Consider the following 56,878-nt stretch of genomic DNA (forward strand, 5'->3'; position numbering starts at 1 on the left):
TTCAATTGTCAAAAAACAGACGGATCAAAACCCGTCAAAAATCCCTGCCACCCAACCCTAAAGTCGGGCAATAAATCAGCAATCCAGCCAATTTCGAAGGTTTTCTCTAGAGCGAAGGGCTTCGTCGCTAGCAGCGCCGCCGCCCTCGTCAGTGAGCGGATGTATAGATTCGCTTCTCCGAGCAGTCAACAGCCTTCTTCGATAAAATTCCAGAAAATCGACATGGCATTGAAAAACAACAGTTTTCCTGCGCGCTTCATTTTGGCCGCGCCTATTGGTCTGGATTTCAGCCCAACTTGGCCCGTGAAAGGGTGCTTGCATCAGCCCTCGGGCGTGCTCGCAGTCCTCCTTCACGTGTGTGTACGCGCGCGTGCCGCGCTAATTCCATATTTGCCTGCGCATAAGAGGGCCATGGCCCGCCGATTTGACGGCTCGGGCCAAAACATGAGACACAAAAGACGTGATCCAGTCGACCAACAGGCAGGCGCCCTGCGCCTCGGCCACAGACAGCAAGCCGGCATGACAACAGACCGCGACCTGATCCGTTCGCTCGGTGGCGAGCCTCCGATCCTGGCGGATGGCCTTCGCGCGCCCGATCGCCGCGAAATCTCGCTGCGCTGGCTGTCCGGCACCTTCCTGACTGGCATCACCTCCTGCATCCTCATGGGTGTCGCCCTGTTTGCAGCGCTGGATGGGCGCCAGCAATTGGCAATCCCGGCCGAAGCCTTTGCCGTCACCCCGCCGGATGCTGCGCAGACTGCAGCAGAAGAGACCATCCGCGGTTCCCGCATCTTCGGCCCGAAGATCGCAGCCCGCCCGGTCGACAAGGCGATCCTCGACGTGCCGACCGTCTTCAAGGATGGCGAGCGCGAAGTGGTGCGCAAGCTGCCCTTCGCCCATGTGAAGATGGTGCTGGCCGCAGACTATGCCAATCAGGAGCGCTATCCGCGCTTTGATCCTCTTTCCATCTTCGCCACCGACGAAGCCACACCGCCGGTCGCCAACAGGACCGGCTCTCTCTACGGCTCTGACGTAGAGTCGGAAGTCATCCTGAAGTCGACCCCCTTCCCGAGCATCCCGGACAAGCCGCTCGCTGGCGAGATGACCTTCGACGAGGTCGAGGAGAATGTCCGCTCGAACGGATCGGTGCTGACCGACGGCAACACGCAGGTTGCCGCCCTCTATTACATCGACCCGCGTCGCTTCGACACCGAGGATACGGGGCTCGATCTGGCCACCGGCATGACCGCACGCATCGTCGAGGAAAACATGAGCCTCGCAGAGCCGGAGATCATCACGCCGATGACGCCGGAATATGCCGACGACATCCTGCCCGCGCGCCGGCCCCAGTCGGTTGCTACGCTCATGACGGCGGCCGGCTATCCAGCCTCCAAGGCGGAAGATGTCGGCAAGGCACTCGCGCCCTTCATGAAGGGTGAAGGTCTCGTTGAGGGTGATATCATCCGGGTCGGTCTTTTGCAGCGCGGCGAAGAGGTCCGGCTCGTTCGTTTCTCGCTTTACCATCGCACCGAACATGTCGCGACGCTGGCCGTCAATGATGCAGGCCGCCTGGTCGAGGGTGCGGCGCCCCCGGCACTCGATGCGATCGCCGGCGCCTTCGACAATTCCCAGCCGGCGATGATGTCGGGCCGAGACCTGCCGCGCGTCTATGACGGTATCTACCGGGCCGCACTTTCCTATGGCATGAACCAGGACCTGACGGGCCAGGTCATTCGGCTGCTCGCCGCCAATGTCGACTTCCAGGCGCAGCTGAAGCCGTCCGACATGCTCGAAGCCGTCTTTTCGGTCACCGACGACCAGGGTATGGCGACCGACGAGTCCGAACTGCTTTATGTCCGCGCACGCTTCGGCGACACGATCACCCAGTTCTATCGCTTCCAGGATCCGGAAGACGGCTCGATCGACTATTTCGACGAGAACGGCAAATCGATCCGACAGTTCCTGCTACGCAACCCCGTGCCGAATGGCCGCTTCACCTCAGGCTTTGGCATGCGCCGCCATCCGATCCTCGGCTATTCCCGCATGCATACCGGCGTCGACTGGGCAGCGCCCCGCGGCACGCCGATCATCGCTTCGGGCAACGGCGTGGTCGAGAAGGCCGGCTGGGCCTCCGGCTACGGCAATCAGACCCTCATCCGCCATGCCAATGGTTACGTCACCTCCTACAATCACCAGAGCGGCATCGCCAAGGGCATCGTCCCGGGCGCCAAGGTCAAGCAGGGTCAGGTCATCGGCTTCGTCGGCTCGACCGGCTCCTCCACCGGATCGCACCTGCATTACGAGCTGATCGTCAACGGCACCAAGGTCGATGCGATGAAGGTGCGCCTGCCCGGCGGCAAGGCACTCGAAGGCGAGGTGCTGGCGAGCTTCCAGCAGGAACGTCAGCGCATCGACACCCTGCTCGAAAGCGGCGGCCGCCCGGCCCAGGTGGCAAGCCGCTAGCGCCGATGGCGCCAAACTTGAATCAAATTCGAGCCGTCCGCTTCATCAAAGCTCAGCAGTTGTATGATGTCCTTCCCTGCAATTTTTAAGCAGGGATTGGATATGATCGAAGCACTTTTCATGTTCGGAGGCCGCCTCAACAGGCTTCAGTATTTGCTGGCAGGCGTCTTGACCCATCTGGTCGGCGGCGGCATTTTGCTCCTGGGCGTGGTATCGATGGGAAATGGCGCAGGAGCGGGCGCGATTGCAACCCTCGCCTTGGCCGGCCTCGCGCTGCTCTGGATGGCCCTCAGCCTGCAGGCGGCGCGCATCCGTGACATCGGTCTCAGCCCGCTTCTTGTCATACTGGCCTTCACGATCGTCTATTCCATGGCGCATATCGGCAAGGAAACGATGAAGGATACGGATATCGGCACGGTGCTGGCAGGACTGACGATCGCCCTGCAGGCAGTTTTCGGGTTTTTCCTGCTGCTGATGCCAGGGGAGGACTCTCACACATCAGAACCGCCGGACCCGCTCGATTACAAATCCGCCCTTCTAGATCGGCGCGCTGCGATGATCCGAAGCGAAGACGCAGCCGCGGTGAGGTCCACTCCGAGACATAGCGAGGAAGCATCGACACGGGGGCGACAAGCGGGGACGAAACCGATCTTCGGTCGGCGCGGAATGTGACGGCCCAAACGGCCATGAAAAAGGGCGGCTCGGGGGGAGCCGCCCTTTCCTTCATCTGTCAAAGCTTTCAGGCTGCGGCACTCACCGAGGCCTTGGGCGAGATCAGCAGCCGGTCGCTGCCGGCCTCGATCGTCACATCGGAACCGTCGAGCACCTGACCCGACAGGATCTGCTCGGCGAGCGGATCCTGCAGGTATTTCTGGATCACCCGCTTCAAGGGGCGAGCGCCATACACGGGATCATAGCCCTTGTCGGCGAGCCAGCTCCGGGCATCCGGTGCCAGATCGATGCGGATCTTGCGCTCCGCCAGAAGCGAGAGAAGCCGCTTCATCTGGATATCGACGATCGCACCCATTTCCGAGCGACGCAGCCGGTGGAAGAGAATGATCTCGTCGACGCGGTTGAGGAATTCCGGCCGGAACGAGGCCTTCACAACATCCATCACCTGGTCGCGAACCTGGTCGACATCCTGATCCTCGCCGAGGCTGGTCAGGTAATCGGCCCCGAGGTTCGAGGTCATGATGATGATCGTGTTCTTGAAGTCGACGGTGCGACCCTGACCATCCGTCAGGCGACCGTCGTCGAGCACCTGCAGGAGTACGTTGAACACGTCGGGATGCGCCTTCTCGATCTCGTCGAACAGCACCACCTGATAGGGCTTGCGCCGCACTGCTTCCGTGAGCGCGCCACCTTCCTCATAGCCGACATAGCCCGGAGGTGCCCCAATCAGCCGGGAGACCGAATGCTTCTCCATGAATTCCGACATGTCGAGCCGAACCATCGCCGTCTCGTCGTCGAAGAGGAAACGGGCAAGCGACTTGGTGAGCTCGGTCTTGCCGACCCCGGTCGGACCGAGGAAGATGAACGAGCCGATCGGCCGGTTCGGATCCTGCAGCCCCGCACGCGCACGACGAACCGCCCGCGACACGGCCTGCACCGCATCGCCCTGCCCGACCACCGACTTCGCCAGATCGTCTTCCATCCGAAGCAGCTTGTCGCGCTCGCCTTCCAGCATCTTGTCGACCGGGATCCCGGTCCAGCGGGAAACGACATGGGCAATACCGTCAGGTGTGACGACTTCCTGCACCATGTTGGCAGCACCCGAACCGTCCTGGGCTTCAGCGGCGACCAGCTCCTTTTCGAGCTTCGGGATCATGCCATAGGCGAGCTCGCCGGCCCGCTGGAATTCACCCTGGCGCTGCGCGATCGCAAGCTCGTTGCGGGCTTCATCCAGCTGCTTTTTGAGGTCAGCGGCAAGGCCCAGCTTTTGCTTTTCCGCCTGCCAGCGGGCCGTGAGCGCATCCGCCTCTTCCTCGAGCGAGGTGAGTTCGGTTTCCAGGCGGTTCAGCCGGTCGGCAGAGGCCGCGTCGGTTTCCTTCTTCAGGGCTTCGCGCTCGATTTTCAGCTGGATGATGCGGCGATCGAGTTCGTCGAGCTCTTCCGGCTTCGAATCCACCTGCATCCTGAGCCGCGATGCGGCCTCGTCCATCAGGTCGATGGCCTTGTCGGGCAGGAAGCGGTCGGTGATGTAGCGGTTCGACAGGGTCGCAGCCGCAACCAGCGCCGAATCCGAGATCCGCACCTTGTGATGCTGCTCGTATTTTTCCTTGAGACCGCGCAGGATCGAGATCGTGTCCTCGACCGTCGGCTCTTCGACCATCACAGGCTGGAAGCGCCGGGCAAGCGCCGCATCCTTCTCGACATGCTTGCGGTATTCGTCGAGCGTGGTTGCCCCGACGCAGTGCAGCTCGCCGCGGGCAAGCGCCGGCTTCAACAGGTTCGATGCATCCATGGCGCCATCGGCCTTACCGGCACCAACAAGCGTGTGCATTTCGTCGATGAACAGGATGATCTCGCCGTTTTCAGCCTGCACTTCGTTGAGAACGGCCTTCAGCCGCTCCTCGAACTCGCCGCGATACTTGGCACCGGCAATCAGAGCGCCCATGTCGAGCGCCATCAGCTTCTTGTCCTTCAGGCTTTCCGGCACGTCGCCATTGATGATGCGCAGCGCAAGGCCCTCGGCAATCGCCGTCTTGCCGACGCCGGGTTCACCGATCAGGACCGGATTGTTCTTGGTCCGGCGCGACAGGACCTGGATCGTGCGACGGATCTCGTCGTCACGACCGATGACCGGATCGAGCCGGCCCTCGCGCGCCTCGGCCGTCAGGTCGCGGGCATATTTCTTCAAGGCGTCGAAGCCCGCTTCGGCATTGGCGCCGTCAGCTGTCCGGCCCTTGCGGACCTCGTTGATCACCTGGTTCAGCGCGTTCGCGGTCACTCCGCCCTTCTTGAGCGAGGCGGATGTGGAAGCGGAGGATTCGATCGCAAGCGCCAGCAGCAGACGTTCGACGGTGACGAAACTGTCACCGGCCTTCTTCGCGGCGTCTTCCGCCGTCGAAAACACCTTGGCGAGCGGCTGGGCCAGATAGACCTGGCCATTGCCGCCAGAGACCTTCGGCAACTTGGCAAGGGCTGCATCATTGGCAATGCGCACGGCCTTGGCATCACCGCCCGCACGGCTGATCAGCGAGGAAGCCATGCCCTGCTCGTCATCGAGCAGAACCTTGAGCACATGTTCGGGTGTGAATTGCTGATGCCCCTCCGACAGGGCGTAAGTCTGCGCCGATTGCAGAAAACCGCGCACGCGTTCGGAATATTTCTCGATATTCATCGTCACTCTCCCTTGTCTCCGCCCTGCCCGCAATCGGCACAAATCGGATGGTGTGGATGAGGCCCCCGAAAGCGGCGGACCCCGGAGCGGAAACCGCTCCCTCGACCGAGATATGGGAGCGGGATTTTGCCCTTTAAAGAGGCAGATAAACGAAAAACTCCGGGTGGGAGCCCGGAGTTTTGCAATCGTCAAATGGAGCCGGAAAAGCTCATTCGGAAGTCACGTCGGCGAGAGCGGGCGCTTCGCCACCTTCGCCATTGTCACCACCTTCACCACCCTCGTCACCACCAGCGCTGCGGCGCGGCTGACGGCGCGGACGGTTACCGGCATTGCGGCGGCGCGGCTGGCGCTCGCCGCTGGCTTCCGCCGCGCTTTCGGCAGCAGCGGCTACGGCTTCGGCCGGCATGTCTTCAAGCACGGGCTGCGGACCGGTACCGGCGATCTCAGGCTGCGGCTGCGCCTGGGGTTGCGGCTGAGGCTGACGCTCGCGGCGCTCGTTCTGCTGCGAGCGATTGTGCTGCTGCGGCTGCTGATGCTGCGGCGCCTGCTGGTTGCCGCGATCATTGCTCTGGCCGGAATTGTCGTCCGAGCCGTCGAAGTCTTCGCCGTCCCGTTCGTTGTAATCCTGGCGATCGTCGCCGCCATCGCGGTCGTCACGCTGGAAGCGCTCCTGCATCTGCGACTGAGCGGCCGCGATGATGCGGTTATAGTGCTCGGCGTGCTGCAGGTAGTTTTCCGCCATGACGCGGTCGCCGGCGCTCTGGGCGTCGCGAGCGAGCGTGGAATACTTCTCGGCGATATGCTGGGCGGTGCCGCGGATCTTCACATCTGGGCCGGAGCTGTCATAGGTCCGGGTAAGCGGGTTCTGGCCCTTGCGGTTGAAATTGTTGTTTCCACCGCCGCCGCCACCGCCGCCGCCATTGTTGTTACGCCCCCGACCACGCTTGTTTTGCTGTCCTGGCCTCATAGATGCTTCACCTGAATGTCTTTGTTGTGCTGATAAAGGGCAACGTCATTGGCTCTGGTTGAACCGGACCAAGTCTATGCGCGCCGCCGACAGACCGCGCTCTCGCCTTGCTCGCCGCTGGTGAAAGTCGAGTTTACTGAGTTACGCATCGGTCCAGTCGTGCTTCGCGGAGTTCGACAGCGAACTTTTTCGAAGCCGGCCTAGTCGCGAACGAATCTTCGTTCTTTCCCCGCCGCCCGTTGCGTGCCCGCAAACTATTACGCTTCATTCGGAAAACCAAGCCTTTTTCTGGCTTTCCTGCAATTATCCTTAGCAGGCGCAGCAAAGGGCCTAATTAAGCGTTGGTGCAAACACCAGAACACGGTCGTTACCACCATAGTCGCGACGTTCTTCGAGAAGAGAAAATCCAGCCTCTTCAAAGATTTGCGTCACGTCATCCCGCTGGTCGAAACCGATTTCCAGGCCAACCAGCCCATGATCTTCGAGATGCTCCAGCGCCTCTGCCGCGATGGCACGATAGGCCTCAAGCCCATCCGGGCCACCGTCAAGCGCAGCCATCGGATCGAAATTCGTCACCTCGGGCTCCAGCCCCACCACCACATCGCTCGGGATATAAGGCGGATTGGAGATGATGATGTCGAAACGCTCGGATGTCCTTTCAAACCATGGGCCCGCTCGTGTCGTGAAACGCGACGAGAGCCCGTTGCGCTCGGCATTGGCCGCAGCCGTCTTCAACGCATCCTCTGAGATATCGATACCCATGGCCTCGGCCTCCGGGCATTCCTGAAGCAGGGCAAGAGCAATCGCTCCGGTGCCCGTCCCGAGATCGACGATCTTTGGCTTCATACCTGCAGAGATCATAGTCCGGAGATGTGGCAGGATCACGTCAACGAGGATTTCGGTATCCGGTCTCGGCTCCAGCGTGCCCTCGGATAGCGCGAGGTCGAGACCATAAAAGTCCCGACGTCCGAGAATGCGATAGACCGGCTCCCGCGCGAGCCGCCGGACGATCGCCTCCTCGACACGTGCCGCGAGGTCTGCAGCCACCGGCTTGTCGCCATCCAGCAGAAGGGCCGTCGGACTCAGGTCCAAAAGACCGCTGATCAGCACCCGGGCATCGGTTGCCGGGTCGGCAAGCCCGGCGGCCTCGAAGCGCCGTCGTGCCTCGGCCATCAGCAACCTCGCGGATGGCGCCACGCCACTCACTGGTTTTCGCCGAGTTGCGCCAGCTGCCCGGCCTGATAGTCGGAAATCAGCGCATCGAGCATTTCGTCGAGATCGCCTTCGATCATCCGGTCAAGCTTGTAGAGCGTCAGGTTGATCCGGTGATCGGTCACGCGCCCCTGCGGGAAATTATAAGTGCGGATGCGCTCCGACCGGTCGCCCGAGCCGACCTGGCTCTTGCGGTTCGCCGACCGTTCGCTATCCAGCTTCTGCCGCTCGATGTCGTAGAGCCTGGAACGCAGAACCTGCATCGCCTTGGCGCGGTTCTGGTGCTGGGACTTCTCCGAGGACGTCACGATCAGCCCCGTCGGCAGATGTGTGATGCGCACGGCCGAGTCCGTGGTGTTGACGTGCTGGCCACCCGCACCCGACGCGCGCATCGTATCGATCCGGATATCCTCGGGCTTGATCTCGATGTCGATGTCTTCGGCTTCCGGCAGAACGGCAACGGTTGCCGCAGACGTATGAATGCGCCCGCTCGCCTCCGTTTCCGGCACGCGCTGAACGCGGTGAACGCCGGATTCGAATTTCAGCTTGGAGAACACGCCCCGCCCACTGATCGTCGCGATGATTTCCTTGTAACCGCCGGCCTCGCCTTCGCTGGCGGAGAGCACCTCCACCTTCCAGCCCTTGGTCGAGGCAAAGCGCTCGTACATGCGAAAGAGATCACCGGCAAAGAGGGCCGCTTCCGAGCCGCCGGTTCCTGCCCGGATTTCCAGGATGGCGCTCTTCTCGTCGGCGGCATCCTTCGGCAGGAGCAGGATCTGCATCTCGCCTTCAAGCGCCTCGATCCGGCTTTCGATTTCGGGCAACTCCATCTCGGCGAGATCGCGCATCTCGCGGTCCGTCGCCTTGTCGGAAAGCATGGCGCGCAAGCCGTCGGCCTCGTCGATCGCAGCCTGGTATTCGCGGATCTTCTTCACGACCGGCTCAAGCTCGGAATACTCGGAGGCGAGCTTCACATAGACATCGGCTGCCGGTCCCGCCGACATTCGCGCCTCGATCTCGCCGAAGCGGCGTTCGAGTTCGCGCATTTTCTCGACAGGAAGCTTCGCCACCCTTTACTCCAGGTCAGTCGCCAGAATCAGTCGTCAAAGTCAGACGGGGATATTGTGCTCTTCCGCATGGCGGACGAGCAGGTCGCGCACTGACACGCCCGGGGTGTCGTCGTCAAGCGCAGCCGTCAGAACCTCGGACAACCGACTGATATCCAGACCGAGCAGCATCGCCTTGACCGGACCGATTGCCGTCGGTGACATCGAGATCGAGCGGAAGCCGATCCCGAGCAGCGCCATCGCCGAAAGCGGCTTCGACGCCATCTCCCCGCACAGCGTCACCGGCGTCTTGTTCCGCTCTCCGGCACGCACGATGTCCCGGAGGATCCGGAGGAACGGCCGCCCGAGCACGTCGAAACGATCGGACACGCGCGCATTGCCACGGTCCACCGCCATCGCGAACTGGAACAGGTCATTCGACCCGACCGAGACGAAATCCACCTCGTCCATCAGCTCGTCGAGCTGCCAGAGCAGCGCCGGCACTTCGAGCATCGCGCCGAACTGCAGCTTTTTCGGCAACTGATGGCCGAACTTGGAGATATGCTGGATCTCCTTCTGCATCAGTTCACGCACCTGACGGATCTCCGATACCTCCGTCACCATCGGCAGCATCATCTTGAGCTCGGCGCCGGAGGCCGCCTTGAGCAGGGCCCTCAACTGGGTGCGCAGCAGGCCGGGGCGATCAAGCGACAGGCGGATCGCCCGCCAGCCAAGCGCCGGGTTCTCTTCTTCCTGAGAGCGGAAATAGGGAACGACCTTGTCCCCACCGATATCAAGTGTCCGGAAAGTCACCGGGCGCCCAGCCGCCTGCTTGAGCACATTGCGGTAGAAGCTCTCCTGCTCCTCGCCCTTCGGCATGGTCGAGGAGATCATGAACTGCAATTCGGTCCGGAACAGCCCGATGCCATCGGCACCGGAATCGGCTAGCTGCGGCAGGTCGACAAGCAGACCGGCATTCATCTGCAGCTTGATCCGATGCCCGTCCTTGGTAACAGGTTCGACATCGCGCAGCGCGCGGAACTGTTCCTGCCGCTTCGCCCTGAGCTTGACCTTTTCCTCATAGGCCTTCTGCAGATCGGCGACCGGACGCACATGCACCTTGCCGTCGTCACCGTCGATGATGACGGGATCGCCGTTTTCGGCAAGCGCCACGGCACCCGCCGCCTGACCGACGACCGCAATGCCCATGGCACGCGCAACGATCACGACGTGGCTGGTCACAGCCCCTTCTTCGAGCACCAGACCGCGCAGGTTCGCACGCGGATAATCGAGAAGTTCGGCGGCCCCCATGGCGCGCGCAAAGACGATCGCGTCGTTCGGAAACCCTTCGGCTGCACTATGCGGCGAAAAGCCGGTGAGCTGGCGCAACAAGCGGTTCGCCAGATCGTCGAAGTCGTGCATCCGCTCGCGCAGATAGGGATCTGTCAGGCGCATCATGCGCGCCTTGGTGTCGCTCTGCACCTTCTCGACGGCTGCTTCTGCTGTGAGGCCGTTATGGATCGCCTCTTCCATGCGCCGCACCCAGCCCTGGTCATGGGCAAACATGCGGTAGGTTTCGAGCACGTCGCGATGCTCGCCTTCCATGGAGACTTCACGCCGCGACAGCATGTCGTCGATCGAAATACGCAGCGAACCCAGCGCATCGGCCAGCCGGCGAATTTCCGTCTCGCTGTCTTCGTTCAGGAGATTGGTGACGACGATGCGCGGCTCGTGCAGCACGACATAACCGAGGCCGATGCCTTCGGAATAACTGTCCCCGTCAATCGAGACGGGTCGCGTCAGGTCGAGTTCGAGGCCGGGTCGGGTAATCTTCTTGAGTTCGCCGGTGGCGATCATCTCGGCGAGCACCATCGCGGTCGTCTCGAGCGCTTCGAGCTCGTCCTCGCGATAATTACGCTGCGCCTTGTTCTGCACGACGAGAACGCCGAGGCTTCGACCGGCACGCAGGATCGGCACACCGAGGAAGGAGTGGTAGATCTCTTCGCCGGTTTCCGGCAGGTAGCGGAAGGCCGGATGCGCCTGGGCATCCGAAAGATTGAGAGACTGGGCAGAGGCCGCGATCGTACCGACAAGACCCTGGCCCATCTTAAGCTGGGCCAGGTGGACCGCGTCCTTGTTCAGACCTTCGGTGGCATAGAGTTCCAGAACGCCGTCGGAGCGGAGGACATAGGCGGAGCACACCTCTGCGACCATGTTGTTCGCAATCTGGCGAACGATCCGATCAAGTCGCTCCTGCGGCTCGAGCGGCTCCGCCATCAGTTCGCGCAGCCGCTTGAGGAGGACGCGGGGACCCGCAGAAAGGTCTCTCATCGCGTTTTTGCTCCACTTCCCATTGGTCAGCGGATTGTTACCCTTACCTTTTCAGGGGTCGGGTCACGCGTGTCCGCTCTCAGGAATCAATTCTTATCCAGACCGTAGCAGGAATGCAAAGTCCGAACCGCAAGCTCGGCATAGGGACCGTCGATCAGGATGGAGATCTTGATCTCCGAAGTCGTGATCGCCTTGATGTTGATGCCCTTCTCGGCAAGCGCCCGGAAGGCCGTTGCAGCAACACCCGCATGGCTGCGCATGCCGATGCCGATGACGGAAACCTTGACCAGACCCTTTTCGCTCTGGACGACGTCGAAGCCGATCTTCTCCTTGTTGGAGCCGAGAACGGCGAGCGCCTTGTCCACGTCGCCAGAGGGCACCGTGAAGGTCATGTCGGTCTTCGAACCATCTTCCGAGATGTTCTGGACGATCATGTCGACATTGATGTGGGACTCGGCGAGCGGTCCGAAGATCGCAGCCGACACGCCTGGCCGGTCGGCCAGGCGGCGCAGCGAAATCTGGGCTTCATCCTTGGCATAGGCAATACCGGTGACGACTTCCTGTTCCACGATCTCTTCCTCATCGCAAATCAACGTACCGGGCGGGTTCATCAGATCGCCCATGCCCGGCGCATCGGGATCTTCAAAGCTGGAGCGCACGAAGGTGCGGACCTTGTGCACCATGGCGAGTTCGACGGAGCGGACCTGCAGCACCTTGGCGCCGAGCGATGCCATTTCGAGCATTTCCTCGAAAGCGATCTTCTTCAGGCGACGCGCCTTGGGCTCGATGCGCGGGTCGGTCGTATAGACGCCGTCAACGTCAGTATAGATGTCGCAGCGGTCAGCCTTCACGCCAGCGGCAATCGCCACGGCCGAGGTATCCGAGCCGCCACGACCGAGCGTCGCGATACGATTGTCAGGGCCGATGCCCTGGAAACCGGCAACGACAGCCACCTGGCCTTCGCTCATGCGGCGAATGATCTCGGTGCCGTCGATCTCCTGGATACGGGCAGCGCCATGAGCGTTGTCGGTCTTGATCGGGATCTGCCAGCCCTGCCAGGAGCGGGCATTGATATCCATCGACTGGAGCGCGATCGCCAGCAGGCCGGCAGTCACCTGTTCGCCCGAGGCGACGACGGCGTCGTATTCGCGCGCATCGTAGAAAGGCGAAGCGGCACCGGCGACCTTAGGCATGTTTTGCACCCAGTCGACCAGCTCGTTCGTCTTGCCGGACATGGCCGAGACAACAACGGCCACTTCGTGACCCGCATCGACTTCGCGTTTCACATGGCGCGCGACGTTATAGATGCGATCCAGATTGGCGACGGATGTCCCGCCGAATTTCATGACGATGCGAGCCATAGACTTGAACCATATGCCCTTGAATGACGCCGGGACCCCGGCACAGAAATACCGGCCTGGGCGGATAAGCCTCAGGTTGCCGGGCTTTTAGTCTATCTGGCCAAGGGGCGCAACGGCCACTTAGCCCTCAAACGGTACGCCATGGCGCGGATTTTTCCACGCCTCTGTCCCGAGGGAACACTGCCTTAATTTGGATCGAATTCGAGCGCCAACCATGAGGCGACGCCCGGACTGGGAGGCCGGATCGTCTCGTTTTCGTCGAAGGATACCGGATAGGGTGTCATGAAAGCAGCTGACGCATTCCCCGAGACTGCCCTGAGCGACACTCTCCCGCCGCCCTCCTTCCTCAAGAGACATGCAAAGTCGATCGCGGCAATTGCGGCACTCATCGTCTTTGCCGCCGTCGGTTATGCCGTCTACCAGCTGACGGAGGAAGTCACCTATGCCGATGTCCTCCGCGCACTGGCATCAACGAATTCCTCCTCGATCGCGCTCGCCGTCCTTTTCACAGGCCTGAGCTTCATTACCCTCTGCTTCTACGACCTGAACGCGCTTGCCCATATCGGTCGCAAGCGCCCCTGGCCGGAGGTGGCGCTTACCGCCTTCAGCGCCTATGCCGTGGGCAATGTCGCAGGCTTCGGCGCCTTGTCGGGCGGGGCGATCCGCTACCGTGCCTATGCCCGCGCCGGCCTTTCGCCTGACGAAATCGGCCGCATCATCGCCTTCGTCACCGTGTCCTTCTCGGTCGGCCTCGCGCTCCTGACCACATGCAGCTTGATCCCTATGGCCGGGGAAATTGCGCCGCTGCTTGGGATCTCCTCGGCGACGCTCGCGACCGTGAGCACCGTCATCCTGCTCTCGATCCTGCTGCTTCTCGGCATTGCCAGCCGAAACGGGCTGACGATTGCCGGCCGCACACTCCGCCTTCCCGATACCGGCACGCTCTCGCGGCAATTCCTGGTGACTGTGCTCGATGTCGCCTTCTCGGCATCTGTCCTCTACGCCCTGTTGCCCGCAGAAGCGCAGATATCCTGGCCCGCCTTCTTCGCGGTCTATGCAGTCGCCATCGGCATCGGCATCGTCAGCCACGTGCCCGCCGGCCTTGGCGTCTTCGAGGCCGTGATGCTCGCTGCTCTCGGCTCGCAGGTTCCAAACGACGCGCTGCTTGCCTCGCTCGTCGCCTACCGCGCCATCTATTATGTCCTCCCGCTGGTCATCGCGATCCTCGTGGTCACGGCAACCGAACTTCGCCAGCTGTCGTCGAGCCCGCTTGCAACAGGCGTCGCCAGAACGGCCGGACGCCTCGCGCCGACACTGCTGTCCGCGCTCGCTTTCGTCCTCGGCGCCATACTGGTCCTGTCGAGCGTCACCCCGACCCCAAGCGACAACCTCGACCTCCTCGCTGGGTTCCTGCCGCTTCCCGTGGTCGAAGGCGCCCATTTCCTCGCCAGCATCCTCGGCCTGATGCTCGTCATCCTCGCCCGCGGCCTTGCCCAGCGCCTGGACGGCGCCTGGTGGGGAGCGCTCTTCATAGCAGTGCTTGCCCTTGTGCTTTCGCTCGCCAAGGCGGTTGCCGTCTACGAAGCGGCCCTGCTTGCCATCCTCGTCATCGGCCTCATCCCGAGCCGCCGCCTCTTTCACCGCAAGGCGTCTCTCGGCCGGACCCTCACCTCCTCCTGGCTGCTCGCCGTTGCCGTCCTGATCGGCGGTGCGGCCATCGTCCTCCTCTTCGTCTACCGCGACGTCGAATACAGCCATACGCTCTGGTGGCAGTTCGCCTTCGATGCCGAGGCGCCGCGCTCGCTTCGCGCCATGCTCGGCCTCACCGTCGTCGCCATGGGTGTCGGCCTCTTCAGCCTCATGCGCCCGGCAGCTCCGGCAATCCGCCCGGCAAGCGAGCAAGAACTGGCACAGGCCGTCGCCATTCTCGACCGCCACGATGTGGCAGACGCCAATCTAGTGCGCACCGGCGACAAGTCGGTGATGACCTCACCCGATGGCGAAGCCTTCCTGATGTATGGCCGCCAGGGTCGTTCCCTGATTGCCTTCCTCGATCCCGTCGGGCCAAAAGCCTCGCGTGACGAGCTCGTCTGGCAATTCGTCGAAACCGCGCGTGCAAGCGGATGCCGCGCCGTCTTCTACCAGGCCTCGCCCGCCATCCTGCCCGTCATCGCCGATGCCGGCATGAAGGCCTTCAAGCTCGGCGAAATGGCGGTGGTCGACCTTGAACTTTTCGACCTTAAGGGTGGCAAATGGTCTGGCCTGCGCCAGGCTGCCGCCAAGGGCGAGCGGGACGGCCTCACCTTCGAGATCATCCCGACGGAAAAAGTCGCTGATATCCTCGACGACCTGCGCCACATCTCCGATGCCTGGCTCGACCATCACCGGGCGAAGGAGAAGGGCTTTTCGCTCGGCGCCTTTACCGACACCTACATGATAGCCCAACCGGTCGCCGTCCTGCGCCACGAGGGCCGCATCGTCGCCTTTGCCGACATTCTGCTGACGGACACGCGCGAGGAGGCATCGATCGACCTCATGCGCTTCGCCCCCGATGCCCCGAAAGGCGCGATGGATTTCTTGTTCGTGCGCCTGATGACGACCCTCCGCGACCAGGGCTATCGCCATTTCAACCTCGGCATGGCGCCGCTGTCTGGCCTGTCACGCCGCGAGGTCGCGCCCGTCTGGGATCGCGTCGCCAACACTTTCTATGAACACGGCGAACGCTATTACAATTTCAAGGGCCTCCGCGCTTTCAAATCCAAGTTCCATCCCGACTGGCAGCCGCGTTATCTTGCGGTCGCCGGCGGTCTCAATCCCGTATTGGCCCTGCTCGACGCGACCCTTCTGATCGGCGGCGGCCTGAAAGGCGTGGTGAAGAAATGAAGTCCTCCCTCCGCGCGACGCTGCTCGCACTTCCCCTTCTTGCCTTGTTATCGCCCACCATCGCGCCCGGTCCGGCACATGCCGAAGACCCGCCGCTCGACACCGGCATGATCCCCTCGCCGGTCACACTCTTGCCCGAAAGAGATCCGCAATCGCTCGTCGTGCTGCTGTCTGACGCACCGGGTTGGCAGGATGCCGACCAGAAGGAAGCCGAGCGCCTGCAGGCAAACGGCGCGATCGTCGTTGGCATCGACACGCCGAAATACATGGCCTCGCTGTCTGCCGACAAAGGCGATTGCATCTACACAGTCTCCGATATCGAGGCGCTCGGTCACCAGCTGCAGCGCAAGGCCGGTAATGCGAACTTCCTCCCGCCCATCGTCGCTGGTCGCGGCGAAGGCGGCGCGCTCGCGCTCGCCATCCTTGCCCAGACCCCAAAAGCCACAATCGGCCAGACGCTTGCCCTCGACCCGGAAGCCGGCATCCCGCTCACCAAACAGTTTTGCACACCGGCTGAGAAGAAGGTCGATGGTGACAGGATGCTCTACGGCCTCACACCGGGTGACCTGCCTGATCCAGCGACCGTTCTCTTCAGCCCCGCTGCCAAGGCCGATGCCCGCGCCCATGTCACTGACCTCCTGGAGAGCCATCCGGACATCGACCAGCGCGACATCGACACGGATACGGACAAGGCCTTTTCCGACACGATCAACGAACTGGTCGCGGCGACCAATGCCGCAGAAACCCCGCTCGGCCTGCCGCTGACCGTTCTGGACGCGACGCCCTCTCGCGATACCATGGCGGTGATTTATTCGGGCGATGGCGGCTGGCGCGATCTCGACAGCCAGGTCGGCACCAATCTGCAGGCCGCCGGCATCCCCGTCGTCGGCGTGGATTCGCTCCGTTACTTCTGGTCGAAGAAGACGCCCGAACAGACGAGCGAGGATCTCTCCACCATCATCCATACCTACGAGAAGCGCTGGAAGGTGAAGCATGTAATTCTGATCGGCTATTCCTTCGGCGCCGACATCCTGCCCGCGGCCTATAACGGGCTACCGGACAAGCTAAAGTCGCGCGTCGCACAGGTGAGCCTGCTCGCCCTCTCCCACCAAGCCGACTATGAGGTCTCGGTGTCAGGCTGGCTCGGCAGCAGCGGGACCGGCAGCGCCGATCCCCTGAGAGATGTTGGGAAGATAGAGCCCGCACGCGTTCAATGCATGTTCGGCACGGACGAAGAAGACGACGCCTGCAAAGATCTGGTCGGTGGCCCGGTCGAGACGATCGGCATCAAGGGCGGGCACCACTTTGACGGCGACTATCCTGCGCTCGCCAAACGTATTGTCGACGGACTGGACCGGCGGATGTCACGCTGAACGCGAAACGAGGGGGCAATTCGCCCCCTCGTTCTACATTTCCAAAAAAAACGAGTTTAGCGGCAGGCGCTTGGATCTCGTTCGCAGCGCTCTCGCATCATGCTCCTCAACGGAAGCCGTCCCGGTTCGTCCTGCCGCTCGATATCGCGACGCACCCGGCGATCATCGTCGCGGCCGCGTCTGTCGTTGTCGACCCGGCGGTCGCGGTCCCGGTCGCGACGATCGTCGCGCCAGCCATCACCATCCCGCCAGCGATCGCGATCGCGGTAGAAGGCGCGGCCGCGGTAGTGATCGTCCCAGTAACGGCCAATACTGAAGGTCACGGTCGGAATGCCGAGCGGGCGGTAGTACCGCGGCCCGACCGCCACGCGGCGCTGCGAATAGGTCGTCTGCAGATACGATCCCGAAACCCATCCACGGTAACCCGCGAAAGAGACATCGCACCAGTTGGCGCTCGACATACAGCCCTGGATATTGACGCGCGTTCCAGCGGGCACCACGATCACGGCAGGATAGCGTGTGCTCGGCCCGGACCGCATGTTGACATTGGCGGTCGAGAAGGCCGTAGCCGCCTCGGCAACGGCCGGTAGGGCGCCCGCAGATGCGGCAAGCGCCGCGATGATCCACATCTTCTTCATGGTCTTCAAACTCCTGTTCACCGATCGCCCGCGAGGGCTGCGGTTCGCCTTTCAACGTCTGGCCCCTCCCGAGGTTCCCACTCCTGCCCCACCTGCGACGTCCATGCCCTTGACTTTGCAAGCCATCGGGACGACTTCATGGCCATCGCCGCAGGAGGTTCCGTCATGAGTGCAGAGGCACGCACCACCATTGATCAGTCAGAAGTCGACCGCTTCTCCGCCATGGCCGCGGAATGGTGGGACCCGACCGGCAAATTCAAGCCGTTGCACAAGATCAACCCCGTGCGTCTCGCCTACATCAGGGACAAGGTCGTCGAGCATTACGGCCGCGATCCCAGAAGCGCCCGCCCGCTCGAAGGCCTTCGCATCCTAGATATCGGCTGTGGTGGCGGTTTGCTCTCCGAACCCGTCGCCCGCATGGGTGCGAGCGTGCTCGGGGCCGACGCGTCCGAAAAGAACATCAAGATCGCCATGACCCACTCGGCCCAGAGCGGCGTCGAGGTCGATTACCGCGCCGTCACGGCCGAGGAACTGGCAGCCCAGGGTGAAACCTTCGACATCGTGCTTAACATGGAAGTCGTTGAACACGTCGCCGACGTCGATTTCTTCCTCTCGACCTGCGCCTCGATGGTCCGCCCCGGCGGCCTGATGCTGGTTTCCACCATCAACCGCACCTTGAAGGCAGCCGCGCTTGCGATCGTCGGCGCCGAATACGTGCTTCGCTGGCTGCCGCGCGGCACCCACCAATATGAAAAGCTGGTCCGTCCGGAAGAAATCGAGCGCCCGCTGTCGGCAAGCGGCATGCAGATCCTCGAGCGCAAGGGCGTCTTCTTCAATCCGCTGCAGAACCAGTGGAACCTCTCGGCCGATATCGACGTGAACTACATGATGCTCGCCAGCCGCCCGGGCCAGACGGCATGACCTCGCCACAGGCCGTCATCGATTGCTGGCTGCGCCACGGCCCGGAAGCCTGGTTCTCCCGCAATGAAGCCCTGGATGCCGAAATTCAGGCGGAATATGCCGACCTGCATTTCCAGGCCTCGTGCTGCGCCCTCTCGGAATGGGAGAAGACGCCGGAGGGAACGCTCGCGCTGCTCCTCCTGCTCGACCAGTTCCCGCGCAACCTCTTTCGCGGCAGCGGCCATTCCTATGCCACCGATCCGTTGGCCCGCGCCACGGCCCGTCGCGCGCTCGACAAGGGTTTCGACGTCAAGGTCGAGCCGATCCTGCGCCCCTTCTTCTATCTGCCCTTCGAGCATTCGGAAGAGCTTGAAGACCAGAAGTTCAGCATTTCCCTCTTCGAGAAACACCGCGACGAGACGGGCGATGCAGAGCCGCTGAAATGGGCGATCGTGCACCTCGAACTGATCGAGCGCTTCGGCCGTTTCCCGCATCGCAACGCAGCCCTCGGCCGCGAGACAACGCCTGAAGAACAGGTCTATCTCGACGCCGACGGTTTCAAGGGCTGACAATCGTCTAAACGGGCAAGGTCTTGACCACTGCAAGCAGGTCGGCCTGCCCGGTCGCATTTTTTGCCGCAAGCGCCTTCACCCGTGCCCGATCGACGATCAGCGCGCTTCCATCGGGACCAAAGGCGGACTTGAAGCTGAAGGCCTCCGGCGTGGGGCCGTGATCGGCCAACATCTCGAACCGCTTTACGGCCTCCTCCCAGTCTGGTCTCCTGCCAGCAGGCATCCAGAAGAGCACAAGCGGCGGCCATTCCTGCACCATATTCCAGCTGCGAGCGTGCTTGAGGGCGTCTGCATGCACGCCGGTATAGGTAAACGCCATCAGACTCTCGATGTCCTGCCAGAGCGAGAGCGACGACACGCCGGCTCCGTCGCCATGCTCAGCGAGAAAGCGGGGAAAGACGAGAGGACCCCAGCTGCGCGGTCCCGGAACACCCTTGTATCCGGACCTTGCGACAAAACCTGCCGCACGTTCTGCCGCCGCAAAATTCATCGGCTCACGTAGGACGAAGCCCCGCACCGCAGCACTATCGGAGGCGTCGACATGGATGCCGAAATTGTAGATCGCAAGGTGATGGGAACCGACGCTCAATTCACATCGTCAGGCAGGACCGGCAAAGGCGCGATCTCGATGCCTTCCTCGATCAGCGACTTCACCTCGACGGGCGAAGCCTGGCCGATAATGCCGCGGGCTTCCGCCTCGCCGTAATGGATCTTGCGGGCTTCCTCGGGAAATTTCTCGCCCACATCCTCGCTGCTCGCGCGGATCTCGCGGATCGCTTCCTTGAGCTTCACGAAGGCCTGCTTCTGCACCTCCGAGACCGCCAACGCCTGCGTTTCGTCCTTCTGCCGCGCGGTCGAGACCGCAGGTGCCATCAGGACCTTCGACACCTCGCCAGACCCGCAGATCGGGCAGGTGAGATAACCGGACGCCTTCTGTCGGTCGAATTCGGCGCTCTCCGAGAACCAGCCTTCGAATTCATGGGCCTTCTCGCAGGACAGGGAATAGCGGATCAAACCGTGACGCCTCCCTTAGCAAGAACCGGCGCAATGTCGAGCTGGAAATCGCGGCCATTCTTGAGGTTCGGGATTTTCGCCCGGCAGGCTTTGACCGCTTCGAGATCGATCTCGGCCACCACGACGTCCTCGCCCGCACCGCCGGCAGACGCCAGCACCTTGCCCCAGGGCCCCACGATCATCGAATGCCCGAAAGTCTCACGCCCATCCTCATGCACGCCCGCCTGGGCAGCCGAAATGACATAGGCGCCGTTTTCGATCGCGCGCGCCCGCAGCAGGATCTCCCAATGCGCCTCGCCGGTCTGCTTGGTGAAGGCCGCCGGCGTCGTCAGGATCTCCGCCCCCGCCATGGCCTCGGCCCGGAAGAGATGCGGGAAGCGCACGTCGTAGCAGACGCCAAAGCCGAGCTTGCCGAAGGGAAGATCCGCGACCACGGCCCGTTCGCCGGGGCGATAGACCGCACTCTCGCGCCAGCTCTCGCCATTGTCGAGGTCGACGTCGAACATGTGGATCTTGTCGTAGGACGTGATCTTGTGGCCGTCGGGTCCGAACAGGAAAGCACGGTTGGCAATCTTGCCGTCGGCCAGCTTGATGGCGGTCGAGCCGACATGCAAATGGATGCCGAGCTCCTTGGCAAGCTCCGAAGCCTTTTTGACGATCAGATCGGTTTCCTCGTCACGCAGAACCGCCGCAAGACCCGCACGATCCTTCTGCACGGCACCGGTCATTTCGGGCGTCTGGACATAGATCGCACCGCGACGACGAGCCTCGCGCACCAGCCGCGCCATGCTCTCTGCATTCTTCTCCGGATCGACCCCGGAGCACATCTGGACGGCAGCGGCCTTGAACACCATGGGGTCTGTCCTTAACGAGAAAGAAGGGGATCGAGCTTGCCGGCCCGGTCGAGTGCATGCAGGTCGTCGCAACCCCCGACATGCTGGCTGCCGATGAAGATCTGCGGGAAGGTATTGCGGCCGGACTTCGCGATCATTTCCTCGCGCAGGTCAGGCTTGCCGGTGGCATCATGCTCGACATAGGCGACGCCCTTACCGTCGAGCAGTGCCTTCGCGCTGGCGCAATAGCCGCAGAATTGCCGTGTGTAGATCGTGACGTCAGCCATGGGGTACTCCGCCGGAAAGCATCGGTGGGACAAGGAATTGGACCCCTCATATAGGCCCGGCAAGGGCCCTTGCAAAGGTCAAAATAGTGACATCCGCAGCCCCTGCCTTTTTCAGGGCAGTCGTCGCGGCACTCACCGTCGCCCCAGTGGTGTAGACGTCATCGACCAGAACCAGCCTCTTGCCGAAGACGAGATCCTCGCATCCCTCCGGCACGCTGAAGGCACCACGCACATTGAGCGAGCGCTGGTTTGCCGTCAGCCCCACCTGTTGCTGCGTACGTTTGCGGCGCATAAGCGCCTCAGGCACAAACGGCTTGTCCGATAGCCGCGCCACATGCCGCGCAAGCTCGGCGGACTGGTTGAACATCCGGCGGAATATCCGCATCCGATGCAGCGGCACGGAAAGGATGGCATCCGCCGCCGCGATCTCCGCGGATGCCGCGCGCACCATCCATCCCGCCATCATCGGCGCAAGGTCGACGCGATCCCGGTATTTGAGATCATGCACCAGGTGCCGCGCCACGCCCTCATGCAGCGCAACCGACCGCAGTCGGTCGAAGACAGGCGGATGCGCAATCGCCTGCGGCGACACCATGCCCTCCCCGGGATCATGCGCGAAGGGCAGACCGAGAACAGGGCAATAGGGTTTCTCGATCAGCCGCATCTCGCCCCAGCACCGGGGGCAAAGAGCGTGGTGGCTGGCGACATGGGCATGGCAATGGGCGCAGGCGGGCGGATAGATCAGATGAAAAAGCCCACGCAGCATCGTCGCGGCATGATGCCGGCTGACGGATGCGCTTTTCTGCACTAAATGAGCCCACATGCATCGACTTTACGCCCGTCACGGCGTTCGGCCAATGCCGGAAATCTTGCCGAATTCAGGCCGAAAACCAGGAATACCCCATGAACGAGCTTTTCGACGAAGCCCTGATTGCCCGGAACCGGGAACGGGCGCTCGCCCGCAATGCGGCCGGCAGCGATTTTCTGCTGGAACTGACGGCGCGTGAACTCGCCGACCGCCTGGCCATCGTCGAGCGCCGGTTCGAGAACGCTGTCGAACTCTTCGGCGCAACCGGCCTCACCGCAAGGGCCGCGATGGCAACCGGCAAGATCGAAAGGCTGCAGCGCATCGAAACCCATGCAGGCTTCGGTGAAGCGGACCAGCCTGTCGCGGTCACGAATTTCGAGAGCGTCCCGCTCGAGCCGCAGTCCGTGAACCTCATCCTCTCGCCGCTCTCGCTGCATCTGACCAATGACACGCCCGGCATGCTGATCCAGATGCGCAGGGCGCTGAAGCCGGACGGCCTGCTGCTGGCCGCAATCCCGGGGGCCGGCACGCTGTCCGAATTGCGCGAGGTGCTTCTTGCGGCCGAAACGGAAATCTATGGCGGCGCGAGCCCCCGCGTCGTGCCTTTCGCCGACATCAGGGATATCGGCTCCCTGCTGCAGCGTGCAGGTTTTGCCCTTCCCGTCATCGACGAGGAAAGCTTCACAGTTCGCTACGATCATATCTTTGCGCTGATGCGGGATCTGAAGGCCATGGGCATGGCAAACCCGCTGAAGGGCAGAAGTCGCCGCCCCGTGTCGCGCCGCTTCTTCCTGCGGGCCGCCGAACTCTATGCCGAACGGTTCTCCGACCCGGATGGACGCATCCGCGCCACCTTCTCGATCGTCTTCCTGTCCGGCTGGGCTCCGCACGAGAGCCAGCAAAAGCCGCTCAAGCCGGGATCGGCCAAGATGCGCCTTGCCGACGCTCTCGATCCGACCAAGCGGTCCGATCAGTCCTGACGGCTTAGATTACTTGTTGGCGTTGGTGATGTGGGTTTCCACGGTGTTGAGCGTGCCCAGCAGCGAGCCGGTGAGGGCACCATAGCCGCTAATCAGGGCGACGCTCATGATGGCTGCAATCAGCCCATACTCGATCGCGGTTGCACCACGCAGGTCGGACATCAACTGACGGAAGAGACGCATTCTCGCTCCTGATGGTCTGGACCCGAGATGGTTGCCCCCCGCCCCGGCCACGATTGGGTTAGCAGGCCTGGCCGGAGCCGTAGCCGTCGATGATGCAGACGGAACCCGGAGTTTCCTGAAGCACGCTGCGGCGGATGGTGTATCGCTTGCCGCTATCGTCCTTCGGGATAGACCCGGTGGTCATCATGTCGAACTCGTCCGGCTGGAAAGCCAGGGCCTTGCGATCGGTCTTGGAGGCGAGCATCGGGGTCAGCACGAGCGACAACGCAATCGCCGCCGTGCCAAACAGCAGCGCGATGTTGAGGACCCCAGTCCTGCCCGTCTTGATCGAAGACCGCTCTCTGGACCGTGCGGCCTTCCAGAAATCCTCGTTTACCATATTACGCTCCACACACGTATTCGACGTATGAACAGAGGGTATATTGCGGTGCGGGGTATAAACTTTTGATTAACGACGGCGCTAAAATCAGCGAGGTCTCACAGAAGGTCCTGCAGAACGGGAATGAGCGGCTCGTCCGCCGGCGGCATCGGATAGTCGCGCAGGGCCTTCGCCTTGACCCACTTGATTGCCTGGCCTTCCCGCCCCTGCGGAATGCCCTCATAGCGCCGGCAGATATAAAGCGGCATCAGCAGGTGGAAGGTCTCGTAGGTATGGCTGGCAAAGGTCAGCGGTGCCAGGCAGGCAACCTTGGTCTGAATGCCGAGCTCTTCCTCAAGCTCGCGCACCAGTGTCTCCTCGGGCGTCTCGCCGGCTTCGACCTTGCCACCGGGAAACTCCCAGAGCCCCGCGAGCGACTTGCCCTCGGGGCGCTGCGCAAGCAGGATCCGGTTGTCGGCATCCACAAGCGCACAGGCCGCGACCAGGAGAATAGGCTTCTTTCCCTCGGTCATCGGGAAGCCTTCCGCCAATAGGCATAGCGATAGACTTCCTCGAAGCCCATCTTGCGGTAGAGCTCAAGCGCCTCCGCATTCTCGGCGACCACCTGCAGCCAGGTCGTGCGTGCACCGCGCATGCGTGACCAGCGAAGTGCCGAGCTCAGGATCTCAATGCCGAGCCCCTGCCGCCGGCGATCAGCCCTGACCGCAAGCGACATGATGCCGGCAAGATCATTGTCCTGGACGCAAAGTGCGACCGCAAGCGCGCCCTCGGCGGCATCCTCGATAACGAACAGCCCTGACGGCGGCTTGATGCCGGTGATGACCTCCGCGAGCGCCGGCTTGAGGGCCGGATCGCTGCCATGCACGACGATATCGGCGTCCACATAGCGCCCGACATCCTGCGTCGGCAGATGATCGAGCGTATCGGGGAAGGTCATGCCACCGAGGTCGGCAGTCATCGTCACCACTTCCTCGAAACGCTCCCAGCCCTCGGCCGCGAGGAAGTCGATCAGCGGCTTCGGCGAAAGCGGCGTCTGGCGCACCAGGAGCGGACGCCCGTGTGCCTCGAAGCGCTTTCCGGCCTTCTCGATACGGATCGCGATGTCGCGGCTGTCGGAAGGATCGAGCGGCACGATGCAATTCAGCCGCTTGCCCGGATGCCCACCGGTCAGACGCACCTGCCAGCTTCCGTCATAGACGACGCTGCTGGCCGGCCAGGCCCGGAAACCCACCGCTTCGAGACGCCGGACGAGCGGCAGGTTGGGATCACTCACCATTGCATGCATACAGACGTCAGCTCCGATAGTCGCCATTGATGGCGACATATTCCTTGGTCAGGTCGCAGGTCCACACCGTCGCGGTGCCGGAACCAAGACCGATATCCACGGTAACAGGAATGTCTTCCCGTTCCATCACCGCCGTGGTTGCCTCTTCCGAATAGGACGGATCGCGCTCACCATTGACGGCTACGCGCACATCGCCGAACCAGATCGCCAGACGATCGCGATCGGCCATCTCGCCCGACTTGCCGACCGCCATGACGATACGGCCCCAATTGGCATCCTCGCCGGCAACGGCCGTCTTCACCAGCGGCGAATTGGCAATGGAAAGGGCAATTTTCTTGGCCGCGAGATCGTTCTCGGCACCCTTGACGGTGATCTCCACCATCTTGCGCGCGCCCTCACCATCACGCACGACCTGCAGCGCCAGATCCTTGAGAAGGTCGTTCAGCGCCGCCTTGAAACCCTCAAGCCGTGCATCATCAGCATCTTCGATCTTCGCCTGGCCGTCGGCCGTCGCAGCACCCGTCGCAAACAGCATAAGCGTGTCGGAGGTCGAGGTATCGCTGTCGACCGTGATCGAATTAAAGCTCGGCTCGACGCCTGCAGACAGCAGACCCTGCAGGGCAGCTGGCGCGATATTGGCATCCGTCACCACGAAGGAGAGCATCGTCGCCATGTCAGGCGCGATCATGCCGGCACCCTTGGCAATTCCGTTGATCGTGACCGTGACGCCATCGATCGTGGCGCTGCGCGTCGCGACCTTCGGATAGGTATCCGTAGTCATGATCGCCTTGGCGGCCTCGAACCAGAAGTCACCGGTCGCGTCCTCCGCCATCTGGTCCAGCACGCCGGAAAACTTCGTCGCATCCAGCGGCTCGCCGATGACGCCGGTCGAGGCGAGATAGATCTCGTTTTCACCGCAGCCCAGCGCCTCAGCCGCCGACTTGGCAGTCAGTTCGGTCGCAGCCTTGCCCTTCACGCCCGTAAAGGCATTGGCATTGCCGGAATTGACGACGACGCCGCGCGCCACGCCATGCGCGAGATTCTGTCGGCAAAAATCCACCGGCGCCGAAGGGCACCTCGACTTGGTGAACACACCCGCGACGGACGCCGGCTGATCGAAGGCCATCAACAGCACGTCGGTGCGGTTCTTGTACTTGATACCAGCGGCAGCCGTCGCCATCCGCACTCCACGGATGACAGGCATGTCGGCATAGGTTTTCGGAGCGAGAGGAGAAATGCTGGAAGACATGGAGCGGCCCGTAATGGAAGGCCCGCAAACTGCGGGCCTTGAAAGAAATACTGATGAAGGAGCAGCTTACTGCTGCTGCTCTGCCTTGTTTGCCTCGTCATAGCCTTTGCGGAGCGCTTCGTCGACGATCTCGATCTTCTGCTCGCTCTTGGCCTTCTCGATGATGGCGAGATACTTGTCGCGCATTACGAGCTGGCGCACCTGCTGCTCGACGGCTTCAAAAGCCGGCGGCGGGGCGTCGCGCTTGTCTTCCAGACGAATGACGTGGAAGCCGAACTGCGTCTGGACCGGGGTCTTCGTGTAGGCGCCCTTTTCGAGTGCGAAGGCTGCCTCTTCGAATTCCGGAACCATGCGGCCCTTGGTGAAGTAGCCGAGGTCGCCGCCTTCGGTCTTGTTCGGGTCCGTCGACTTTTCCTTGGCGATTTCGATGAAGTCCTTGCCGGCGTCGAGATCGGTGATGATCTGCTTGGCCTCTTCCTCGGTCTTCACCAGGATGTGACGGGCGCGCACTTCTTCCTGCTTCGGAAGGGCTGCGATTTCCTTTTCGTAACGGGCCTTCACTTCATCTTCGGTGACGGCGTCGACGACGTTCTTCTTGAAGAAGGCGTTGTGCAGTTCGCGCTCGGCGATGAAAGCCATACGGCGCTTGTAGTCTGCATCGTCCTGCAGGCCGGCAGCGGTCGCGTTGGCGGCAAGCAGCTTCACGTCGATGGCGCCGGAAAGGGCTGCGACCTTTTTCTGCTCGTCGGGAAGCTGGGCCAGCTGCGGGTCGAGATTGGCAACTGCCAGATCGAGTTCGGACTGGGTGATCTCCAGATCACCAACCTTGGCGACCACGGTCGCATCCTGCGCGGAAGCCGCGCCATAGAGGGCCGAGAGGGAAACGCAGGCGGCGAGCACGATTTTATTGAGGCGAAGCATGAAAGACCTTTCGGATGGTGAACCGTTTCAAGACCGTTCGAATCGGGCAAAATATTGTCAGATGCCCGGCGATCGAGGGGATTTGCGACTGGCCTGCGCCGTTGACATCATTCGACCCCCCTCTTATCTGTCACGCAACCTCGCGTCCAGAGTAGTTTCAGGACGCATTGTGCCTATTCGACCGCTCTAATGGTGGTCCGAAAGGTACGTCAACGATATGACGAAGGTCAGAAAGGACCATCGATATGGTCAGTCTTGGTGGACTTGCGCGCAAAATCTTCGGCTCGTCGAACGAGCGTCGCGTAAAATCCTATAACCCGCGCGTCGCTCAGATCGCAGCCCTTGAGGAAAAGGTGAAGGCGCTGAGCGATGAACAGCTCGCCGCCAAGACGGCCGAGTTCCGGGCAGAACTGGCCGCCGGCAAGACGCTGGACGACATCCTCGTTCCCGCCTTCGCCGTTGCCCGCGAAGGCGCCCGTCGTGCGCTCGGCATGCGTCCTTTTGACGTACAGCTGATCGGCGCGATGATCCTCAACGACAATTCCATCGCTGAAATGAAGACCGGTGAAGGCAAGACGCTCGTTGCGACGCTCGCCGTCTACCTGAACGCGCTCTCCGGCAAGGGCGTGCACGTCGTCACCGTCAACGACTACCTCGCCCGCCGCGACGCCGCCACCATGGCCAAGATGTATGGCTTCCTCGGCCTCACCACCGGCGTCATCGTCCACGGCCTCTCCGACGACGAGCGCCGCGCGGCCTATGCCTGCGACATCACCTACGCGACGAACAACGAACTCGGCTTCGACTATCTGCGCGACAACATGAAGTATGAGCGCGGCCAGATGGTCCAGCGCGGCCACAACTTCGCGATCGTCGACGAAGTCGACTCGATCTTGGTCGACGAAGCCCGCACGCCGCTGATCATCTCCGGCCCGCTCGACGACCGCTCCGATCTCTACAACACGATCGACGCCTACATCCCGCTGCTGTCGGACGAAGACTACGAAATCGATGAGAAGCAGCGTTCGGCCAACTTCTCCGAAGTCGGCACCGAAAAGCTGGAAAACCTGCTGCGTGCAGCCGGTCTCCTGAAGGGTGAAAGCCTTTACGACGTCGAAAACGTCGCGATCGTCCACCACATCAACAACGCACTGAAGGCCCACAAGCTCTTCCAGCGCGACAAGGACTACATCGTCCGCAACAACGAGATCGTCATCATCGACGAGTTCACCGGCCGCATGATGCCGGGCCGTCGTTACTCGGAAGGCCAGCACCAGGCGCTCGAAGCCAAGGAAAAGGTCCAGATCCAGCCCGAGAACCAGACGCTCGCCTCGATCACCTTCCAGAACTACTTCCGTATGTACAAGAAGCTGGCCGGCATGACCGGTACGGCTGCGACCGAAGCGGAAGAATTCGCCAATATCTACGGCCTCGAAGTGGTCGAAGTCCCGACCAACCTGCCGATCAAGCGTATCGACGAAGACGACGAGGTCTACCGGACCTTCGAGGAAAAGTTCAAGGCGATCATCGAGGAGATCAAGGCCGCCAACGAGCGCAACCAGCCGGTTCTCGTCGGCACCACCTCGATCGAAAAGTCCGAGCTTCTGGCTAACATGCTCAGCCAGTCCGGCTTCAAGGACTTCAAGGTCCTGAACGCCCGCTACCACGAGCAGGAAGCCTATATCGTGTCCCAGGCCGGCGTTCCCGGCGCCGTGACCATCGCCACCAACATGGCGGGCCGCGGTACCGACATTCAGCTCGGCGGCAACCTCGACATGCGCCTCGAGCACGAACTGGCCGAGATGGAGCCGGGTCCGGAGCGTGATGCCAAGGCCGATGCTATCAAGGCTGAAATCGCCGCCCTGAAGCAGAAGGCGCTCGAAGCCGGTGGCCTCTATGTCATCGCCACGGAACGCCACGAAAGCCGCCGTATCGACAACCAGCTGCGCGGTCGTTCCGGCCGTCAGGGCGACCCGGGCCGCTCGAAGTTCTACCTGTCGCTCCAGGACGACCTGATGCGCATCTTCGGCTCCGACCGCATGGACGGCATGCTGACAAAGCTCGGTCTGAAGGACGGCGAAGCCATCGTCCATCCGTGGATCAACAAGGCGCTCGAACGCGCCCAGAAGAAGGTCGAAGCCCGCAACTTCGACATCCGCAAGAACCTCCTGAAGTATGATGACGTCATCAACGACCAGCGCAAGGTGATCTTCGAACAGCGCATCGAGCTGATGGACGCGACCGACGTGTCCGCAACCGTCACCGATATGCGCCACGAAGTCATCGAGACCATGGTCGCCATCCACGTTCCCCCGAACGCCTATGCCGAACAGTGGGATGTCGCCGGCCTCAAGCAGAAGGTCGCGACCACGCTCAACCTCGACCTGCCGGTCGACGTCTGGGCGGCGGAAGAAGGCATCGCGGAAGACGACATCTACAACCGCATCATGGAAGCCGCAGACAAGGCCGCCGCAGACAAGGCCGAGCGCTTCGGCGCCGAGCTGATGGCCTATGTCGAACGCTCCGTCGTTCTGCAGACCATCGACAATCTCTGGCGCGAGCACATCGTCAACCTCGACCACCTGCGCTCGGTCGTCGGTTTCCGCGGCTATGCCCAGCGCGATCCGCTGCAGGAATACAAGGCGGAAGCCTTCGAACTCTTCCAGGCCCTGCTCGCCAACCTGCGCGATGCCGTGACCATGCAGATGTCGCGCGTCGAGCTGGTGCGCGATCCCCCGCCGGCCCCGACCCCGCCGCCGATGGAAGGCCATCACCTCGACGCCACCACCGGCGAGGACGATTTTGCCGAAGGCGCCCAGGTGCCGCCGCAGGATCGCAACCCGCAGGATCCAAAGAGCTGGGGCACGGTCGGTCGCAATGAGCCCTGCCCCTGCGGCTCCGGCAAGAAGTACAAGCACTGCCACGGCGCGCTGGAAGCCTGATCTTTCAGCCTTCAGGCTTGAGGTTTTTTCAACCTTTCGCTGTCAGCCTCCGATGAAAGAGGGGAACCGCGCCACCCGGCCCGGTTCCCCTTTCCTTTGGAGGATCGGGATGTCGGCTGGTGCAGCACGGGAACATCACTGGGATTCGCTGCGCGCATTCCTGATGCTTCTCGGCATCCCCTATCACGCCGCCATGGCCTACAATGCCCGTGTCCTCTGGGACATCCAGTCGCCCGACAAGAGCGAGTTTCTCACCTTCCTGAGTGGCGTCTTCGTCACCTTCCGCATGCCGGCCTTCTTCATCGTCGCCGGCTATTTTGCCGCCATGATGCTGGAGCGAAGAGCTGCAGGTTCCTGGCTGCGCGGCCGCTTCGTGCGGCTCGGCGTCCCCTTCCTGACAGGCCTTGCCCTGCTGGCCCCTTTGCAGATCGCCCTGGTCGACATCAACCAAGCGCTCACCGGCACGATGTCGATGACATCAGCGCTTGATCAGGCGGCCCGGGATGTCACCCATCCTGGCTTCAGCTGGATCATGCATCTCTGGTTCCTGCCGGCACTGCTGGCCTACAGCACCCTTCTCGTCCTCGTCTGGCACCCGCTGCGGCAGCTACCGCTGGCAGGGCTAGTCCAGCGCATTCGCCAGACCACCCTCGCCCATCCCCGCACGGCACTCGCGCTGCTCACGCTCATCGTCATGGCATGGGAGGTTTTCGTCCACCTCGCCCACCAGACCATGCTCGCGCGGGATGGCACCCTGTCCTACCTGCTAGCCCATGGCATCGATCCCTATCTGCGCTATCTCCCCTTCTTCCTGATCGGCGTCGCCTTGAGATCAGTTGCCGAGCTGCGGGGGGCATTCGTCTGGAAAAAGGGTCGGACACTCCCGGCCCTGGCCGTCATCACCGCCATCGCCGCCTCCCTGTTGCGCGGGCGCGATACGACCGGCGTCGAACTCGCCTATAACGCCGTCGATGGTGCGGCTGCCGTCCTCATGAGCCTTGTGGTCATCGGCATCGCCGAGCGCTTCTGGAACCGCCCGGATCCGCGCATCGACCGGATCGTCGATGCCTCCTTCAGCATCTACCTCCTCCATCATCCGATCATCTATGCGCTTGCGACGCTCTTCCTGCTCACCACCTGGCCACCCCTGGTAGAGTTCCTGCTCGTCTGCCTGGTGACCTCGGTGCTGTCCTATGCTGCCCACCGCCTGATCCGCCGCTCGGCGCTGGCGCTTTTCCTCTTCAACGGCGTGCCGATGTCCGGCAAGACCCGGGATGGCGGCCGCCCGCAAGGCAGCATCACCACACTTCGTTAACCCTGATCTGTCATCACTGGAGGCCATACCCGACCCAGCGAGAAGTATTGCGTCCGTACCGATGACTGTTCTGGAAACAGCGGAAAAATGGTTGCCCGCGGGCCCGCGTCTGGTCCGTGCGCTCTTGGCTGACGACGAGACGGCCCGTGCCCAGCGCATGGCTGCCATCGCCTTCGCCATCCGCATCGTCAGTGCCGCCATCGCCTTCCTCTCGCAGATCATCCAGGCCCGCCTGATGGGCGAGTTCGAATACGGCATCTTCGTCTTCGTCTGGGTTCTGGTCGTGCTGGCCGGCAGCTTCTCCTCCCTCGGCTTTCCGACCGCAGTCATCCGTTTCCTGCCGCAATATGATCTCGACCACGCCAAGGCCGAAATCCGCGGGCTGACCTCGACGGCACGCCTCTTTGCCATGACGAGCGCCAGCATCCTCGCCCTGTCAGGCATCTCGGTCCTGCATCTGTTCGTTGATAGCATCGAGCATTATTACCTCGTGCCGCTCTTCCTCGCCGTCTTCGCGCTGCCGATGATCGCGCTCGGCGACGTGCTGGATGGCACCGCGCGCGCCAATCGCTGGGCAGTCCTTGGCCTGAGCCCCACTTACATCATCCGCCCGAGCCTGATTCTCGTCTTCATGCTTCTGGCCGTCTATTGGGGCGCACCGGCTACCGCCGTGACGGCCATGCAGGCAGCCCTCGCCGCCACCTATGTCACGACGCTTGGCCAGTTCCTGCTCGTCGACCGCCGCCTCCTGAACCGCTACGACCGCGGCGCGCGCACGATCGATTTTGCCGCCTGGATCAAGGTCGCCCTGCCGATCTTCCTCATCGAAGGCTTCGGCTTCCTGCTCACCAATTCCGATGTCATCGTCGTCGGCCTCTATCTGCCACCGGACCAAGTCGGCATCTATTTCGCCGCCGCCAAGACCATGGCGCTGGTGCAATTCGTCTTCTTCGCCGTCAAGGCAGGCGCCACCCCGCGCTTCTCCGCCCTGATGGCCGCCGATGATCGCCATGGCCTCGCCGGCTTCGCCGGCACCGCCGCGCGCTGGACATTCTGGCCCTCGCTCGCCGTTGGTGCCGTCGTCCTGATGTTGGGCCAGTTGCTGCTCGGGCTTTTCGGCTCTGCCTTCACCGCAGGCTACGTCCTGATGGTCATCCTCTTTGCCGGCAACATGGCCAAGGCGCTTGTCGGCCCCGCTGAAATGCTGCTCACCATGGCCGGCCGCCAGCAGCTGTGTGTCGCCGTCTATGCCGTCGCCCTCGCCAGCAATATTGCTCTTAACATCACGCTGATCCCCGCCTGGGGTCTCGCAGGCGCCGCCACCGCCACGGCCGCCGCCATGACCATCGAGGCCCTTCTCCTGCATGTCGCGGTCCGCCGCGCGCTCGGCATCGTCGTCTTCGCCTTTGCCGATCCGCATGCCCTGACGCCCCGCACGGAGGCCGTCCGCCCATGACCGAACGCATCTACAACGAGAGCATGAACAGCGACGCCAACCGGTTGGTCGGCAGTCTCGCAGGCGCTCCCGCAGCCCCGATTGCGGAAATGGAAGTGTCCGTCGGTCGCCCGGGTCGTCGTCTCAGCGTCTATCCCGGCCAGATGGGCTATGAACTCCAGGACGAGCTCGAATACCTGACCTACCGCGTGATGGAGGCGAATGTCTTCTTCGCCCCGCGTTTCCTCGCGCCCGCCATGCCGCGCCTTGAAGAGCGTCAGGTCCGCTTTGCCGTCATCCGCGACGAGGACGAGCGCCGCTCGCGCCTGCGCCTGCTCTTCCCCTTCTCGATCGAAAAGCCGGGCTTCTCGGTCGGTCCCTCGATCATTCGCGCCTGGGCAAACCCCTTTGGCCCGCTCGGCACGCCGCTGGTCGATGCCGAAGGTGCCGCCGAGACGATCGACAACCTGCTGGAGGCGCTCGGCCGTCCCGAAGCCCGCCTGCCGAGCCTGCTTGTCATTCCGGACCTTCGCCTTGAAGGCCGCTTCGCACAGCTCGCCCGCGCCGTGGCGCTCGCCCGCGATCTGCCGCTGACGCTCACCAACGAATACCAGCGGCCGATGCTGCAGAGCTTCGACGACGGACCGAACTATCTGCGCGCGGCGCTCAACAAGAACCACCTGCGCGAGATGCGTCGCCAGTTCCGGCTGCTCTCCGAACAGGGATCGGTGACCTACAACGTTGCCCGCCAGCCGGAAGAAATCCGCTTCCGGATGGAGGAATTCCTGGCCCTGGAAGCAAGCGGCTGGAAGGGGCGCAAGCGCTCCGCCATGGTCAACGACCGCCTGCGCGCAGCCTTCGCCCGCGAGGCGATCACCAATCTGGCCGAAGCTGACGCCGTGCGTATTCACACGCTCGACCTTGACGGGCGCGCGATCGCCTCGATGGTCGTCTTCATCATGGCCGGCGAGGCCTACACCTGGAAGACTGCGTTCGACGAGACCTATGCCCGCTTCTCGCCCGGCAAGCTTCTGATGGCCGACCTCACCGAATGGCATCTCGACGACGCCAACATCGTGCGCACCGACAGCTGCGCCGTGCCTGACCATCCGATCATGAGCCGCTTCTGGAAGGAACGCGAAGCCATGGGCACCCTGGTGATCGGCCTCAAATCAAACGCCGACCGCGACGTCCGACAGGTCGGTGCGCAGCTGCATATGTATCGCAACACCCGCAACATCGCCCGCATCCTGCGCGACAAGGTCCTGAACCGCCGCTTCGGCAACTGATCGGCATCCGGACCGACGGGCCTGTCATCCCAACCGATCAGCTGGCCCTGGCAATCTCCTGGTCCCTAAGCAGCCTGCGGATCACCTTGCCGCTCGTTGTCAGCGGCAGCTCCGCCACGAATTCGATCTCGCGCGGATACTCATGCATCGACAACCGGTTCTTCACCCAGTCGCGGATCTCGGCTGCGAGCGCCGGATTGCCGGCGAAACCGTCCTGCAGCACGACGAAGGCCTTGACGATCTCCGTCCTCAGCGTGTCGGGCTTGCCGATGACGGCTGCCAGCCGCACTGCCGGATGGCCAATCAGGCAATCCTCGATCTCGGTCGGGCCGATGCGATAGCCGGAAGAGGTGATCACATCGTCGTCGCGGCCGAAGAACTGCACATAGCCTTCCTCATCCTGCCGACCGAGATCACCCGTCTTCATCCAGTCGCCAACAAACTTGTCCGCCGTCGCCTTGGCGTTATTCCAGTAGCCCAGAAACATCACCGGATCCGGCCGGCGGATGGCCACCTGCCCCGTCTCGCCAACAGGCATTTCCCGACCGTCAGCATCGATGATCGCGACCTCGTGCCCCGGCACTGCCTTGCCGATGAAGCCACCCTTGGTGACGCCGAGATGGGCGGCTGACGACAGCACGAAATTGCACTCCGTCTGCCCATAGAACTCGTTCGGCACGATACCGAGTGCCGACTTCAGCCATTCATAAGTCTCGCGCCCCAGAGACTCCCCCGCAGAGCCGATGCTGCGCAACACGAGGTCGTAAGCCTCACGCGGCTTCTCGACGGCCTTCAGCAGCCGGAGCGCCGTCGGCGGGATGAAGGCATTGCGCACCTTCATCTCGGACATGATCCGGAATGCCATATGCGGATCGAATTTCTGCGCCGGCGAGGAAACCACCGGCACGCCAAGCATCAGCGCCGGCAGAAGCGCGTTCAGCAGTCCTCCTGCCCAGGCCCAGTCAGACGGCGTCCAGACCTTGTCATCAGGCTGCGGCAGGTAGTCATGCGCCAGCTGAAACCCGGGAATATGGCCAGCCAGAACGCGATGACCATGGAGCGCGCCCTTCGGCGGCCCTGTTGTGCCGGACGTATAAATCATCAGTGCCGGCGTATCCGGGCCGCTTTCGGCGATCTCGAAAACATCAGGCCTGCCCTCGATCATCGCATGGAAGCCGATGACATCAGGCCCGGCACCCTCGACCGAAATCACCTTCTGCAGCGCTGGCAGGCGGGCCCGCAGCGTCTTCAGTCTCGCAAGACCAAAACCATTGGTCACGATGACCTTGGCGCCTGCATCGCGGAGCCGGTATTCCAGCGCTTCTTCGCCGAAAAGCAGCGCAAGCGGCAGCGCAATCGCACCCATCTTGTAGATCGCGACATGCGCGATCACAGTCTCGAAGCATTGCGGGAGTAGAAGCGCCACACGATCTCCGGGAACGACACCGAGTTCCGTCAATCCATGCGCAAGCGCCGAGGACTGCGCCGCAAGCGCGCCATAGGTCATCGAGAGATGGTCGCCGTCTGGCGAGAAATGTTGAAGGCAGATGCGCTCGGGCGCCTTGGCGGCCCAGTCGTCGGACACCACCCGCCCGATGTTGAAATCGGCAGGGATCTCCCAACGGAAATCTCGGCGAAGCGCCTCGAAAGTATCGCGCGGCTCAAGCAGCATGGCTGAGTATCCGGATCGTCATGCTGTCTCTGCTAACATTCATCTCGCAGATGCACAATGACGGGCTGAAATCAGCGTAAATCACACGCAAACCTGACGCCTCGCAGGAAGACCGCAGCGGAATGGACGCGACGTCCGGAAAGCGATTTGGTCGGCAGAGCGAGCAAGGCGAACCATGCCGCGCCGAATATCAGCCCTTGTTCTGGGCCGCTTCCGCACGCATCAGCGCAACGAGCGCCTTCAATTCGCCACCCCGAACCATCTGGGCCGGTGTGCGGCCGCCAAAGGCTTCGAGATGCTGGCTACGATACCACTTCTCGGCCGTTTCCTTTGAGCCAAGGCGTTTCATCGCGAGCGCCAGCACGAGTGCCTTGGCATCCGCAGACGAAACCGTTCCCGCCTCGATCGCGGCATCGACGCGAGCGATCTGCGACTGCACCGACTGCTGCTTCAGTTTATGCCGCATGGCGGCCACCTGCGGCGCGACGGGCGCAACGATGTTGACCTTGGCCTTGCCGTCGACGGCAGCGGCCGGGCTCGCAATCACAGGTGCTGCAGCCTTAGCCTTGCGCTTGCCCTTGGCGGCAACGGGCTGGGCCGGCGCCTTCGGCAACAGCGCCGCATCCACGACAACCTGCTTGACGGGCTGGGGAATGCGGATCTTCTTGGCCGAGGTTGTCATGCGTCTTGCTTTCCGTGGATGTGAAATCGCCCCGACGACAGGCCGGGTCGCCCCACACGACTGCGCATGCGGATCGGTCTTTCCCTAGCATTCCGGGAGAGACGCTTCAACACGCTAGGCGATCACCTCCAGCCGTCTTTAGGTTGCCCTTCCACCGGCTGTCGCATCTGGAAGGTCGACACCCGCGGCTTCGCCAAGCGCCACAAGCATGCCCTTCGCGATCTCGCGTTCGCCCATGATTACGGTATCGGCTCCGAGTTTGGTGAGATGCTCGATTTCGGCATCCGTATGGGCCCGGCCCAGAACCAGGAGACCGGGATAGGCCCGCCGGGCCTGATCGACGATGCTGCCCGCCTCGAAACCGTTGGGGATGGCTACCACCAGTCCGCGCGCGCGGTCGAGATTGGCAAGATCCAGCACGGCCTTGCCGGTGGCATTTCCGACAACAACCTCGATACCCTTCTCGACCAGTACCGAGACGCGGCTTTCGGCATCTTCGATCACCAGGAACGGAATCTTGTACGACTGAAGATGCTCGGTGACGATGCTGCCCACCCGACCATAACCGACGACCACCACATGGTCCTCAAGGTCGCTAACGGCCACTTGGCCGGCCTCGCCAGCGGAAGTGAAGCGCGCCGCATCACCATTTGCCTCGTCTCCGGAGGCAATGGAAGCCGCCGCCATGCTTCGCTCGACAGGCCCTTCTGTGGCGGGTGCCCCAGGCCTTTCGGGCCTCACAGTCCGTGCCTCCACCGGCCCGACCAGTCGGTCTGCGAGATAGAACATCAGCGGATTGAGAACGATGGATATGATCGCCCCGGCCAGGATCAGGTCACGCCCCTCTTCCGGCAGCAAGTTCAAACCGACACCAAGTTCGGCAAGGATGAACGAGAATTCGCCGATCTGGGCCAGGCTGGCCGAAATCGTCAGCGCCGTTCCGCCACGGTGGCGGAATGCAATCACGATCGCAAAGGCCGCGATCGATTTGCCGATCAGGATGATGAAGACCGTCGCAAGCAACGGCAGCGGCTCGGTGACGATGATATGCGGATTGAACAGCATCCCGACGGAAACAAAGAACAGGACCGCAAAGGCATCACGCAGCGGCAGGCTTTCCTGGGCCGCCTGATGCGAAAGCTCGCTTTCCGAGAGGATCATGCCGGCAAAAAAGGCACCGAGCGCGAGCGAGACACCGAATAGTTTGGCCGCACCGAACGCGACACCGAGGGCAATCGCCAGCACGCCGAGCCGGAACAATTCGCGCGAACCGCGATGGGCGATGGAGTGCAGAATCCATGGAATGACCCGCCGGCCGACAACAAGCATCAGCGCGACGAACAGGGCGACCTTGAACAATGTCAGCAGGATGATGCCGACGATTCCGACCTCGACGCCAAGCATGGTGGTGATCGCAGCTGCCAGCGGATCGCTGCCATGGCCGGCGTCGCCGACACTGGCGAAGGCCGGGATCAGGACAAGCGCCAGCACCATCGCGAGATCCTCGACGATCAGCCAGCCGACCGCGATTTTGCCGCGCTCGCTCTCAACGAGACGCCGCTCCTGCAACGCCTTCAGAAGAACCACCGTCGAGGCAACCGAAAGCGCGAGGCCGAACACGAATCCGCCGCCGAGCGACCACCCCATGAGTTGCGACAGTCCGAGCCCGAGCAGAGTAGCAAACGCGATCTGAACCACCGCGCCCGGAATTGCTATGGCGCGCACCGAGAGCAGGTCCTTGAGCGAAAAATGCAGACCGACCCCGAACATCAGCAGGATGACGCCGATTTCGGCAAGTTGTGGGGCGAGCGACTGATCGGCCACAAACCCGGGCGTATACGGCCCGACGAGAATGCCGGCAAACAGATATCCCACCAGGGGCGGAAGCTTCAGTCGGTTGGCGATGAAGCCGAAGGCGAAGGCAAGCACGAGGCCCGCCACGATGGTGGAAATCAAAGGAGTGTCGTGCGGCATTCGGCCCCCTCTCTGGATTTATCTGGGATAATTGACTATATATGGCAATAGTAACCAATATGGTCAGATTTTGAGGATCTTCAAGTGCCAAAGGCAAAACTGCTGACGCCGGCGCTATGCCGCGCGGGCCGTGGCTTTCTAGACTGGACGCAGACCGACCTCGCCGAGCGATCCGGCGTCTCTCGCAGCACGATCCGCGACTTCGAGGGCTGCCATCATGACATTCACCGGGCGACCTCCGCCCAGCTCACCCAGGCCTTTGAAGAGGCGGGACTGAAGATCCTCAGGCTGGATGGCATCGGCACAGTGATCGTCGATTCCGGGAGCGACGGGGCTCCACACGAGAAGCAGGATTGATAACCCAGCACCCCTTGCAAGCCCGCCGCGCCCCATGGTAAGTCGCGCTTATCCAGACCGTGCCCCATTGGCGGAACTGGTAGACGCGCTCGACTCAAAATCGAGTTCCGAAAGGAGTGCTGGTTCGATTCCGGCATGGGGCACCATTTCTTCCAGCGAAATCTCTCCGATTTGACGGACTTATGCGGCACGCGTGATTGCCAACCCGCTGTATAAGCAAGTCATTGCTCATCTTGGGTTGATAGGACCTTCAGCATGCCCTACCCTTTATGACTTCAGGGGTAAATTCGCGGCAGGCTCGACGATGAGCCGCACCGCAGGGCCGGGATCATTTATGGAGCGATACGCACCTGGCAAAGCCCAGAAATTCGTCGTCATGGCAATCGTGGTGGCGTGGGCCGGCTTCATCGCGTTGGCGTCCTCCTGGGCATTTCAGTCGTACCACGCGACGGTCAAAGCCGCGGAAGACCGCGTCTCCACGTCCAGCCTTGTCGTCGCAACCCACGCAAAATGGATCTACGAGTTTGGAGCCCAGGCAACGGGGCGGCTCGTTGATTTCGTGGAAAGCGGCCGGGCACCTCCGCAGGTCGGCGAGGTGCAAGACATCCGGGCGGCTCTCCAGGGACTGCCGGGAGCGGTCCAGGCCTATGTGGTCGCCGCCGACGGACGGACGTTGTATTCCACCGACCCCGGTCTGAAGCCAATCGACATCCGGGATCGCGAATACTTCAAGGCGCTCGAGGCCGGCCGTGAGGACTATGTCTCCTCCCTCCTGATCAGCCGCCTCAGCGGCGACCAGATATTCGTCTTCAGCCGTCGGTTCGAAAAGGCAGGGATTTTTGCGGGTGTCGTCACCGTGTCGCTCTCGACAGAGTTGATGAAGCCGATCTGGGAAGCGGTCAATCTCGGTGGAAATTTCGCGGTCAGCTTCATCCGAGATGATGGGCAACTGGTTGCGCGCTACCCCAAGCCCGAAGCCGGTCTCGACATGAGCGGCTATGTCCTGTTTACGGACTATCTCAAGCGTGCGCCGACAGGCACCTATATGGCTGAGGCATCACCGCTCGATGGTGTGCAGCGGATCGTCGGCTACAGAAAGGTGGAAGGCACGCCCTTCGTCGCCGTCGCTGCAGCAGACTTGGATCTGCTCATGAGGCCCTTCTGGCACAACATCGAGATTTTGGTGGTGGTGACCGCCCTTGCCTGCCTCGGATCGATCGGAGCGGCATTTCGCATCAGGAGTCTGCTGCGCATCCAGGATGCTCAGTCAGCTGCACTCCAAAACGCACTGGACAAGAACGAACTTCTGCTGCGGGAAATCCATCACCGGGTGAAGAACAATCTTCAGTCCGTCATGTCCCTGATCCGCATTCATCTGAAGCCGGGAGAGCAGTCGCAGGCGCTGACGGACCGCATCAAGGCCATGGTCGCAGTCCACGAACTGATCTACCAGCACGATGCCTATGCTGCTCTCGATGCCGCCCAACTGGTCCGCCGCGTCACCGAAAACGTGATCGGAGCCTATGGCAGCCGCGTGCAGGTCGACTTCGACCTCGCCCCTTTGTGCGTGTCCAACGACCGGGCGACAGCCCTCGCCCTCCTCGTCAACGAGGTCGTCAGCAACAGTCTCAAATACGCATTCGAGACCCATGAAAACGGCAGAATCGAGATCGGTCTTCACGGGGAAGAGACCGACGACATGGCATCGCTGACGATAGCGGACAACGGCATCGGCTTCGACCCGGCGGCTGCATCGAGGGGCACCGGAACGAAACTCATGGAAGGCTCTCTTCGGCAACTCGACGGCAGCTATACGCTGGATGGCAGCGACGGCACCCGTTTTTCGGCACAGTTGAAGTTGCTTTAGACGACGTCTGACTTGAACCCGACGGGCCAGTTTTCAGCACACCGACCGCAACACCGCTCGAAAATGCGAAAAACCCGTCAAGCTGTTGCCCGATGCGTCATCACGCAGACGTGCGGCCACCGCACAAGCCACCGGTGATTTACACGCCTTGGCAAACGCAATAGAACCCGGCCTGTCCGGCGCTCGTGCCGGCGACGTGGAAATCAGCTGCAGGCCCTATCCGATGCTCGCAATTCTCAATCGCCACCCCGACCGCTCGGCGGCCGTTCTCGTCACCTTCGGCATGGCGATCGTCGTCGGCTCGGCTCTGGGCTTCGAGCATATCGGCGGCTATATCCCTTGCGCACTCTGCCTGATGCAGCGCAATCCGTATTACATCGGCATTGGCGTCGGCTTCCTGGCCGTGCTGTCCGCCGTCTTCCGCCTACCGCCAATCGTCACCAAGGTCCTGCTGATCACGGTCGCGCTCTTGATGATCGTCGGCATGGGCCTTGGCATCTACCATTCCGGTGTCGAGTGGAAGTTCTGGGAGGGTCCCTCGACCTGCACGATCGGCGCAACCGGTGGCGATACGCCCGTCAACGTGTTGGAGGCGCTGAACGCCACCAAGGCGCCGTCCTGCACCGAGGCGACGCTTCGCGTGCTCGGCCTGTCCTTCGCAGGCTGGAACGTGCTGACCAGTGCAGCCCTTGCCGCCATCGCGCTCTGGGGCGCGCTGCGCAAGCCCACCGTCTGAGGAGAGAGCGGCTGCCCGGACAGGCGCCGCCAACGGAGATCAAGCTGCGGCCTTACGGCTGCAGTTCGGTGTCCCAGTAGAGATAGTCCACCCAGCTTTCATGCAGGTAGTTCGGCGGGAAGAGCCGTCCATTGTTGTGCAGGTCCTGCACCGTTGGCCGGTACGGCTTCTGGTGCGGGAACATCTGCGCCTGCTTCGGTAGCTTCGATCCCTTGCGCAGATTGCATGGCGAGCAGGCCGCGACCACGTTCTCCCAGGTCGTCTCGCCGCCATGGGCGCGCGGGATAACGTGGTCGAAGGTCAGATCGTCGGGCGAGCCGCAATACTGGCACTCGAACTTGTCGCGCAGGAAGACATTGAAGCGGGTAAAGGCCGGATTCCGCGTCGGTTGAACATAGGTCTTGAGGCTGACAACGCTCGGCAGCCGCATCGAGAAACTCGGCGAGCAGACGGAGTGTTCATACTCGGCGATGATGTTCACACGGTCGAGGAAGACCGCCTTGATCGCGTCCTGCCAGGACCAGAGCGACAAGGGATAATAACTCAGTGGCCGGTAGTCGGCATTCAGGACGAGCGCCGGCAGGGCCTGGGGAGAAACTGCAATCGTCAAGGCTAACTCCTGATCGATTCGGCATCTGCCCTTCTATATTAGGTCCGTTGTTACAGCATTGTGAAGCCTGAATCTTTAGGCCGTGTTGCGACCTCTCGGCGCGCCCCTCAACGGGGCAGCGCAACGCGGCCCGTGATGCGCGCATAATGGGCCCAGAACAGCCGTGCCGCGACCGATCGCACCGGCGCCCAGGCTTCGGCAAGCTCGGCGACCTGCTCCGGCAAGGGGCGTTCGCCGGCAAAGAAAACATCGCCCACGGAGATGCGCAGCGCCACATCTCCAACCGGGAAAATGTCGGGATGGCCGCCGCAGAACATCAGGTAGACCTCGGCCGTCCAGGGGCCGACACCTTTAAGGCCTGTCAGCGCCGCGATCGCAGCGTCCGCCGGCATCTCGGCCACTTCGTCGAGGCGGAAGGGGCCGCCGAGATCGGCTTTGGCGGCTGCTTCGAGCGCCTGCGCCTTGCCGCGTGACAGACCGAAGGTGCCGATCAGTTCGGGCCCAAGCGCCAGATAGTCTTCCGCCAATGGTCGATTGCCCAGCACCGCCGTCATCCGCCGCCAGATCGCGTCGGCACTGGCCCGCGACACCATCTGCGAAACGATGATCGAGGCGAGCCCCGCAAAGCCCGGTGCCGAGAGCCGGAGCGGCAGCGGGCTGCACACCTCCGCGATCGGACAGAGCCTGGGATCGCGTTGAAGCAAAAGGGAAAGCCCCGCAGCGAGATCAGCCTCGCATCGGATCGTCGTCAAACCCGTCCCCTTTTCCTCATTCCACTCTCATGCGAAGGAAAAGCATGACCGAACCCTCTCGTCAAACCGTGGGCCACGATGCCCCCGTCTTTCGCTTTGCCCCGAGCCCCAACGGGCGGCTGCATCTCGGCCATGCGCTCTCGGCCCTTTTGAACGCTGATATGGCCGAAAAAATGGGCGGTCGGCTTTTGCTGCGCATCGAAGACATTGACCTCACCCGTTGCACGCCCCAGCTTGAGCAGGCCGTCTTCGACGACCTCGATTGGCTCGGGATCTCCTTCGAGCAGCCGGTTCGCCGCCAGTCGGAGCATTTTCCGCTCTATCGCCAGGCCCTCGACCGCCTGAAGGCCAAAGGCCTCGTCTACCCCGCATTCCTCACCCGTGGCGAGGTGAAGGCCCGTGTCTTCGCTTATGAGCGAGAGGGCGGCACCTGGCCGCGCGATCCTGATGGCGCGCCGCTTTACCCGACTGAGGAGCGCGCGATGAGCGAGGCGGACCGGGCGGAAAGGCTCGCGACCGTCGAGCGCTACGCCTGGCGGCTCGACATCGACAGGGCTCAGAGCATGGTGGAAAGGCTGCTCACCTGGCAGGAAACCGGGGACGGACCGCGAGGCGAGATCGAGGCGGACCCGGCCGCCTGGGGCGATGTGGTGCTCTGGCGTTCCGATGCGCCGGCAAGCTATCACCTCGCCGTCACCGTGGACGATGCCGCGCAAGGGGTGACCCATGTCGTGCGCGGTCTGGATCTCTATCACGCAACCTCTGTGCACCGGCTGCTGCAGGTGCTGCTTGGCCTGCCGGCACCGATCTATCACCACCACCGACTGATCCTGGGGCCCGATGGGAGAAAGCTCTCCAAGAGCCTCGGCGATACCGCGCTCTCAGCACTGAGGGCCGAGGGCAAGACGCCTTCAGATATCCGCGCCATGGTCGGGATTTGAGATCCCGGCGGGCGCGCCCTTCACCGGAACCACCCGGAACTTCATCAGCGCCGCGTTGAACTCTGCGCCGATGATGAAGATCGCGCCGACCATATAGAGGAACACCAGCACGATCATGATCGAGGCGAGGCCGGCATAGGTCGCCGCATAATTGGCGAAGGTGCCGATGTAGTAGGCGAAGACCAGCGCACCGACCAGCCAGAGGGCGAGCGTCAGAAGCACGCCGGGTAGGACGTCGATCACCCGCCGGCGCCCGGCTGGCAGGCCGAGATGGAAGATCATCAGGCCAAGCACGAGGAAGATCACCGTTCCGTAGACGCGCCAGTTGGCGACGATGGCAAGGAAGCCTTCCAGCAGAGGGAAATAACGCTCCGCAAAAGCGAGCGCCACGGGCACGGCAACGAGAAGCGCACTGATCGCGGCCAGCACCACGACCGCCCCGAGCACGAAACCGAAGCTGACGAGGCGCGTCACATACCAGGGCCGGGTTTCGGCGACACGGTAGGCGCGGTTGAGCGAGACGCGCAGCGCCTCGACCCCGTTCGAGGCGAAGTAGGCCGCGGCCAACACAGAAATCGTCAAGAGCCCGCCGCGCGGGATCGTCAAAACCTGCACCACCTGGTCGGACAGCGGCTTGGCGATGGTCTCCGGCCAGGTGTCGAAGATCAGATGCACGGCGGTCTCGGCGAACTGATCGGCGCCGAGAAAGCCTGCCAGCGCCGTGCCAAAGATCAGGAAGGGAAAAACCGCGAGCAGCGCCGAAAGAGCCACATGGCTTGCCATCGCCCAGCCGTCATCCTCGGAAAAATGCCACAAGGCATCAAACACCACCTTGTAGAGCATACGCAGGAAAGTCGGCATCCGGTCTCCTTCGGACCTCTAAGGGCAATTGCAGGCTGCTGGCGAATATGGGAAACCCATCGGCATTTGCAAAGGAAGAACGAGGTTTTCCCCGTGAAGAGCATCATCGTCACCGGTTGTTCGTCCGGCATCGGCGCCTATTGTGCAGAGGCCTTGAAGCGCGACGGCTGGCGGGTCTTCGCGACGGTCCGCAAGCCGGAGGACCTCGGCCCGCTCGAGGCCAAGGGCATCGAGACACTCATCATGGATTACACCGATTCTGCCAGCATCGAAGCGCTCGTTTCGACCGTCTTCGAGCGCACCGGCGGACGCCTCGACGCGCTCTTCAACAACGGCGCCTATGGCCAGCCGGGCGCAGTGGAAGACCTGCCGACGGAGGCGCTCCGCACCCAGTTCGAGACCAATCTCTTCGGCTGGCATGACCTCACCCGCCGGGTGATCCCGGCAATGCGGGCACAAGGTGAAGGCCGCATCGTGCAATGCTCCTCGATCCTCGGCATCATCCCCTATCGCTGGCGCGGCGCCTATACGGCTTCGAAATTCGCGCTTGAGGGCCTGTCGCTGACGATGCGCATGGAGCTGGAAGGCTCCGGCGTGCAGGTGAGCCTGATCGAGCCCGGCCCGATCGAAAGCCGCTTCACCGCCAATGCGCTTCACCATATCCGCGAGGCGATCGACCTCGAAAACTCTGTGCATGCGCAAGACTATCACCGGCAGCTGGCGCGACTCGATGGCACAGGCCCCGTGAACCGCCACAAACTCGGGCCGGATGCCGTCTACAAAGTCCTCACCCACGCCTTGACCGCCCGGCGTGCCCGCCCACATTATCTCGTGACCAAGCCGGCGAAACAGGGGGCCCTGCTCAAGCGCTGGCTGCCGGCCGACCTCTTCTATCGATTGATGCGCTCGCTGGACTGACCGGCGACGAACAAAGGCTCATCCCAAGTTATGTCCACATTCACCTATGTCCTCGCCATCATCGTCATGGGGCTCGTTGCCCTTGTCCTCGTGAGAGGCCTCTTCAACATGCTGAAGGGCGGCGACGGCAACACATCCAACAAGCTGATGCAGGCGCGCATCGTGCTGCAGGCAATCGCGATTGCCCTGATCATGCTGACGCTCTGGCTGACCGGCGGGGGACGCTAATCCATGGTCAAGCTCAACAAGATCTACACCCGCACCGGCGATGACGGCACCACGGCCCTGGTAACAGGCCCCCGCCGCCTGAAGCACGACCTGCGCGTCGACGCCTATGGCACGATCGACGAAACCAATTCGGCAATCGGCATCGCCCGGCTGCATACGGCTGAGATGCCGGAGCTCGACGCCATGTTGATGCGCATCCAGAACGACCTCTTCGACCTCGGCGCGGATCTCGCCGCCCCCGAAACCGGGGAAGTGCTCTCCTACGAGCCGCTGCGCGTCATCGAGGCCCAAGTCGACCGGATCGAGAAGGAGATCGACCAGCTGAATGCAGAGCTGGATCCCTTGAAATCCTTCATCCTCCCCGGCGGCACGCCCGCCGCCGCCTATCTGCATCTCGCCCGCACGACGTCGCGTCGGGCTGAGCGCATCATGGTGGAACTGTCGCGCTTCGATGGCGAGGAAGTTGGCGAGCCGGCGCTGAAATACGTGAACCGGCTGTCGGACTTTCTGTTTGTCGCGGCACGCCATGCGAATGATGGCGGCAAGGCGGATATTCTGTGGGTGCCGGGGAAGAATAGGTAGGCAGTTAACGTCTTGCGTGGGGCCCATCTTCCCCTCGGTGGGGGAGAAAGCGATTTCGATGAATTAGGCGAGCGCAAGCCGCCTAAACATCTGAAATCGCAAGTGAGGGGGTCCGTTCGTCGTGCCCCCATCACCGATCCCCTCACCAACAAAATCTGAGGTTTAGCCCTGACCGGGCTAAGCCCTCGATTTTGTAACCTCTCCCACAAGGGGAGAGGGGAAAACCAATTGTCAAAAACCCCAAGCTTCGCCGCCGGTCGGGATTGCTCCCTCCGGGTCGGGTTATGCTTGTCTCGGACGAGGCGCCAGAAGCAACCTGTCTAAGTAATTTACGTGGCTCCTTCCGGCGCCTCGTTCGGCGTCCATTCCCGCTGCATGCATCTCTCTGGCAAGGCGGCGACGGTCCTTGGAACTTGCGTTCCAGGGAAGACCGGGCGCGGGTCCGGCTTGACAGAGTCATCCCGAGGGAAAGTCTGCCAGAGCCTGGCCGGTGGCCCGGGAGGTTCCCGCCGGATGGTGCACCATTCCGACCGGGACCCTCGCCCGGGGGATGATCGTCCGGCCATTGGCGGCCCGGCGCTCATCCCCGCCGTTTGTTTCGCCCCGCTGTCTGGGTGTTCGCGACAGCGCTGGCGCCTTGTCTGTGTGCCTCTGAGGCACGTCCTTCCGATCAGGGTATCCAGGTTTTGGGGAGCATCCGACCCCATCACCCTCGTCAAGCCCTTCGTCCGGAGGGAGACCGTTGCAGCGGGCCGGGGGTCTGCACCTGCGAGAGTGCTCGCCCCCGGCGCCGGCCCCGCCTCGCCTGACATCGCATCGTCAGGTGTATCCGAGGGCGGGACGGGGATGAATCTACGAGGGTGGAATTGGTGGGGGATGAAAAAACATGTGGGGGTTTGATTTTACTGGGAGATTTTTGGAATTCGTCCCCCTTTTTTTGGAGAATGGGGCGGTCTTTCGTGACCGTCTGGTCTCAGAAGGCTTGTGTTTGGATCCTCGGGTCAAGCCCGAGGATGACGACCTTCTGGGGTGGATCAGGGTATTCTCCTCCGACGTTGTGCAATGGAGACTGAAGAGGAGGATACCATTCGCTCCCCTCACACTCCGTCGTCCTCGGGCTTGACCTGAGGATCCAGTCACAAGCAAGCACGTGCAACGTCCTAACTCGCCCTTAGTGGGGAGAGGAGGAACTGGCGCTCGCCCCTTCCCCTCTGTCCCCACACCCCAACCTGCGCTAGCATCCGCCGACCCAACCCCGCCAACCCGACGAGGCGCGATGTTCATTCCCCTGCATGACCGAAACGCGCTCAAACATATTCGCCGGCAATATGTGACGCTGGGGCTGATTCTTGCCAATGTCGTGACCCATGCGCTGGCGACGCTGGCGCCGGAGGCGCTTTATGAGATCGGGGTCTATGGCATGGGGTTCATCCCGGCCGTCGCCTTCGATATCGCAGAGCTCGATCCACGGCTGGTGCTCGTGCCGGAAAGTGCGACCTACATCACCTATTCTTTCCTGCATGGCAGCTGGCTGCATCTGGGGTCCAACATGCTCTTCCTCTGGGTCTTCGGCGACAATGTCGAGGACGCCATGGGGCACCTCAAGTTCCTGTTCTTCTACCTCGCCTGCGCGGCCGCCGGTGCGCTGGTGCATGGGCTGGTGATGCCCGCCAGCGAAGCGCCGCTGATCGGGGCGTCGGGCGCGGTGTCGGGCGTCGTCGCGGCCTATCTGATGCTGCATCCCAAGGTGCGCGTCTGGGTGCTGGTCTTCATGCGCTTTCCCCTGCCGCTTCCGGCCTTCATCCCGCTCCTCTTCTGGGTCGGCCAGCAATTCGTCATGCTGGTGATCGACGCAGGCAGCAATGTCTCCTGGGGTGCACATGTCGGCGGGATCCTCACCGGTGCCTTGTTAGTGCTCTTTTTGCGACGTCCGGGCGTGCCCCTCTTCGACCGCGCGATCGTCACACCCCGCGCCGTCGAGCATGAGGCTGCCACCGTCGACGTGGCGCCGGTCGGGCCCTGGGGGCAGAGACCCGCAGGAAACGCGCCGGATGGCGAGGCAGCAGGCGGCGCACTCCGCCCAGAAACTCCGGCAACCCAGCCGGTCCGCAAGGTCACCCATTGGGGACGATGACAACAGGTCGCGGGTCAGCTGTATTGACGTGAACGTCAACGTCAATTATTGCTGTCGGCCAAACGGCATCGATCGTTGTGTTTGGGAAAAAAATGCGTATCGATGTCGCCAATCGACAAACGGCGGAGCGCATGTGAGCGCATTTTCCGGCGGAAGATTTGAAGAGAGGAACCCATGAAGATACTCGTCCCAGTCAAGCGGGTTGTGGATTACAACGTCAAGATCCGCGTCAAGCCTGATGGTTCCGGCGTCGAACTCGCCAACGTCAAGATGTCCATGAACCCCTTCGACGAGATCTCCGTCGAGGAAGCCCTGCGGCTGAAGGAAGCCGGCAAGGCCGAGGAAGTGGTCGTCGTTTCGATCGGTCCTGCCAAGGCCGAGGAAACCATCCGCACCGCACTCGCCATGGGCGCTGACCGTGGCATCCTGATTGAAACCGACGAAGCCGTTGAGCCGCTCGCCGTCGCCAAGCTCCTGAAGGGCGTGGTCGAAGCCGAGGCTCCGGGTCTCGTCATCGTCGGCAAGCAGGCAATCGACGACGATTCGAACCAGACCGGCCAGATGCTTGCGGCGCTCCTCGGTTGGGGCCAGGCGACGTTTGCCTCCAAGCTCGAACTCGGCGCCGACAAAGCGACCGTGACCCGCGAAGTCGACGGCGGTCTGCAGACCATCGACGTGAAGCTCCCGGCGATCGTCACCACCGACCTGCGCCTCAACGAGCCGCGTTATGCCTCGCTGCCGAACATCATGAAGGCGAAGAAGAAGCCGCTCGACAAGAAGGCTCCGTCCGACTTCGGCGTCGACGTTGCTCCGCGCCTGAAGGTGCTGAAGACCGAAGAGCCGGGTGGTCGCAAGGCGGGCATCAAGGTGAAGAGCGTCGCCGAATTGGTTGACAAGCTCAAGAACGAAGCCGGCGTATTGTAAGCGGAACGGACAGGAGAAACGTAAAATGGCTATTCTTCTTCTCGCAGAACACGACAACGCGACCGTTTCCGAACAGACCGCGAAGGCCCTGACGGCTGCTACGAAAATCGGCGGCGACGTGCATGTGCTGGTCGCCGGTGCTGGCGCCAAGGCTGCCGCCGATGCGGCTGCCAAGCTCTCTGGCGTCTCCAAGGTGCTGCTCGCCGACGACGCGTCGCTCGGCAACAACCTGGCGGAACCGCTGGCGGCCCTCATCGTCTCGCTTGCCGGCTCCTACGACACAATCATCGCGGCTGCGACCTCGGTCGGCAAGAACGTGATGCCGCGCGTCGCAGCTCTGCTCGATGTCATGCAGGTCTCGGAAATCACTGAAGTGGTCTCTGCCGACACCTTCAAGCGTCCGATCTATGCCGGCAACGCCATCCAGACCGTGCAGTCGACCGATGCCAAGAAGGTGATTACGGTCCGTACCGCCTCCTTCGCCGCTGCCGGCGACGGTGGATCCGCTGCCGTGGAAAGCATTGCTGCCGCTGCAAACCCCGGCGTTTCGAGCCATGTGTCCGACGCGCTGTCCTCTTCGGACCGTCCGGAACTGGCCTCGGCCAAGATCATCATTTCCGGCGGCCGTGCCCTCGGCTCCTCGGAGAAGTTCCAGGAAGTCATCCTGCCCGTCGCCGACAAGCTGGGTGCCGCCGTCGGCGCGTCCCGTGCGGCGGTCGACGCAGGCTACGCCCCGAACGACTGGCAGGTTGGCCAGACCGGCAAGGTGGTTGCCCCGCAGCTCTACATCGCCTGCGGCATCTCGGGTGCCATCCAGCATCTCGCCGGCATGAAGGACTCCAAGGTCATCGTCGCCATCAACAAGGACGAGGAAGCCCCGATCTTCCAGGTCGCCGATTACGGCCTCGTCGCCGACATCTTCGAAGCCCTGCCGGAGCTCGAGAAGGCGCTCTAAGCACCATCTCGCAGCTGCGAAAGGACTGGTCAAAGAACCCTTTGCGGTCTATCAATCAGCCGGGTCCGCGACAGCGGGTCCGGCATTTTTGTCGGTGCCATCTTCTTGAGTGAAGACGAGAACGGGTGAGGAGCGAGACGATGACGGACAAGATCAGCAATGTGGGTGTCGTGGGTGCCGGCCAGATGGGCTGTGGCATTGCCCAGGTCTCCGCCGCCGCCGGCTACAAGGTCACGATCTACGATCTCTCCAAGGAGCGGATCGAAGCGGGCTTGGCCACCATCAACGGCAACCTCGCCCGTCAAGTGACCAACGGCAAGATCACCGACGATCAGCGCAAGGAAGCACTGGCGCTGATCTCCGGTTCGTCCGACGTCAACGACCTTGCCGCAGCCGATCTCGTCATCGAGGCGGCGACCGAGGACGAAAGCGTCAAGCGCAAGATCTTTGCGGCCCTCTGCCCGGTGCTGAAGCCCGAGGCGCTGATTGCGACCAACACATCTTCGCTTTCCATTACCCGGCTTGCATCGGCCACCGATCGGCCGGAGCGCTTCATGGGCATTCACTTCATGAACCCGGTCCCGGTCATGAAGCTCGTCGAACTGGTGCGCGGCATCGCGACCGACGAGACGACTTTCAAGACAGCCAAGGAGTTCGTCTCCTCGCTCGACAAGACGATCACGGTGGCCGAAGACTTCCCCGCCTTCATCGTCAACCGCATCCTGCTCCCGATGATCAACGAGGCGATCTACACGCTCTATGAAGGCGTGGGCTCGGTGGAAGCCATCGACACGGCGATGAAGCTTGGCGCCAACCATCCGATGGGGCCGCTGCAGCTCGCCGATTTCATCGGCCTCGACACCTGCCTTTCGATCATGCAGGTGCTGCATGAAGGCCTGTCGGACTCGAAGTATCGCCCCTGCCCACTGCTGGTCAAATATGTCGAGGCCGGCTGGCTCGGTCGCAAGTCGGGCCGCGGCTTCTACGACTATCGCGGCGAAGTGCCGGTTCCCACCCGCTGATTACCCATTCCGGCGGGGCACCCTCCGGCGGAAAGATATTTGCCCCTCGGGGTGATCATTGGTCGGCCATTCCTCGGAAGAGACGGGCCGACCCTCTAGTTTGCGGGGCAGATACCGATCCCCCGCATACCGGAGACCAAGTTCATGAAACGCCTCCTCCTCCTGAGCGCCGCCATCGCCGCCCTTTCCCTGCCGGTTTCGGCCAGTGCTGCCGACAAGCTGCTGAACGCCTCCTACGACATCGCCCGCGAAATCTTCGCCGCCCAGAACGAAGCCTTCATCAAGGCCAATCCGGGCGTCAGCATCGACCAGTCGCATGGCGGCACCTCGCGTCAGGCACGCGCCATCGTTGAGGGACTGGAAGCCGATGTCGTGACCTTCAACCAGGTGACCGACGTCGAGTTCCTCGCCAAGAACGGCTTCATCAACGAAGGCTGGCAGGGCGAATTCCCGAACAACGCCTCGCCCTTCTACTCCTTCCCGTCCTTCCTGGTGCGCGCCGGCAATCCGAAGGGGATCAAGGACTGGGACGATCTCGCCCGTGACGACGTTCAGGTAATCTTCCCCAACCCGAAGACCTCGGGCAATGCCCGCTACACCTATCTGGCGGCAACAGCTTACGCGAAAGAGAAGTTCGCCGGCGACGAGGCCAAGGTGACGGAATTCGTCGACAAGATCTTCGACAACGTGCCGGTCTTCGACACTGGTGGCCGCGCCGCGACGACGACGTTCGTCGAGCGCGAGACCGGCGACGTGATCATCACCTTCGAAGCCGAGACCAAGTCGATCGCCAAGCAGTATGGCGAGGACAAGTTCCAGCAGGTGGTGCCGTCGATGAGCCTGCTTGCCGAATTCCCGGTCGCGATCGTCGACAAGGTTGCCGATGCCAAGGGCAGCCAGGAGCTTTCCAAGAAGTATCTCGACTTCCTCTACTCGCCCGAGGGCCAGAAGATCGCCGCCGAATTCGGCCACCGCGTCCATGACGAGGCGGTCGCTGCCGAATACAAGGACCAGTTCCCGGAGATCCGCCTCGTGACCGTCGAAGATGCCTTCGGCGGCTGGGATAAGGTCTCTGCGGAGCACTTTGCCGAGGGCGGCATCCTTGATGGGATTTATGGCAGCCGCTAAGCACGGTATTCGATCGATGTCAGGACCGGCGGGCGCTCCGCCGGTTTTCTCATGAAAGGACGACGACGTTGAAACGCCGCGTATTGCCGGGCTTCAGACTGTCCCTCGGGATCACGCTGGTCTATGCCGCGATCATCATCCTGTTGCCGCTGGCAGCCCTGATCTTCAAGGCGGCGAGCCTCGGACCATCAGACTACTGGCGCATCGTCTCCTCGGACCGTGCTGTCGCGAGTTATGGCGTGACGATCGGCTCGGCGCTGGTCGCGACCCTGTTCAACCTCGTCTTCGGCCTGGCTCTCGCCTGGGTGCTTGTGCGCTATCGTTTCCCCGGTCGCCGTATCATCGACGCCCTCGTCGACCTGCCCTTTGCGCTTCCGACGGCGGTCGCCGGCATTTCGCTCACCACGCTCTTTGCCTCCAATGGCTGGTTCGGATCGGCACTTGCCGAAATCGGCATCAAGGTCGCCTACACCCCGCTCGGCATCATGGTCGCCATGGCCTTCACCAGCCTGCCCTTCATCGTGCGCACGGTGCAGCCGGTGCTGGAAGAGCTCGACCCGGCGCTCGAAGAGGCCGGCCAGACGCTCGGCTCCAGCGACCTGTCGATCTTCCGCCGCGTGATCCTGCCGCTTCTGACGCCGGCCCTTCTTGCCGGCACCTCGCTCGCCTTCGCGCGCAGCCTTGGCGAATTCGGCGCGATCATCTTCATTGCCGGCAACCAGCCCTTCTCGACCGAGATTACGGCGCTCCTCGCCTTCATCCGGCTCGAGGAATACGACTATCCGGCCTCGGCCGCGATTGCCTCGGTCATGCTGATTGCCGCCTTCGTCATGCTGGCGGTAACCAACTATCTGCAGGCCCGCGCGCTGCGCTACACGGTGAAAGGCTGAACCATGAGCCACGTCACAAAGACAAGACGCCCGCCACGGGTCGGCGATGCGCCGCTCTTCAAATACACGCTGATCGGTCTGGTCCTCGTTCTGGTCGCCTTCTTCATCGTGGCACCGCTGGCCGTCATCGGCATCGAGGCCTTCTCCAAGGGCGTGCCGTTCTTTCTGGAGACGATCGCGGATCCGGACACCGGCCATGCAATCGGGCTGACGGTGCTCACCGCGCTGATCGCCGTGCCGCTGAACACCATCTTCGGCGTGGCAGCTGCCTGGGCGATCACCAAGCATGATTTTCGCGGCAAGCGCATCCTGACCATCCTGATCGAGATCCCCTTCTCCGTCTCGCCGGTCGTGGCAGGCGTTGCCTATCTCTTCGTCTACGGCCTGCAGGGCATCTTCGGCCCCGCCCTCGACAGCGCCGGGCTGAAGATCCTCTTTGCCCTGCCGGGCATCGTGCTTGCCTCGATGTTCGTGACGGCACCCTTTGTGGCGCGTGAGCTGATCCCGTTGATGCAGGCCCAGGGCCGAGATCTCGAAGAGGCGGCAACCTCACTGGGTGCGAGCGGCTTCCGCACCTTCGTCTCGGTGACACTGCCAAACATCAAATGGGCGCTGCTCTACGGCATCGTTCTCTGCAATGCGCGTGTGATGGGCGAATTCGGCGCCGTGTCGATCGTCTCCGGCAACATCCGCGGCCAGACCAACACGCTGCCGCTGCATATTGAACTGCTCTACCAGGACTACAACGCCGTCGGCGCCTTCGCGGCTGCCTCAATCCTCGCGACGCTGGCGCTCGTGACGCTGGTGGTCAAGGTCTTCCTCGAACGCCAGGGCGCCGGTCGCAGAAGCCGCCCGGCGACGCTCGCCGGTACTACTTCGGAGATGAATTCGTGAACATTCGCCTCGACACGGTCGTCAAGACCTTCGAAACCTTCCGCGCCGTGCATGGCGTCTCGCTCGACATCAAGAGCGGCGAACTGGTGGCGCTGCTCGGCCCCTCGGGCTCCGGTAAGACGACCATTCTACGCATGGTGGCCGGCCTCGAATTTGCCGATGGCGGCCAGATCCATTTCGGCGAGGAGGATGCGACAAACATTCCCGTCCGCGATCGCGGCGTAGGCTTCGTCTTCCAGCATTATGCGCTGTTTCCGCATATGACGGTGGCCGAGAACATCGCCTTCGGCATGCAGGTCTCGAAGGTGAAGCGCTCGACCGCAGACATAGACCGCCGCGTCGAAGAACTGCTCTCACTCGTGCAGCTTGCCGGATTGGGCGAGCGCTTCCCCGGCCAGATCTCCGGCGGCCAGCGTCAGCGCGTAGCACTTGCCCGTGCACTCGCCGTCGATCCGCGCGTGCTGTTGCTCGACGAGCCTTTCGGCGCACTCGACGCCAACGTCCGCCGCGACCTGCGTCGCTGGCTGCGCTCGATCCATGACGAGCTCGGCATCACCACGCTCTTCGTCACGCATGACCAGGAAGAGGCCCTCGACCTCGCCGACCGCGTCGTCATCCTCGACAAGGGCAAGATCGTGCAGCAGGGCACGCCGGAAGAGGTCTGCCGCCAGCCGGCGAACGCCTTCGTCATGCGCTTCCTCGGCGACACCAACGCGCTGATGGCAACCGTTTCCAACGGCAAAGCTGCCGTCGGCAACATGACCTATGCGGCAGACGGCCTGAAGGACGGGCCAGCGGAATTGCTGTTCCGTCCCACCGATGTCGTCTGGAGCGACGATGCGTCCAAGGGTGTGGCGGCGACCATCCAGCGCGTTCTCGACCGCCCAGGCTCGCGCCGGGTGCTGGCCAGGACGGCAGGCGACACGATCGTCGAATTCGACGCGTCGCCGGAATTTGCCAGAGCCAAGGGCGATGAGGGCTTCATCGAGATCCTCCGGCCACGCGTCTTTCAGGACTGAGACAGCGGCAAGCTGCGGAGGAGATCAGCTTCCGGTCGCAGCAGCCGTCACCAGCGCCTTGGCGTCAGTGCCGTCCCACGCGGCCGGGCCATTCATGCTACCGAGCAGGCAGCCTTTACCATTGACGAGCAGCGTCACCGGGAGGCCGAAGGCAAGACCTTCGCGCTTCAGCTGGTTGAAGACGCCCATCGAGGCATCGCGGTAGAGACCGAGCGCATCGACGCCCGTCTCTTCGAGGAACGTCTGGGGCTTTTCGACATCGCCGGTATCGATGTTGATCGCAAGCACCTGGAAGGCTTCACCGCCGGCCGCCTCCTGCAGGTTGTTGAGCGCCGGCATTTCCTCGCGGCAGGGCACGCACCAGGTGGCCCAGAGATTGATCAGCACCGTCTTATTCGCGAAGTTGGCCATGGTCATCGGAGCGCCCGCCTTGTCCTGGAAGGTCAGGCCCTGGATGAGCTTCGGCTCGCTGACTGGGATCATCGCCGCGACATCGCCCTTCAGATAAGGGGTCAGCGCCTCGGCCTTGGCGACAGAACCCTCGCATTGCGCGGCATCGGCGGTCTCCACGGCATTGCCAGACGTGGTCTCTCTCACGTATACCGCAGCCGCGCCGGCGACGATGCCGGCCACCGCCGCGATCGCAACCAGCTTGGTGGGGAAAAGACGCTCAGGTCTTTTTTCTGTCATGTCATTCTCCAGGACGGGCATTCCATGGCCGAGGGCACAAAAGACACCAAATCCTCCAACCAGATGTGGGGCGGTCGCTTCGCCTCCGGCCCTTCGGCCATCATGGAGGAGATAAATGCCTCCATCGGTTTCGACAAGAAGCTTTACGCCCAGGATATCCGCGGCTCAAAGGCGCATGCGACCATGCTGGCGCACCAAGGCATCATCTCGGCCGAAGATAAAGACAAGATCCTTCACGGCCTGGACACGATCCTGTCAGAGATCGAAAGCGGCCAGTTCGTCTTCTCGCGCAAGCTCGAAGACATCCATATGAACGTCGAGGCACGCCTTGCCGACCTGATCGGCTCCGCCGCCGGTCGTCTCCATACGGCCCGCTCGCGCAACGACCAGGTGGCCCTCGATTTCCGCCTCTGGGTAAAGGAAGAGCTGCAGAAGACGGAACAGGCGCTTTCCGGCCTGATCGCCGCCTTCCTCGACCGTGCCGAAGAACATGCCGACACCGTCATGCCCGGCTTCACCCATCTCCAGACGGCACAGCCGGTGACCTTTGGCCACCACTGCATGGCCTATGTCGAGATGTTTGGCCGCGACCGCCAGCGCGTGCGTCACGCGATCGAACACTTGGACGAAAGCCCGATCGGCGCTGCAGCCCTTGCCGGCACCGGCTATCCGATTGACCGCCACATGACGGCGCAGGCACTTGGCTTCCGCGAGCCGACCCGCAACTCGATCGACACTGTGTCCGACCGCGACTTTGCGCTCGAATTCCTCTCGATTGCCTCGATTGCCGCCGTGCACCTTTCGCGACTGGCGGAAGAGATCGTCATCTGGTCGACGCCGCAATTCGGCTTCATCCGCCTATCGGATGCCTTCTCCACCGGCTCCTCGATCATGCCGCAGAAGAAGAACCCGGACGCAGCCGAACTGGTGCGCGCCAAGACCGGCCGCATCAACGGCTCGCTGATCGCACTTCTGACCGTGATGAAGGGCCTGCCGCTCGCCTATTCCAAGGACATGCAGGAAGACAAGGAAC

52 protein-coding genes and 1 tRNA gene (1 of these 53 cut by a window edge) are annotated in these 56,878 nt (G+C 62.5%); 28 read left to right on the forward strand and 25 right to left on the reverse strand.

Annotated features, from left to right (window positions below):
• Window positions 1–519 precede the first annotated feature (519 nt).
• Window positions 520–2,463, forward strand: coding sequence for a M23 family metallopeptidase (locus C0V73_RS15185; RefSeq protein WP_102020859.1), 1,944 nt, complete (start codon window positions 520–522; stop codon window positions 2,461–2,463).
• Window positions 2,464–2,565: 102 nt separating this feature from the next.
• Window positions 2,566–3,135 (forward strand): DUF805 domain-containing protein, encoded by a 570-nt coding sequence (locus C0V73_RS15190; protein ID WP_102020860.1) that lies wholly within the window; start codon window positions 2,566–2,568, stop codon window positions 3,133–3,135.
• Between the two features lie 67 nt (window positions 3,136–3,202).
• Here C0V73_RS15190 and clpB read toward each other — a convergent pair whose 3' ends face one another.
• The 6 genes from clpB to C0V73_RS15220 all read right to left on the reverse strand — a co-directional run bounded on the left by clpB (window position 3,203) and on the right by C0V73_RS15220 (window position 12,723).
• The gene (gene clpB, locus C0V73_RS15195) at window positions 3,203–5,806 is read right to left on the reverse strand and encodes an ATP-dependent chaperone ClpB (protein WP_102020861.1); all 2,604 of its coding nucleotides are present in this window, start codon (window positions 5,804–5,806) and stop codon (window positions 3,203–3,205) included.
• A gap of 208 nt (window positions 5,807–6,014) precedes the next feature.
• The gene (locus tag C0V73_RS15200) at window positions 6,015–6,773 is read right to left on the reverse strand and encodes a DUF4167 domain-containing protein (RefSeq protein WP_102020862.1); all 759 of its coding nucleotides are present in this window, start codon (window positions 6,771–6,773) and stop codon (window positions 6,015–6,017) included.
• A gap of 330 nt (window positions 6,774–7,103) precedes the next feature.
• Window positions 7,104–7,946 (reverse strand): peptide chain release factor N(5)-glutamine methyltransferase, encoded by an 843-nt coding sequence (gene prmC, locus C0V73_RS15205; protein ID WP_102020863.1) that lies wholly within the window; start codon window positions 7,944–7,946, stop codon window positions 7,104–7,106.
• A 29-nt stretch (window positions 7,947–7,975) separates the two neighbouring features.
• A complete protein-coding gene (prfA, locus tag C0V73_RS15210) occupies window positions 7,976–9,055 on the reverse strand; it encodes a peptide chain release factor 1 (protein WP_102020864.1) in 1,080 nt (359 codons plus the stop codon).
• Between the two features lie 39 nt (window positions 9,056–9,094).
• Window positions 9,095–11,362, reverse strand: coding sequence for a phosphoenolpyruvate--protein phosphotransferase (gene ptsP / locus C0V73_RS15215; RefSeq protein WP_102020865.1), 2,268 nt, complete (start codon window positions 11,360–11,362; stop codon window positions 9,095–9,097).
• A gap of 86 nt (window positions 11,363–11,448) precedes the next feature.
• Complete coding sequence (locus tag C0V73_RS15220) at window positions 11,449–12,723, reverse strand: aspartate kinase (protein WP_102020866.1); 1,275 nt, start codon at window positions 12,721–12,723, stop codon at window positions 11,449–11,451.
• Between the two features lie 282 nt (window positions 12,724–13,005).
• Here C0V73_RS15220 and mprF point away from each other — a divergent pair, with 282 nt between their 5' ends.
• Window positions 13,006–15,606: a bifunctional lysylphosphatidylglycerol flippase/synthetase MprF gene (gene mprF, locus C0V73_RS15225; protein ID WP_102020867.1), complete on the forward strand. Its 2,601-nt coding sequence runs from the start codon at window positions 13,006–13,008 to the stop codon at window positions 15,604–15,606.
• The gene (locus C0V73_RS15230) at window positions 15,603–16,979 is read left to right on the forward strand and encodes an AcvB/VirJ family lysyl-phosphatidylglycerol hydrolase (protein ID WP_102020868.1); all 1,377 of its coding nucleotides are present in this window, start codon (window positions 15,603–15,605) and stop codon (window positions 16,977–16,979) included. Before mprF ends, C0V73_RS15230 begins: the two co-directional genes overlap by 4 nt.
• Window positions 16,980–17,035: 56 nt before the next feature.
• On the opposite strand, the gene C0V73_RS15235 is transcribed toward C0V73_RS15230, so the two are convergent.
• Entirely contained in the window at window positions 17,036–17,617 is a 582-nt protein-coding gene (locus C0V73_RS15235; protein WP_102020869.1) for an SH3 domain-containing protein, read from the reverse strand.
• A 165-nt stretch (window positions 17,618–17,782) separates the two neighbouring features.
• On the opposite strand from C0V73_RS15235, the gene ubiG reads away from it, so the two are divergent.
• Both ubiG and C0V73_RS15245 read left to right on the forward strand, forming a co-directional pair.
• Complete coding sequence (gene ubiG, locus C0V73_RS15240; protein ID WP_102021243.1) at window positions 17,783–18,538, forward strand: bifunctional 2-polyprenyl-6-hydroxyphenol methylase/3-demethylubiquinol 3-O-methyltransferase UbiG; 756 nt, start codon at window positions 17,783–17,785, stop codon at window positions 18,536–18,538.
• A complete protein-coding gene (locus tag C0V73_RS15245) occupies window positions 18,535–19,086 on the forward strand; it encodes a DUF924 family protein (protein WP_102020870.1) in 552 nt (183 codons plus the stop codon). Before ubiG ends, C0V73_RS15245 begins: the two co-directional genes overlap by 4 nt.
• Window positions 19,087–19,093: 7 nt before the next feature.
• Here the strand turns inward: C0V73_RS15245 and C0V73_RS15250 are convergent, their stop codons facing one another.
• The 5 genes from C0V73_RS15250 to C0V73_RS15270 are packed head-to-tail and all read right to left on the reverse strand — an operon-like array spanning window position 19,094 to window position 21,989.
• Entirely contained in the window at window positions 19,094–19,678 is a 585-nt protein-coding gene (locus C0V73_RS15250; RefSeq protein WP_102020871.1) for a DUF3291 domain-containing protein, read from the reverse strand.
• On the reverse strand, window positions 19,675–20,103 hold the full coding sequence (locus C0V73_RS15255) for a DUF1178 family protein (RefSeq protein ID WP_102020872.1): 429 nt from the start codon (window positions 20,101–20,103) through the stop codon (window positions 19,675–19,677). The genes C0V73_RS15250 and C0V73_RS15255 overlap by 4 nt, the downstream gene beginning before the upstream one ends.
• Window positions 20,100–20,957: a carbon-nitrogen hydrolase family protein gene (locus C0V73_RS15260; protein WP_102020873.1), complete on the reverse strand. Its 858-nt coding sequence runs from the start codon at window positions 20,955–20,957 to the stop codon at window positions 20,100–20,102. Before C0V73_RS15260 ends, C0V73_RS15255 begins: the two co-directional genes overlap by 4 nt.
• 11 nt (window positions 20,958–20,968) lie before the next feature.
• Window positions 20,969–21,223 (reverse strand): glutaredoxin 3, encoded by a 255-nt coding sequence (gene grxC, locus C0V73_RS15265; protein WP_102020874.1) that lies wholly within the window; start codon window positions 21,221–21,223, stop codon window positions 20,969–20,971.
• Window positions 21,224–21,269: 46 nt separating this feature from the next.
• Entirely contained in the window at window positions 21,270–21,989 is a 720-nt protein-coding gene (locus C0V73_RS15270; protein WP_245408011.1) for a ComF family protein, read from the reverse strand.
• Window positions 21,990–22,126: 137 nt separating this feature from the next.
• Here C0V73_RS15270 and C0V73_RS15275 point away from each other — a divergent pair, with 137 nt between their 5' ends.
• Window positions 22,127–23,011: a methyltransferase domain-containing protein gene (locus tag C0V73_RS15275; RefSeq protein WP_102020876.1), complete on the forward strand. Its 885-nt coding sequence runs from the start codon at window positions 22,127–22,129 to the stop codon at window positions 23,009–23,011.
• A gap of 9 nt (window positions 23,012–23,020) precedes the next feature.
• Here the strand turns inward: C0V73_RS15275 and C0V73_RS15280 are convergent, their stop codons facing one another.
• From C0V73_RS15280 to C0V73_RS15305, 6 genes are all read right to left on the reverse strand, one after another.
• Window positions 23,021–23,194, reverse strand: a complete 174-nt coding sequence (locus C0V73_RS15280; RefSeq protein WP_102020877.1) for a Flp family type IVb pilin — start codon at window positions 23,192–23,194, stop codon at window positions 23,021–23,023.
• Between the two features lie 58 nt (window positions 23,195–23,252).
• Window positions 23,253–23,573 (reverse strand): hypothetical protein, encoded by a 321-nt coding sequence (locus C0V73_RS15285; RefSeq protein WP_102020878.1) that lies wholly within the window; start codon window positions 23,571–23,573, stop codon window positions 23,253–23,255.
• A 98-nt stretch (window positions 23,574–23,671) separates the two neighbouring features.
• On the reverse strand, window positions 23,672–24,085 hold the full coding sequence (gene mutT, locus C0V73_RS15290) for an 8-oxo-dGTP diphosphatase MutT (RefSeq protein ID WP_102020879.1): 414 nt from the start codon (window positions 24,083–24,085) through the stop codon (window positions 23,672–23,674).
• Window positions 24,082–24,885 (reverse strand): GNAT family N-acetyltransferase, encoded by an 804-nt coding sequence (locus C0V73_RS15295; RefSeq protein WP_102020880.1) that lies wholly within the window; start codon window positions 24,883–24,885, stop codon window positions 24,082–24,084. The genes mutT and C0V73_RS15295 overlap by 4 nt, the downstream gene beginning before the upstream one ends.
• Window positions 24,866–26,107: a bifunctional glutamate N-acetyltransferase/amino-acid acetyltransferase ArgJ gene (gene argJ, locus C0V73_RS15300; RefSeq protein WP_102020881.1), complete on the reverse strand. Its 1,242-nt coding sequence runs from the start codon at window positions 26,105–26,107 to the stop codon at window positions 24,866–24,868. The genes C0V73_RS15295 and argJ overlap by 20 nt, the downstream gene beginning before the upstream one ends.
• Window positions 26,108–26,173: 66 nt before the next feature.
• Entirely contained in the window at window positions 26,174–27,028 is an 855-nt protein-coding gene (locus tag C0V73_RS15305) for a peptidylprolyl isomerase (RefSeq protein WP_102020882.1), read from the reverse strand.
• 245 nt (window positions 27,029–27,273) lie between these two features.
• Here C0V73_RS15305 and secA point away from each other — a divergent pair, with 245 nt between their 5' ends.
• The 4 genes from secA to C0V73_RS15325 all read left to right on the forward strand — a co-directional run bounded on the left by secA (window position 27,274) and on the right by C0V73_RS15325 (window position 34,009).
• The gene (gene secA / locus C0V73_RS15310; RefSeq protein WP_102020883.1) at window positions 27,274–29,970 is read left to right on the forward strand and encodes a preprotein translocase subunit SecA; all 2,697 of its coding nucleotides are present in this window, start codon (window positions 27,274–27,276) and stop codon (window positions 29,968–29,970) included.
• Between the two features lie 109 nt (window positions 29,971–30,079).
• Complete coding sequence (locus C0V73_RS15315) at window positions 30,080–31,285, forward strand: acyltransferase family protein (RefSeq protein ID WP_172450191.1); 1,206 nt, start codon at window positions 30,080–30,082, stop codon at window positions 31,283–31,285.
• A 61-nt stretch (window positions 31,286–31,346) separates the two neighbouring features.
• Complete coding sequence (locus tag C0V73_RS15320; RefSeq protein WP_102020885.1) at window positions 31,347–32,741, forward strand: lipopolysaccharide biosynthesis protein; 1,395 nt, start codon at window positions 31,347–31,349, stop codon at window positions 32,739–32,741.
• Window positions 32,738–34,009, forward strand: coding sequence for a GNAT family N-acetyltransferase (locus C0V73_RS15325; protein WP_102020886.1), 1,272 nt, complete (start codon window positions 32,738–32,740; stop codon window positions 34,007–34,009). Before C0V73_RS15320 ends, C0V73_RS15325 begins: the two co-directional genes overlap by 4 nt.
• A gap of 37 nt (window positions 34,010–34,046) precedes the next feature.
• Here C0V73_RS15325 and C0V73_RS15330 read toward each other — a convergent pair whose 3' ends face one another.
• The 3 genes from C0V73_RS15330 to C0V73_RS15340 all read right to left on the reverse strand — a co-directional run bounded on the left by C0V73_RS15330 (window position 34,047) and on the right by C0V73_RS15340 (window position 38,337).
• Window positions 34,047–35,681 (reverse strand): AMP-binding protein, encoded by a 1,635-nt coding sequence (locus tag C0V73_RS15330; protein WP_102020887.1) that lies wholly within the window; start codon window positions 35,679–35,681, stop codon window positions 34,047–34,049.
• A 190-nt stretch (window positions 35,682–35,871) separates the two neighbouring features.
• Window positions 35,872–36,363, reverse strand: a complete 492-nt coding sequence (locus C0V73_RS15335) for a hypothetical protein (protein ID WP_102020888.1) — start codon at window positions 36,361–36,363, stop codon at window positions 35,872–35,874.
• Window positions 36,364–36,501: 138 nt separating this feature from the next.
• Entirely contained in the window at window positions 36,502–38,337 is a 1,836-nt protein-coding gene (locus C0V73_RS15340; RefSeq protein ID WP_102020889.1) for a cation:proton antiporter, read from the reverse strand.
• 84 nt (window positions 38,338–38,421) lie between these two features.
• Here C0V73_RS15340 and C0V73_RS15345 point away from each other — a divergent pair, with 84 nt between their 5' ends.
• The 4 genes from C0V73_RS15345 (at window position 38,422) to C0V73_RS15360 (ending at window position 41,297) form a co-directional block, all read left to right on the forward strand.
• Window positions 38,422–38,694 (forward strand): helix-turn-helix domain-containing protein, encoded by a 273-nt coding sequence (locus C0V73_RS15345; RefSeq protein WP_102020890.1) that lies wholly within the window; start codon window positions 38,422–38,424, stop codon window positions 38,692–38,694.
• A 61-nt stretch (window positions 38,695–38,755) separates the two neighbouring features.
• Window positions 38,756–38,840 (forward strand) — tRNA-Leu (locus C0V73_RS15350).
• A gap of 188 nt (window positions 38,841–39,028) precedes the next feature.
• Window positions 39,029–40,561 (forward strand): histidine kinase dimerization/phosphoacceptor domain -containing protein, encoded by a 1,533-nt coding sequence (locus C0V73_RS15355; RefSeq protein ID WP_172450192.1) that lies wholly within the window; start codon window positions 39,029–39,031, stop codon window positions 40,559–40,561.
• A gap of 223 nt (window positions 40,562–40,784) precedes the next feature.
• Window positions 40,785–41,297: a disulfide bond formation protein B gene (locus C0V73_RS15360; RefSeq protein WP_102020892.1), complete on the forward strand. Its 513-nt coding sequence runs from the start codon at window positions 40,785–40,787 to the stop codon at window positions 41,295–41,297.
• Window positions 41,298–41,349: 52 nt separating this feature from the next.
• Here C0V73_RS15360 and C0V73_RS15365 read toward each other — a convergent pair whose 3' ends face one another.
• Window positions 41,350–41,907, reverse strand: a complete 558-nt coding sequence (locus C0V73_RS15365) for an HNH endonuclease (protein ID WP_062282563.1) — start codon at window positions 41,905–41,907, stop codon at window positions 41,350–41,352.
• 107 nt (window positions 41,908–42,014) lie between these two features.
• Window positions 42,015–42,659 (reverse strand): DNA-3-methyladenine glycosylase, encoded by a 645-nt coding sequence (locus tag C0V73_RS15370; protein ID WP_102020893.1) that lies wholly within the window; start codon window positions 42,657–42,659, stop codon window positions 42,015–42,017.
• 29 nt (window positions 42,660–42,688) lie between these two features.
• Here C0V73_RS15370 and gluQRS point away from each other — a divergent pair, with 29 nt between their 5' ends.
• Window positions 42,689–43,600: a tRNA glutamyl-Q(34) synthetase GluQRS gene (gene gluQRS / locus C0V73_RS15375; protein WP_172450194.1), complete on the forward strand. Its 912-nt coding sequence runs from the start codon at window positions 42,689–42,691 to the stop codon at window positions 43,598–43,600.
• On the opposite strand, the gene C0V73_RS15380 is transcribed toward gluQRS, so the two are convergent.
• Window positions 43,571–44,461: a YihY/virulence factor BrkB family protein gene (locus C0V73_RS15380; protein ID WP_102020895.1), complete on the reverse strand. Its 891-nt coding sequence runs from the start codon at window positions 44,459–44,461 to the stop codon at window positions 43,571–43,573. The genes gluQRS and C0V73_RS15380 overlap by 30 nt on opposite strands.
• A 93-nt stretch (window positions 44,462–44,554) precedes the next feature.
• Here C0V73_RS15380 and C0V73_RS15385 point away from each other — a divergent pair, with 93 nt between their 5' ends.
• From C0V73_RS15385 to C0V73_RS15440, 11 genes are all read left to right on the forward strand, one after another.
• The gene (locus C0V73_RS15385) at window positions 44,555–45,379 is read left to right on the forward strand and encodes an SDR family oxidoreductase (RefSeq protein WP_102020896.1); all 825 of its coding nucleotides are present in this window, start codon (window positions 44,555–44,557) and stop codon (window positions 45,377–45,379) included.
• Between the two features lie 30 nt (window positions 45,380–45,409).
• A complete protein-coding gene (locus C0V73_RS15390) occupies window positions 45,410–45,607 on the forward strand; it encodes a twin transmembrane helix small protein (protein ID WP_076396652.1) in 198 nt (65 codons plus the stop codon).
• A 3-nt stretch (window positions 45,608–45,610) separates the two neighbouring features.
• Window positions 45,611–46,189 (forward strand): cob(I)yrinic acid a,c-diamide adenosyltransferase, encoded by a 579-nt coding sequence (locus C0V73_RS15395; protein WP_102020897.1) that lies wholly within the window; start codon window positions 45,611–45,613, stop codon window positions 46,187–46,189.
• 1,276 nt (window positions 46,190–47,465) lie between these two features.
• A complete protein-coding gene (locus C0V73_RS15405; protein ID WP_102020899.1) occupies window positions 47,466–48,323 on the forward strand; it encodes a rhomboid family intramembrane serine protease in 858 nt (285 codons plus the stop codon).
• Between the two features lie 174 nt (window positions 48,324–48,497).
• Window positions 48,498–49,247 (forward strand): electron transfer flavoprotein subunit beta/FixA family protein, encoded by a 750-nt coding sequence (locus C0V73_RS15410; RefSeq protein ID WP_102020900.1) that lies wholly within the window; start codon window positions 48,498–48,500, stop codon window positions 49,245–49,247.
• Window positions 49,248–49,272: 25 nt separating this feature from the next.
• Window positions 49,273–50,202 (forward strand): electron transfer flavoprotein subunit alpha/FixB family protein, encoded by a 930-nt coding sequence (locus C0V73_RS15415; RefSeq protein WP_102020901.1) that lies wholly within the window; start codon window positions 49,273–49,275, stop codon window positions 50,200–50,202.
• Window positions 50,203–50,342: 140 nt separating this feature from the next.
• Window positions 50,343–51,224 (forward strand): 3-hydroxybutyryl-CoA dehydrogenase, encoded by an 882-nt coding sequence (locus C0V73_RS15420; RefSeq protein WP_102020902.1) that lies wholly within the window; start codon window positions 50,343–50,345, stop codon window positions 51,222–51,224.
• A gap of 144 nt (window positions 51,225–51,368) precedes the next feature.
• A complete protein-coding gene (gene cysP, locus C0V73_RS15425) occupies window positions 51,369–52,352 on the forward strand; it encodes a thiosulfate ABC transporter substrate-binding protein CysP (RefSeq protein ID WP_102020903.1) in 984 nt (327 codons plus the stop codon).
• 68 nt (window positions 52,353–52,420) lie between these two features.
• On the forward strand, window positions 52,421–53,242 hold the full coding sequence (gene cysT, locus C0V73_RS15430) for a sulfate ABC transporter permease subunit CysT (RefSeq protein ID WP_102020904.1): 822 nt from the start codon (window positions 52,421–52,423) through the stop codon (window positions 53,240–53,242).
• A gap of 3 nt (window positions 53,243–53,245) precedes the next feature.
• Entirely contained in the window at window positions 53,246–54,136 is an 891-nt protein-coding gene (gene cysW, locus C0V73_RS15435; protein ID WP_102020905.1) for a sulfate ABC transporter permease subunit CysW, read from the forward strand.
• Window positions 54,133–55,155, forward strand: coding sequence for a sulfate/molybdate ABC transporter ATP-binding protein (locus C0V73_RS15440; RefSeq protein WP_102020906.1), 1,023 nt, complete (start codon window positions 54,133–54,135; stop codon window positions 55,153–55,155). Before cysW ends, C0V73_RS15440 begins: the two co-directional genes overlap by 4 nt.
• Window positions 55,156–55,179: 24 nt before the next feature.
• Here the strand turns inward: C0V73_RS15440 and C0V73_RS15445 are convergent, their stop codons facing one another.
• Window positions 55,180–55,845, reverse strand: coding sequence for a TlpA disulfide reductase family protein (locus tag C0V73_RS15445; protein WP_102021244.1), 666 nt, complete (start codon window positions 55,843–55,845; stop codon window positions 55,180–55,182).
• A 24-nt stretch (window positions 55,846–55,869) separates the two neighbouring features.
• Between C0V73_RS15445 and argH the strand changes: the two genes are divergently transcribed.
• On the forward strand, window positions 55,870–56,878 hold the 5' portion of the coding sequence (argH, locus tag C0V73_RS15450) for an argininosuccinate lyase (RefSeq protein ID WP_102020907.1). Its footprint extends 395 nt past the window's final position; 1,009 of the gene's 1,404 nt are visible here — the first part of the coding sequence; it begins with the start codon at window positions 55,870–55,872; its stop codon lies beyond the right edge, outside the window.

This window comes from Rhizobium sp. TH135, assembly GCF_002855515.1.
Lineage (GTDB): Bacteria > Pseudomonadota > Alphaproteobacteria > Rhizobiales > Rhizobiaceae > Allorhizobium.

What these genes read in the sequence shown, in the direction of transcription:
- C0V73_RS15185 (WP_102020859.1), top strand. Translation starts at nt 520, where the DNA reads ATGACAACAGACCGCGACCTGATCCGTTCGCTCGGTGGCGAGCCTCCG.
- C0V73_RS15190 (WP_102020860.1), top strand. Translation starts at nt 2,566, where the DNA reads ATGATCGAAGCACTTTTCATGTTCGGAGGCCGCCTCAACAGGCTTCAG.
- clpB (WP_102020861.1), bottom strand. Translation starts at nt 5,806, where the DNA reads ATGAATATCGAGAAATATTCCGAACGCGTGCGCGGTTTTCTGCAATCG.
- C0V73_RS15200 (WP_102020862.1), bottom strand. Translation starts at nt 6,773, where the DNA reads ATGAGGCCAGGACAGCAAAACAAGCGTGGTCGGGGGCGTAACAACAAT.
- prmC (WP_102020863.1), bottom strand. Translation starts at nt 7,946, where the DNA reads ATGGCCGAGGCACGACGGCGCTTCGAGGCCGCCGGGCTTGCCGACCCG.
- ptsP (WP_102020865.1), bottom strand. Translation starts at nt 11,362, where the DNA reads ATGAGAGACCTTTCTGCGGGTCCCCGCGTCCTCCTCAAGCGGCTGCGC.
- C0V73_RS15220 (WP_102020866.1), bottom strand. Translation starts at nt 12,723, where the DNA reads ATGGCTCGCATCGTCATGAAATTCGGCGGGACATCCGTCGCCAATCTG.
- mprF (WP_102020867.1), top strand. Translation starts at nt 13,006, where the DNA reads ATGAAAGCAGCTGACGCATTCCCCGAGACTGCCCTGAGCGACACTCTC.
- C0V73_RS15230 (WP_102020868.1), top strand. Translation starts at nt 15,603, where the DNA reads ATGAAGTCCTCCCTCCGCGCGACGCTGCTCGCACTTCCCCTTCTTGCC.
- C0V73_RS15235 (WP_102020869.1), bottom strand. Translation starts at nt 17,617, where the DNA reads ATGAAGAAGATGTGGATCATCGCGGCGCTTGCCGCATCTGCGGGCGCC.
- ubiG (WP_102021243.1), top strand. Translation starts at nt 17,783, where the DNA reads ATGAGTGCAGAGGCACGCACCACCATTGATCAGTCAGAAGTCGACCGC.
- C0V73_RS15245 (WP_102020870.1), top strand. Translation starts at nt 18,535, where the DNA reads ATGACCTCGCCACAGGCCGTCATCGATTGCTGGCTGCGCCACGGCCCG.
- C0V73_RS15260 (WP_102020873.1), bottom strand. Translation starts at nt 20,957, where the DNA reads ATGGTGTTCAAGGCCGCTGCCGTCCAGATGTGCTCCGGGGTCGATCCG.
- grxC (WP_102020874.1), bottom strand. Translation starts at nt 21,223, where the DNA reads ATGGCTGACGTCACGATCTACACACGGCAATTCTGCGGCTATTGCGCC.
- C0V73_RS15270 (WP_245408011.1), bottom strand. Translation starts at nt 21,989, where the DNA reads ATGCTGCGTGGGCTTTTTCATCTGATCTATCCGCCCGCCTGCGCCCAT.
- C0V73_RS15275 (WP_102020876.1), top strand. Translation starts at nt 22,127, where the DNA reads ATGAACGAGCTTTTCGACGAAGCCCTGATTGCCCGGAACCGGGAACGG.
- C0V73_RS15280 (WP_102020877.1), bottom strand. Translation starts at nt 23,194, where the DNA reads ATGCGTCTCTTCCGTCAGTTGATGTCCGACCTGCGTGGTGCAACCGCG.
- C0V73_RS15285 (WP_102020878.1), bottom strand. Translation starts at nt 23,573, where the DNA reads ATGGTAAACGAGGATTTCTGGAAGGCCGCACGGTCCAGAGAGCGGTCT.
- mutT (WP_102020879.1), bottom strand. Translation starts at nt 24,085, where the DNA reads ATGACCGAGGGAAAGAAGCCTATTCTCCTGGTCGCGGCCTGTGCGCTT.
- C0V73_RS15295 (WP_102020880.1), bottom strand. Translation starts at nt 24,885, where the DNA reads ATGGCGACTATCGGAGCTGACGTCTGTATGCATGCAATGGTGAGTGAT.
- argJ (WP_102020881.1), bottom strand. Translation starts at nt 26,107, where the DNA reads ATGTCTTCCAGCATTTCTCCTCTCGCTCCGAAAACCTATGCCGACATG.
- C0V73_RS15305 (WP_102020882.1), bottom strand. Translation starts at nt 27,028, where the DNA reads ATGCTTCGCCTCAATAAAATCGTGCTCGCCGCCTGCGTTTCCCTCTCG.
- secA (WP_102020883.1), top strand. Translation starts at nt 27,274, where the DNA reads ATGGTCAGTCTTGGTGGACTTGCGCGCAAAATCTTCGGCTCGTCGAAC.
- C0V73_RS15315 (WP_172450191.1), top strand. Translation starts at nt 30,080, where the DNA reads ATGTCGGCTGGTGCAGCACGGGAACATCACTGGGATTCGCTGCGCGCA.
- C0V73_RS15320 (WP_102020885.1), top strand. Translation starts at nt 31,347, where the DNA reads ATGACTGTTCTGGAAACAGCGGAAAAATGGTTGCCCGCGGGCCCGCGT.
- C0V73_RS15325 (WP_102020886.1), top strand. Translation starts at nt 32,738, where the DNA reads ATGACCGAACGCATCTACAACGAGAGCATGAACAGCGACGCCAACCGG.
- C0V73_RS15330 (WP_102020887.1), bottom strand. Translation starts at nt 35,681, where the DNA reads ATGCTGCTTGAGCCGCGCGATACTTTCGAGGCGCTTCGCCGAGATTTC.
- C0V73_RS15335 (WP_102020888.1), bottom strand. Translation starts at nt 36,363, where the DNA reads ATGACAACCTCGGCCAAGAAGATCCGCATTCCCCAGCCCGTCAAGCAG.
- C0V73_RS15340 (WP_102020889.1), bottom strand. Translation starts at nt 38,337, where the DNA reads ATGCCGCACGACACTCCTTTGATTTCCACCATCGTGGCGGGCCTCGTG.
- C0V73_RS15355 (WP_172450192.1), top strand. Translation starts at nt 39,029, where the DNA reads ATGGAGCGATACGCACCTGGCAAAGCCCAGAAATTCGTCGTCATGGCA.
- C0V73_RS15360 (WP_102020892.1), top strand. Translation starts at nt 40,785, where the DNA reads ATGCTCGCAATTCTCAATCGCCACCCCGACCGCTCGGCGGCCGTTCTC.
- gluQRS (WP_172450194.1), top strand. Translation starts at nt 42,689, where the DNA reads ATGCGAAGGAAAAGCATGACCGAACCCTCTCGTCAAACCGTGGGCCAC.
- C0V73_RS15380 (WP_102020895.1), bottom strand. Translation starts at nt 44,461, where the DNA reads ATGCCGACTTTCCTGCGTATGCTCTACAAGGTGGTGTTTGATGCCTTG.
- C0V73_RS15390 (WP_076396652.1), top strand. Translation starts at nt 45,410, where the DNA reads ATGTCCACATTCACCTATGTCCTCGCCATCATCGTCATGGGGCTCGTT.
- C0V73_RS15395 (WP_102020897.1), top strand. Translation starts at nt 45,611, where the DNA reads ATGGTCAAGCTCAACAAGATCTACACCCGCACCGGCGATGACGGCACC.
- C0V73_RS15405 (WP_102020899.1), top strand. Translation starts at nt 47,466, where the DNA reads ATGTTCATTCCCCTGCATGACCGAAACGCGCTCAAACATATTCGCCGG.
- C0V73_RS15410 (WP_102020900.1), top strand. Translation starts at nt 48,498, where the DNA reads ATGAAGATACTCGTCCCAGTCAAGCGGGTTGTGGATTACAACGTCAAG.
- C0V73_RS15415 (WP_102020901.1), top strand. Translation starts at nt 49,273, where the DNA reads ATGGCTATTCTTCTTCTCGCAGAACACGACAACGCGACCGTTTCCGAA.
- C0V73_RS15420 (WP_102020902.1), top strand. Translation starts at nt 50,343, where the DNA reads ATGACGGACAAGATCAGCAATGTGGGTGTCGTGGGTGCCGGCCAGATG.
- cysP (WP_102020903.1), top strand. Translation starts at nt 51,369, where the DNA reads ATGAAACGCCTCCTCCTCCTGAGCGCCGCCATCGCCGCCCTTTCCCTG.
- cysW (WP_102020905.1), top strand. Translation starts at nt 53,246, where the DNA reads ATGAGCCACGTCACAAAGACAAGACGCCCGCCACGGGTCGGCGATGCG.
- C0V73_RS15445 (WP_102021244.1), bottom strand. Translation starts at nt 55,845, where the DNA reads ATGACAGAAAAAAGACCTGAGCGTCTTTTCCCCACCAAGCTGGTTGCG.